The following is a 57,671-nucleotide window of genomic DNA, read 5'->3' on the forward strand; positions in this document are numbered from 1 at the left end:
ATATCCCCACCATTACGGGCAAAATTATTAGGGCGCCAAGGGCCCTTGTCTTGGGTAAAATTATCAGGATTCCGCCCACTAGTTCGGCCAGGGCGATCAAGGGCAGTAACCATGATACTTCCATGAATGCCTGAAAATCACTCATTAATTCTTCGGGCATTTCCTCGGGCATGGGCATGTAGTGAAAAAACTTGTCCAGACCGGCATTGATAAACATTAGCCCAAACAAGAGGGCAAGAACGAATAAAATCTTTTTTTTCATAATGATTGGATTAAAGTGTTATAGATTATGTGTTGTAAGCACTTGGCGGTCAAACCGGAGAAACGGTATTGTTTTTTCTTGGTTGTGACACTTTCTATTCAATGCAAATTTTAATTCAATGATGGTTGGAGCCCTGCTATCCCGATACTTCATCTAGCTTTTCTTGATACCGAAAGGCCGCCATGCGTTTAATCAGTTCCAGTGGAAAATCTTGGTCATGGGGAAATTGCACTGAACCTTTTCCAGTCTTGTAGCTAGATAGTTCCTTACTAAAGTTTTTATGGGTAGATGGAACAGCATAAAACCCAATATGCTTTTCATACGCTGCATAATACATCAAGATGCCATGATATCTAAGTGCCGGCATATTATAGCTGATGACCTCTTCGGCCAGTGGTGCCACTTCTTTCAATGTTTTACGGATGATTTCCATACGCTCCAGTGCATGCTTCGGGACACTTTGAAAATACGCATCAACCGTTTTAAACTTCTTCTTGTCCATACTACTTCAATATTAATTTTTTAGCACTTGCAGTGAAACAACCACTGATGTCCATATCTATCAATAAGACCACCAAAAAGGTAGCCTAAAAATGTTTTATCCAAGGGATAAATCTGTGTTCCTCCTTCCTTTAGTTTGTTAAAGTAGTTCTTAACCTGAACCTCATCCTCACTATCCACAAGTATAGAAATGGCATTCCCCTTTATTAATTTTTCATTGACCATATCTGTTCCCATCAACAGCATATTTTCTTTTTTGAGAGAGGCCTGTACCACATATTTTTTCATGTTGGAAGGAAATCGTAGTTCATTTGGGCTGCTTTCCAAAGTTTGAATTTTAAGTTCCCCGCCCAAACATTCACGGTAAAACTCCATCGCTTCCCTACAATTACCATTAAATGTAAGATATGTTATAATCTGATTCATGCTGTTTAATATCTTCACTTCACAAAGTTGGCAATCAACAGGCATAAGAAGAGGGGGTAAAAACGGCGATTGCACGTGTTGATTCCGCCAGTGTAATTTGCTACATTTGAATTGTGAAAACAATATCCATCTTGGTTCCTGAAACTGCTGTGGCTTCTGGTGTTACCGGCCCACGCTATCTTTTTACGACCGCCAATCAATTTTTACAGGCTGCAGGCAAAGACCCCTTATTTAAAGTGCAGATGGTAGGCCAAACCAAAGAAGTCCGCATACAGGACGGGGCATATTCCATAACGGCAGATGTTCTTTTAAAAGATGCTGGGCAAGCCGATTTGGTCATTATTCCTCCTTTATTTGGAAATATGGATGCAGCAATTGCCCTTAACAAGGCAACATTACCTTGGATTCTTGAACAACATTCCAACGGCGCAGAATTGGCCTCGCTTTGCGTTGGTGCTTTTTTATTGGCTTCAACTGGCTTGCTCGATGGTAAAAAATGTTCCACCCATTGGGCTTTTTATACCGAGTTCAAGGAGCAATTTCCACAGGTTGAAGTGGTGGATGGCGGCGTAATTACTGAAGAAAATGGGATTTATTCCAGTGGCGGAGCCCATTCGCTCTGGAATCTACTGCTCTATATTTTGGAAAAATATACAGATCGTGATACGGCGATTCTGGCTTCCAAATATTTTGCTATTGATATTGACCGAAACAGCCAAGCAGCCTTTATGATGTTCAGAGGACAGAAGGACCATAATGATGAAGCAGTAAAAAAGGCCCAGGAATACATTGAAAAAAATTATCAAGACAAAATAACCGTTAATGACCTTGCGCAACGAGTAGCTGTCAGCCGTAGAAGTTTTGAACGAAGGTTCAAGCAAGCTACGGACAATACGGTGATAGAATATCTGCAACGCGTAAAGGTAGAAGCCGCTAAGCGTAGTTTTGAGTCCACCCGAATGAATATTTCAGAAGTAATGTTCGATGTGGGCTATACCGATTCCAAAGCCTTTAGAAATGTCTTTAAAAAAATTACAGGGCTTACTCCTATTGAATATCGGAACAAGTATAACAAGGAGACTTTTTCAGCTTTGGTGTGAGGGGCGTTAAAATGATACCAAAACGGAATCACCAGAATAGCTTACCTGTTTTCGCTCGCCAGTTGGCATTAATTCGATGACAAATTCCTTTTCAATGTTTTCACCATTGCCGGCCACTATGGTCATGGTTTTCTTGGCGTCGTTCCATTGGAACTTGGTTAGGGAATACGCGCCATCCAAATAATCCAACGTCTTTCCGTCATCGGTGTAAAGCTCAAAAGTACCATCTGCCCCCGACCATACTTTAATGGTTGTTGGTTCATCAACCTTTTCATCGACATATTGTCTAATGGGGTCCATTGGAATGATTGCTCCCGCTTTTATATATATGGGCATTACGGTAAGGTCCACTTCTTTTTGAATGGTCTTTCCTCCTTCAAGTGATTCCCCCGTCCACCAATCGTACCAAGTGCCTTCGGGAAGATAGACATTTCGACCGGTAGCGCCTTTTTCGAAAATTGGAGCAATCAACATATTCTCACCCCAGAGATACTCATCTCCAATGGCTTTTGCTTTGCTATCATTGGGATGGTGCAACCAAAGTGCTCGCATCATGGGCAATCCTTTATCCCTAGCTTCCCATGCTAAAGTATAATTATATGGCAGCAACTGATATCGTACTTCGGCATATGCCTTTGTAATGGGTTCTATGGTATTGTTGTTCATTTCGGATTCCAAAGGTGGTGTTCTGGTTTCCAATGGACCTCTTTCATCCAGTCCCCAACCCCATGGAAGGTGGGTCCACCAGGTTCTTCCGTGTGATCGAAAAGATGGACAAAAAGCACCAAATTGAAACCATCTTGTAAACAGCTCTGCCGTATATTCTTCGTTGGGATAGAATCCTCCAATATCCGACCCCCAGAATGGTGATAAGCTCAAGGATGAGTTGATACCCACTGCAATTTGACCCTCCAAGGTTTTCCATGAAGAATCGGTATCGCCAGACCAAATCCAACCGCCCCACTGCGCAATACCCAAATAGCCATTTCTGTGCAGGCTCCATGGCCTCAAATTGGGTTTCTTGGACAATGGTCCCTGATAATACATTTTATGTCGATTCAATCGCTCAAAAAGATTGAACCAATCGCCTTCATCGGGCCAAAATGCATCAACCCCCATATTCATTAAGGGAACATGTTCCTTCCAGTGGGTCAGTATATGTGAACTATCCACTTCTTCACCCTCTTTGGGCGGGATTGAACCATGTAAAGTCTCCAATCTATTCCTATCCCATGTCACCACATGCAACACCACTTTGGCATTCTTGCTGTGCATTTCGTCAATTACTTTTTCAGGTGACTTTTTAAATACTTCAGGATTAAACTCAAATGAGGGTTGTTCCGTGTTCCATCCTACCGGCGTAAAACCGGTTCCCAAATAGATAACAGCGTCCATTGGAATTTCCTTTTCTCGAAAGGTGTTGACAATATCCATCATTTCCTCATCCGTTTCCAAAGTGCGGTGCGACTGCATATAGCCCATAGTCCATTTTGGTGGCATTATAGCTGGGCCGCTAATGGTACTTATATCTTTCATCAAAGCTTTTGGGTCATGACCATCAAACACGTAGATATCATAAAGTCCATTGATATACTTTGGAGGAATTCCCTTTCCAGTATTCTCCTGTTGATTTTTTTGGTTCTGCTGAATATAAAAACCCTGTTCGGGAGTAATTGGTGAGTAGACGCCTGTGCTATCCGAAGATAAATCAATCTGTCCCCATGGTGTGACCATCCAAAGTCCCCAACCACCAGTTCCAACAAGCATTGAAACCGGGTTTCTGGAACCGTAAGCCGTGGCCTGCCAACGGGGAATCATTTTGTGCAATCGGCCTTTTCGGTCAAATTCTATGTCATGTTCCCTCCAATTGGCATCTTTTTCTGGTTTTGGACCACCTTCCCCCAAACCAAGGATTGGGGATTCATCTATGTCAAATGAAACATTTCCTTCATCATCAAAAACCAACTGCTGTATCATTATACCTTCTTCACTAGTCACGGTCACCGTCAACGGATTTGTGGAAACATGAACCTCAAGACCATTTATTGTCTCCGTCAGGTTACTGCGTAATTCAGTTATATCGATAGTGTATTCGGTTTTTTCCCGGTCTTCAAAAACAATATGCCCATAGGATTCCATATCATAATCCTGTGGTTTTAGAGTTATTTGCAGAGCATGGTCTCCAGCTGCTCCAATTTGTAGCTGGGCTGGTTCTCCCACTGTGGTTATTGGTTGGGTTTTGTCACACGAACCAAGACCCAAACATAGGGCAAGACCCAAGAAAAGTGGTAACCTATTGTTCCTAAGAGACGAAAAACTCATAACCCTATTTGTCATTTTTACGCATTTGGCACTTCTTAAATATATAGGATTAAACCTGATTGTGAACAGCTACCATACAAACTAGGCAATATAGGTTTAGAGTTCGGTGATATTGTATAAAAGTGGCTATATGCTTGTATATCAATTCCATTAAAAACAAAAAGTTGGATATTGTTTTTAGGTTGGCTTTTGGATTGTTAGCTTTGCGCACCAAAAAACATGACCTGCAGGTTAGAGAAAAAAGAGCTGGAAGAGCTCAATGCCACCAACATTTTACCCCAAACTCCTTTTTGGGGACGAATAAAAAGAAATCAAGGTTATTTACCTAACGGATTTGAACTGACGGTTTCCAAGGATATGCTGGCAGATGAAGCTGATTCACTCTCCAAAGTGGGGGACGACCTTTTGGTCCTCACAAAATATATTGACAAAGAGATTTGCTACGCCTATGTGCCCTACGGGCCTAAACTGGAACCTTCCTTTGAAAATCAAGGTTTGTTTTTGGAGCAACTTTCAGAATCCATAAGACCATATTTACCATCAAACTGTATTTTCATCCGTTTTGATTTGATATGGGAAAACCAATGGACCGCAGAAGACGATTATTTTGATGCAGCAGGGAACTGGACCGGGGCGCCTTCCAGCCAGGTACAGGAATATCGCGTGAATTTTAAGACAACAAATTGGAACCTAAAAAAAAGCGTCAGCGATGTACTTCCCAAGAATACCTTTTTCCTAGACCTCTCCTTAAACGAAAAAGAACTGCTTAAAAATATGCGTTACAATACCCGCTATAATGTTAAAAAGTCCCTGAAAAACGGTGTCCAGGTCAAGGAGTATGGCATTGAACACATGGATGAATGGTACAAATTATATCTGGATACCGCGATAAGGCATAATATGCCTTTGCAGAATCAAGCATATTTTTCCACTATTTTGAAAAATCAGGATAACAATAAAAATGGTGTGCAAGTAAAAATGTTGATGGCCGACATTGATGGAAAATTCTTGTCTTCCATGTTTTTAGTCCTATCAAAAAAACGAGGAACTTATTTATATGGCGCTTCTACTTCAGATAAAAAAAATGCAATGGCTAGTTATGCCCTTCAGTGGGAATCCATAAAATTAGCCAAGGAATATGGGTGCACAGAATATGATATGTTTGGTTCGGCGCCCAACTTAAAACAGACACATCCGCTACACGGAGTCCATGTGTACAAAAAGGGCTTTGGGGGCGACTTATTTCATAGAATGGGGTGCTGGGATTACCCGTACAATGAGAAATTGTACGATATGTACAAACTTCAAGAATTGAAAAGTCAAGAGGCCTAGATTTTATTAAATATCCATCCTCTTTAGTTTTTACCCTCAATTTTAGAGTCGATAAAGCCAAAAACAATATTTATGGCCACCACCAGAAAGGTCAATATACCCAGTTCCACAAACATTGAAGTAGCTGCCAAACATCCAGCTCCCGCACTGCACCATATGGTAGCCGCGGTGGTGAGTCCTTTGATTTTATCCTCTTTTTGAAGAATGACTCCGGCTCCTAAAAATCCAATTCCGGTCACTACTTGACTGAGCACGCGTGTTACATCGGCATATTCTTCACCATAAAACCGCAAGGACACCAAAACGTAAACAGCGGCACCCAAAGCTACCAAGGTGTTGGTCTTTAGTCCCGCACTTTTACCTTTATATTCCCGTTCCAACCCTATCAAGAGACCAGCAATGGTTGCTAAACCAACCCTGATGCTAAAATCCAAGATTCCCGGTGAGTTATATGTAAAAAATTCTGTCATTATTTATACCTATGAAATACAAATAGCTCCCATTCATGAGAGCTATTTTGCTTACTTAGAAAAGGGATTTGTTCTCTTTACCAGGTTTCAATTTCCTTTTTCAATTCTTGTTTTGCTTTTCCTGTTTTCTGCTGAAGTCTTCCCAACATTTCATCGAATTTACCCTCGGAATACGTTAGGTCGCTATCGGTAAGCTCTCCATATTTTTGTTTAAACTTTCCTTTTACTTCTTTCCATTTTCCTTCTAACTGATCGTTATTCATGAGTATTTTAATTTAAGATTAATATTAGATTTATTTGTCTCCAATCTACCTTATTTCCTCTCGATGGATTGACGGAAATGGACATAATCTTAACGGTAAAGCATAATTCACCCAATTATATCACACATTTCACCTCCAAAACCAATCGCGTCAACATAATTTGGTTTCGAGACAACCATTCAAAAGACGTTTGATTATACTTCCCTATCGAACTAAAAAAATTGAAACTATGAATGAAGCAGAACAAGTGCTATTAGGAAATATAGCTGATACCGATCATGAAATTTTTGCATTGCTCAAACAAAGATACAGTCCCAGAACTTTTAGGGATGAACCCATAGATTCTGGGGAATTAAAACAACTTTTTGAAGCGATTCGTTGGTCGGCCAGTTCTTATAATCGTCAACCATGGCGTTTTATCTATGCAGAAAAGGGTACGGAAGCCTTTGATAAAATTGTGGATTGTCTAAGCGATTTTAATAAAAAATGGGCCTCTATGGCCCCTGTTTTAATGTTAAGTGCGTACAAGGAAAAAACGGATGAGGGCGAGGAAAATTTCCATGCTTTGCATGATTTGGGACTTTCATTGGGAAATATGACCGTACAGGCCCAATATCTAGGAATTGCACTGCACCACATGGCCGGGGTAGATTGGAAAAAAGCCCAAAAAACATTCAATGTTCCAAAAGGCTACCATATTACCACAGCAATTGCCCTTGGCTATTACGGGGGTACATTGGAAAAACTTCCTGAAGATTTACAGGATGCAGAAACCGCTGAACGCACACGAATGCCACAAGAAGAGTTTGCCTTTGAAAATGGTTGGGGCCAATAAGTCTTGATTAAGCCGCGGTAGTAAGGACAAATTCTACACGTTGGATTTTACAGGGCGTCCATAGATGTTTCAAAGTATAGTCCTGAAAGTACTATACCTACTATAATTAGTATTAAGATTACCAAGATTATCAAAAATCCAATTTTGGTAATCTTACTTTTTCTAAATATGTAATTGCGTTTGGAATCTTCCTTCTCTTTTACCAGTTCCAAGTCTTCTTGTGGTTGTTTGTGGTCTTTCTCTTTCATGATTCTTAAATTGAGAGAAAACTAGTTACTTTTCATGTTCCAACTTGATTTGTTCAAAAAAATTATTGACGCATTTGAGAAGCGGTATCATATCCCATGGTTATCCAAAAATTGAATCAGTCTCGTTTAAAAATAGGGATAGCATCAACAATTGAACTTTTAGAACAAAACCTTTTTGATCAATAATCCTACTTTGCAAGTACGATGTAAATGTGGTAAGCATCTAAATTTTACCATCCTTAAAAATCAATATATGATGGAAGAACATGAATATGCAAAACACGAAAAAGATTATATAAAAAAATATCAGAAACAGGGTTATGATGTCAATTTTCGATTTGAAAATGGCAAACTTATTGCCTCCAAGTCCAAAAACTTATATGGGCCAACCGAGGTTAGCATTGTTGCAGAACACCGATATGAGGGAATGAGCAATCCTTCTGATATGTCCATACTCTATGTTTTGGAAACGGATAAAGGCGAGAAAGGCACATTCTTAATGGGTTATGGTCCCAACACCAACATGGATGCTGCTGAATTCTTTAAAGCGGTTCCTGAAGAAAACTCCTCAAATAGGTAAAACATTGAAACTGAGAATCATCAGAATTTTCTGTATCCCGTGCACCATAGGTCAGATTTAACGTAACCCATCGTGTTGAAAAAATAACTACATTTATTCCATACCAGCAGGGATTACCCCAGCATTCCATTGCACCCTACTTTTGTATATGAACCTATGATAATCAATGTCAAATACGATGCAACCATCACTTTAAAGGTGATATTGCAGGAGCAACTGGAACGACTGGACATTCCACATATACTTCATGGAACAGGAGAAATAGAGGTAAAGAGAAGTCTTTCATCTGAAGAAATGGAAGAACTCACGAACAATCTCAATACATACGGTATTCAAATTTTAAGCGATCAAAAAGTGGCATTGGTACAACGAATCAAAAACGCCATAAACGAAATGTTGCAAAATGACATGGCTAGATCGCATAAGGTTTCTTCGTATTTGACCGATACCTTAAATTACAGTTACACCTATCTGTCCAACCTATTTTCGGAGACTACCTATACCTCAATTGAGAATTTTGTAATTCTCAGAAAAGTGGACCATGCCAAAGATTTAATGACCAACACCAACCTAACATTAACAGAGATTGCCTATCGTTTAAACTACAGTAGCGTTGCACATTTATCCAGTCAGTTTAAAAAAACAACTGGTTTAACACCTACCAAGTTTCAGAAGATTGTGAAAAAACGAAGGGAAAATAGAATACAACAAACTATATGAGCACAAACCCTTCAAATGGGGGCAGCCAAATCTTAAACGTTGCCCTTGCTGATGATGATGAAGATGATCGCTTATTTTTTCAGGAAGCCATAGATGATATTTCCATCCGCACCAAACTATCGTTGTTCAACAATGGACAGGAGTTGATGGATTATTTAAGCCTCCCCAAAGTAATCCTACCCAATTTAGTGTTTTTAGACCTTAACATGCCCATAAAGAATGGCATGCAATGCCTAAAGGAAATTAGGGCCAATAGCTCTTTGAACCATGTCTGTATTGCCATATATTCCACCTCATGCTCAGAAAAAGATATTGAGGACACCTTTATAAATGGAGCCAACATTTATCTGAACAAGCCTAATAACTTTGGTAAATTACGGGAGTCAATAGAAAAAGTATTGCAAATCAACTGGCAATACCATACCTCTAATCTTAATAGGGACAATTTTTTATTGCGATTGTAACCATGATTGTAGAGCATATGTATTATTTATGCTATATCATTTATTGAACTAACCCAATGGAACAAATTCCTAAAACTTGGTGTTCATTATATAGATGGATTTGAAGATATTTAGACGCATAGCAAATTCACCCGTACTGGACAAGATAGCTCTGGCCATAGTCATTGTGCTATTGCTGTTCATCACCGCTGTTTTATTCGGACAGATAAAGACATTGGAAGTTTCTGCTGAGGAAGTTTCCAATTCCCTTATGATCGATAAGGAAATCAATACCCTTTTCTCACAATATGACCTTATGGAATCCGCAGAGTTTAGATCTGTAATATTGAAGGATTCCACTTTTGAAGAATCGTACATAGATCGCAAGTTGGAGAGTGACCAAACCCTGAAAAAACTTCATGGGCTAGTCAAAGAGATGCCACAGCAGAGAGCCAATCTGGACACAATATCGCAATTAAAAGACAGTCTTCACATAACACTAACAGCGCTTCATGGAAAAATAAGGCCCTCTCAGGCAGACTCAACAGCTATGATTTATGTTGAAAATGCTGCTGCGCTTTTAAAAAGTCTCAGAGGAATCAAAGCCAACATGCTCCAGCATAATGATGAAATTTTACGACAAAGCTTAGGCACTTACCGAGGGCTAACATTTCTTACACCACTCACCACCCTAATATTGGCACTGTTCTCCATTTTGGTCTTCACAGTAGCGTATTTCAGGTTGCGCAGGCATAAAGATCAGATACAGTCTTCCGAGGCATTGTTGCAGAATATTGTACAGAGTACAGATAACATTATGAACTATTACGAACCTATTCGAGACTCCAATGGTACCGTGGTAGATTTTAGAATAGCGTTTGCCAATATCTGCAACAGGGATTATTTGAACCTGGAACCGGAGGAAATCGTTGGTAGGCCTATTTCAGAAGTGTATCCGTTTGTGTTGAAAAACAATGAATTGGAACGAATGATTGACTGTTATCGCAATGATGACACCATAGATTTTGAACGCCAGGTAACTGTTGAAGGAGAAGCGTTTTGGTTCCATACATTTGTCAGGGCAATGGATAATGGTCTTTTGGAGGTCATGCGAAATAAAACTGACGAGTACAACGCAAAGCAGGACCTTATGAAGGTAAATGAACAGCTTGAGGTACAGAACTCCATAATGTCCGAAGCCAAGAAAATGGCCAAAATTGGAAGTTATACATGGGATATGGAAAAAGATATTGCCACCATTTCCGATAACTTTTACAATATTTTGGATTGTGAACCCGGTGAGTTTGAGCCCTCTTTTAAAACCTATAGGAACTATGTACACCCAGATGATATTGAACAGTATGATGCATATGGGAAATGGTTCCAGGAAACACAGAAACCTAGAGAACATACCTATAGGGTAATTACAAAAAAAGGAAATATAAAATTCTTGCGGACCAAAGGGCAGTTTGTAGAACGGGAAGGTAAAAAGGTTATGATCGGAGTGGTGCAGGATGTAACCGTACAAATAAGTTACGAGAATGATCTGAAGATAAAAAATCGGGAACTGGAGCGCAGCAACGAAGAACTGGAATCCTTCAATCGGGTGGCCAGTCATGACCTACAAGAACCCCTCCGAAAAATCCAAATGTTCATATCCCGTTTTGAGGAAAAAGAAAAAGATACACTTTCGGAAAAAGGCACAGAGTATTTTGACAAAATAACCGAAGTCGCCGCTCGCATGCAATCCCTGATCCGTAATTTATTGACTTATTCAAGGATTGGAAGCAAAGTAAAGGAGGTTGAAAACACGGATTTAAATGAAGTCTTGCAGAAAGTTCAAGAGGACTATGCAGAACGCATTAAAGAGGTGGGTGCCACTATCTCTATAAAAAAATTACCAGAAGTACAGGGGGTTTTCTTCCAACTGGAACAACTGTTCGGTAACCTAATATCAAATGCGTTGAAGTACCGGAGTCCAAAAATAACCCCAAAAATAGAGGTGAAATCGGAAAAAGTGCCTTACAAAGAGATTCCGACCAATTTCATTAAGCCAGCAAAAGAATATTATAAAATTACAGTCTCAGATAATGGTATTGGTTTTGATGGAAACAATGCCAACACCATATTTGAAGTATTCCAACGCCTTCATGCCAAGAACAAATACTCCGGAAATGGAATCGGCCTGGCCATTTGTAAAAAAATAGTGGAAAACCACCAAGGTTTTATCCATGCCACAAGCGAATTGGGCAAAGGTTCCGCATTCATCATTTATTTGCCCGCCTAATCCTCTCTATTGCTTATTTAAGAGCATTTTAACGCAATTTAGGGACCAATCCAAAAATTGTGTAACAGAAACAAAAAATTGTGTAAGACGGTAGCTGTCTTCCAATGCGATATTTACCATAAGTAAATTGAAAGGTTCAATTCAGCAGTTATAAACAGCCTAAAAACCGTAAATATCATGAAGACATTATCTATAAAAACAGCACAGGTAAAAACCATTTTTGAACAGTTCAAAAAAGATATGGGTGGCGAGCTACAAGTTGACACCAAAGAGCATATCTTAAAAATTGACAACCCCTTGGGACAAGGTCTTATAAAAGGTGTTGACTTTAAAGGAGGAATTTCCTATTTAGAATTTGACATGGAGTTTTCCGAGGATTTGACCTTGGTTGCCAACTCCCCTAAAAATCCACCCATCTGTTTTGCATATTGTTCGCACGGTCAAATGATGCACAGTTTTGATTCAGAAGGGGAAAAACACAAACTTGAAAATTTCCAGACCGCGATATTGACCAGTAAAAAACTACAGGACAATATACTATACTTTGAAAAGGACGTTCGCCTGAAAATGATATTGATTTTGGTCAATCCAGTCCAAAATTTAGAAGATGGGAAACATTTGAACCATAAATTGCAAGAATTGTTCTTTACAGACAATACAGCCGATAATTTTGCCTATGTTGGATCGTACAATTTAAAGATTGCCGATAAAGTTCAACAACTAAATGCCATATCTGAAAAAGGTATCGCTCGAAGATTGATGATCGAGGGTTTGGTACATATGATCTTGGCCTTGGAAATACAACAGCACACAGACGATCTAAAAAATTCAGAGTATAAAGATTCTTCATTGACAGCAAGGGAAATGGAAGTTATCCAAGAGCTTTCATTGTTCGTCAACAATTACCCAGATAAACAACTATCTGTAACTTACCTCTGCAAGAAAGGTGGGTTGTCCCCATCCAAACTTCAAACAGGGTTTAAGTTGATGCACGGTACCACTGTGACCGATTACATCCGCGATGTACGCATCAGAAAAGCCGAGGACCTTATCAAAAACACCGATTTGAACATCTCGGAAGTGGTCTATAGCATAGGTTTTATCAGTAGAAGCTATTTTTCCAAAATTTTCAAGGCAAAATACAATTGCAGTCCAAAAGAATACAAGGACAAACAAAGAACCTTTGCCGTTTCGGCCTAGTACATGCTACTTTAAAAATTAAAACGCTATGGGAAAGAAAACGATGTAACGGAATTCCCCCCTTTACATCATCCCATAAAAAAAGCCCCAACACAATTGGGGCTTTGTTCTTTAGAACAGGAAAACATTATTTCTTGTTTTGCTGATCTTTAATGGTCTTTTCATCAATATCATACGTATTGGTATCAATATTGGTGTTACCTGTTGGGTTTGTGGGATTGTTCTGTTCTACTTTTCTTTTAAACTTTCTTTTATCTCTTGTCATTCTATTTGGTATTTTTCAGATTTTACTTTTCCGAAACACTATGGTGCAACGGCATCCATTTTGGATATACCTTAATCTATTGGATAATCCCCACTTACCTTGACGCAAATTAAGTAAGGATTGACGCTTTTGGTGTTTCATCATCACTCTTTGCTTTATATGAATTCCACCAACTCCTAAAACCGGTTACCCACTGTCGATAGGCATCTCAAGCCTAGTATTTTTTAAACGTCTCGGTTTTTAACAGATAAAATTAGAGATTGACATAATTGGGCGTTGAAATTCGTCAAAACAACAATTATAGAGGTGCGTATATGCGATATTCTAATTTTTACCGGTTTGATGCATCATATTTTTCATGATATGCTTCATTTCTTTTAGTGTCCACAGAACACCCAAGATATCTTTGCTCTACAATCTTTATAATCCAATGACTAACTTAAACTTGAAGATTATGATTAAACTGAAACATGCGGTCATAACCCTATTAATAATGATTGGGCCTTTGGCGTATTCGCAATCATTGACCGTATCGGGAACTGTTACCGATGAAACTGGGGCTCCTCTTCCAGGTGCAACAATAGTGGTATCTGGAACTACCAATGGAACCCAAACAGACTTTGATGGAAACTATACCTTAACTGATGTATCCTCCAGTGCCACATTGGTAATTAGTTACATTGGTTACCTGAGCCAACAAATTCAGGTTAATGGCAGAACCTCCATCAATGTAAGCTTGGCCGAAGATTTACAGGCTCTTGATGAAGTCGTGGTGGTAGCCTACGGTTCTCAATCAAGATCAGAGGTAACTGGAGCCATATCAACCGTTGGCGCTGACGAAATTACCGCCTTACCCGTAGCAACAGCGGATCAAGCCTTACAAGGTAGGGCCGCAGGTGTAACCGTTACCAATAGTGGCTCACCAGGTGTGGCCCCTGTTGTTCGTATCAGGGGTGTTGGTTCACCCAACGGTGGTAGTCCTTTGGTGGTAATTGATGGTGTCATCTCAAGTGGACTAGGGGCTATTAACCCCAACGATATTGAAAGTATCAACGTGCTAAAAGATGCTGCAACCGCTGCAGCTTATGGTTCACAAGCAGCCAACGGTGTTATCGTTGTAACCACAAAGCAAGGAAAAGCTGGTAAAACTGAGTTTACGTTCAACACCTATACCGGTGTTCAATACGTTACAGAGCGTTTTGACCTGTTAAACACGGAGCAGTATTTGAATTTTATTGAGGAAGCTTTTGGTACGGTTCCCACTACACCATTGAGCTCTTCAGGCAACGATACCGACTGGCAAGATGCCATTTTTCAGACCGGTATATTGCAAAATTATGATATAGGCATGTCAGGAGGTAATGAGAACAGCAATTTCAGGGCATCTGTGGGTATGCTAAAACAAGAAGGTACCATCATTGAAACGGGATATAACCGATACAATGTTCGTTTAAACAGTAACTTTAATGTTACTGATAAATTTAAAGTTGGTCAAACCTTGGCTGTAACTTTTACAGATTTTACCCCAGAGGTAAATGGAAACAACACAAATAGGTCGCTAATAGAGCACGCCATAAAAAGTGCACCTTACCTTCCAATTTATAATCCAGATAATCCTGGAGGCTTTCAAGGTCCCACATCTGCGTTGGATGGCCAAGATGCTGAAAACCCTGTAAGAATACAGCAGAATGGAAGCCGTGGAACCAAAGGCACCGAGATTTTTGGAAGTCTATTTGGGGAATATGAACTATTAAAAGGCTTGAAATTTAGATCTCAGTTTGGTTTGGAGTATAGCTACAGCAATTTCGATTCGTTCACACCATCCTATGATGATGATAGCAACGGACAATCTACACATGCGCAAACCTTTGCTGCAATCACAAAAAACTCTTCGACCTTTAGAAGATTTCTGTATACCAACAGCCTTAATTACAACGTAACTATCGATGGTGTCCACAATTTGGATGTATTGGCCCTGATTGAAAAAAATGAGGCCCGTTTTAATGCTGTAAATACGTCTTCCCAAAATTCGGTCACCAACGATATTACCCAACATGGTCCAGACCAAGTTGTTGCAACATCCAATACCGACGAGGTTGACAAAATTGGTTACTTGGCTCGTCTAAACTACAATTATGACAACAAGTACCTTCTTTCAGGGTCTATCCGCCGTGATGGTTCCTCCAGATTTGGGCCCAATACCAAGTGGGGTACCTTTCCATCTGTTTCTGCGGGTTGGAACATAGCCGGTGAAAACTTCATGGAAAATTCAAATTTGAATATCTTTAAATTGAGAGCAAGCTGGGGTACCACTGGTTTTGACGGTATTCCCAATTATAGATTTGCTACCACATTAAATCCCAATTGGATTTATGTCATCAATGGAAATCAAGTAGGGGGAACTTCCCCAGCCGGAATTCCCAACCCGAATGTAGCTTGGGAAGAAAGGGAAATGTTGAACATTGGTCTAGATTTAGGGCTGTTCGATAACAAATTCACTGGCGCCATTGAGTACTACAATAATAAGAGTAATGACTTATTGATTGATTTGCCATTACCTGGTTCTTTGGGTAGTTTGGCCTCTACAGTACCAACAAATATTGGTGATGCCGAGGTCAAAGGTTTTGAGGTTAGCTTGGGATATAACGATTATGAGGGTGATTTTACCTGGTCTGCCAACCTTAACTTCTCAACAGCTAAAACCGAAATGTTGAATAAAGGAACTGAGGGTATTACACAGGCATCCACATTTGAAGGATCTATAGTCAATGGTCTTGAGGCGGGTGCTCCAATTTATGCCTTCTATGGCTACCAAACTGATGGTATCTACCAAACCCAAGCTGAGGTAGAAGCAGTATTGGGCACAGAGCAAACTGCGATTCAACCCGGTGATATTCGTTTTGTAGATCAAAATGGAGACGGCGTTATCAATAATGATGACATTGTTCAATTAGGTCAACCCAACCCAGAAATCACTTACGGACTAAACTTGGATGCGAATTATAAAAACTGGGACTTTAACCTGTTTTTAAACGGTGCTGCTGGACATCAAATATATAACACCAATATTTATGATTTAGAGGGAATGCCAAGAACGTTCAATGCAGGTGTGGCAGTTTTGGACAGATGGACACCAACAAACCCATCCAATTCCATTCCTCGTGCATTTGACGGAAATAACGGTATTAATACTGCTTCATCCGATCGCTATCTTGAAAGTGGTGATTTTACTCGATTAAAAAATGTAACCATAGGGTATACCCTTGGAGACAATTCCATACTTTCAGAGTATTTCTCTCGATTACGGATATATATCAGTGGTCAAAACCTATTGACATTTACCGATTACACAGGTCTAGATCCTGAAGTAGGTAACGCAACCAATAACAACTCCGAGTTCGGTATTGACCGAGGAAAATATCCACAACCTAAATCAGTATTGTTAGGATTACAAGTAACGTTTTAAAAAAATTGTCATGAAAAATAAAATTTTAATAAGCTTAGTCTTTATTATAGCACTAGTTGTTTCTTGTGATGAGGATGCTTTGTTCAAAAACAATCCCAATGAGCTTTCTCCAGAAACCTTTTTTGCTACTGCGGCCCAAGTAGAGTCTGCCGCAAATTCAACGTACGCTTCCTTACAGGAAAGGGGACTTTTTTCCCGTCATATGTTTTTTATGATGGACAATATGTCCCAAGAGAATGGTCGTAACCAGCAGTTGGAAGCGGATAAAGTAGAATATATCCAATTCTCCTTCAATCCAAACCACGTATCCATTCCATTATACTGGGACGCATGCTATCGAGGCATAACCAACTGCAACTTCCTCATTAACAATGAAGAAAAAATAAATGAAATTGCCGATTCAGAACTTTCTGGGGCCATGAAAGCCAAATTTATTGGAGAAGCCAAGTTTATGAGGGCGATGTATTATTTCTTTTTGGTAACACGTTTTGGTGGTGTGCCCATAAATGATAGCGGGAGCGCCGAAGGACAGCCTAGGGCATCAGTAGATGACATCTACAATATTATAATACAAGATTTAACAGATGCCACCACTTCTTTGCGTTCCAGAGACGTTGAAGATACAGGTAGAGCCACTCGGGAAGCGGCTATAGCATTCTTGGGTAAAGTATACTTGTTCAGGAATAATAAAGCCGCTGCGTTAGCCGAGTTCGAGAAAATATACGGTGTCTTTGAGTTGGAAGAAAACTATTTTGACAACTTTACAGAGGAGAACGAATTTGGAAAAGAGTCCATATTCGAAGTAGTCTATGACGATGAAATAGGCGGGTCTCCATGGGGCATACCTTCCACGGGTGTGGCAGAAGCTGGTTTTAGAGGCCAAGAATATGGTGTTTTAAATTGGTTCAACGTCCATATTTCTGATGATCTTTTGGATGAGTATGAGGTTGGCGATGGTAGAATCCAAGATAATTTTTACCAAGCAGGTGATGATTATTGCTGCGGAACCATTCAAGAAAGCGATTTGGCTGATGCCAGCGGTACCATTCGGAGAGCAGGTTGGAAGAAATACCAAAACTATCATGCCGAAGCTTCAGAAGACCAACAATCGGGTATCAACTTTAAATATTTACGCTATGCTGATGTACTATTGATGATGGCTGAGTGCGTATATGAAAATGACCCTGCAAGGGCAGTTGGCTATATCAATGAAGTAAGAACACGACCAAGCACCGGATTACCGCCATTAGCCACCACCTTGTCTTCATCGGAGGTTTTTGATGCCATTGTACATGAACGCAAGTGCGAATTGGCAGGCGAGCAGGTTCGCTTCAACGACATTTTGCGCTGGGGCATTGCCGATACAGAGTTGGCTGGAAGCAACTTCCAAGCCGGTAAACATGAACTACTGCCAATACCTCAAGCGGAAATCAACAATAATTCTGCATTGACAGATGCTGATCAAAACCCTGGATATTAAGATTTTAATTTTGAGTTAGTTTTTTTGAATTAATTTTAGTGAAACAGCGTGTATACTTTTACACGCTGTTTTTATCTCTGTAAATTTGAGTTTTATTCATAATGTATAGTAGAAAAGTTTTTAAGCGTTTATTTTCAATACTGTGTAGCCTTTTGGCCCTGTCCGTGTTTTACCATTGTGCTGAAAAAGATTCCTCATCCTCTACCCAAGAACCAAAGATTTTTTCAGCGCTTACCCATACCGATACAGGGATAGATTTCGCAAATCATCTCACCGAAAATGACTCACTCAACTATTTTACCTACTCCTATCTCTATATGGGTGGTGGTGTGGCCACCGGCGACATCAACAATGATGGCCTTACAGACATTTATTTTACAGGGAACCAAGTTTCAAATAAACTGTACTTGAACAAAGGAAACCTTCAATTTGAGGATATCACACAAACCGCTGGTGTTGCCGGTGATGACCGATGGTATACCGGTGTTGCCATGGCCGATATCAATGGAGATGGCTTTTTGGACATCTACTGCTCCGTAAGTGGCAAGTTTGCACCAAAAAACAATCAATTGTTCCTCAACAATGGGGACGGCACATTTACTGAAAAGGCTGCTGAATACGGTTTGGATGACCCTGGCAACAGTGTTCAGGCTACCTTCTTCGATTATGACAAAGACGGGGACTTGGATTTGTACGTGGCCAACTACCCTCCCACTCCGTTCAGTTCGCCCACCTTTGTGTACTCGTACAGAATGAACAATTTAGAGGACATTGAATCTGACCATCTCTACCGAAATGATGGGGATATTTTCACCAATGTCAGCAACGAAGCCGGACTCAGGGCTTTTGGCCTCTCTTTGAGTGCCACGGTCGGGGACCTAAATAATGACTCTTGGCCGGATCTTTATGTTTCCAACGACTTTAACTCACCAGACTATATGTACCTCAATAACCAAGATGGTACATTTAGGGAAGTGGTCAAAGAAGCCACTTCCCATACAGCATTCTATGGCATGGGGGTTGATATAGCTGATTTTAATGATGATGGCAATCTGGATATTTTTCAGGTAGATATGGATGCCAAGACCAATCGACGAAAAAAGGCCAATATGGCAAGTATGAATCCGAAACTGTTTTGGGACGTGGTCAATGCTGGGTTTCATTACCAATATATGCACAACTGCTTACAACTGAATTCTGGATTTTATGAAGATGGGGTTCCTCATTTTTCCAATGTTTCCAGAATCACGGGAACATCTTCCACAGACTGGAGTTGGGGACCTCTGTTTGCAGATTTTGACAACGATGGCTTAAAAGATCTTTTTGTATCCAACGGAACCCGACGTGAAATCAACAATAATGATTATTTCAACAAACTGGAGGAAATGGACAACAAGGCGGACAGCCTACTTCAGTTGAGTCTGCAAATTCCTTCCGAGAAAATCGACAATTTTATTTTCCAAAATAAAGGAGACTTAAAGTTTGAACGTTCAAACGAAAAGTGGGGAATCGAATATAAAGGATTCTCCAACGGATGTGCCTATGCCGACTTGGACAATGATGGCGATTTGGAAATCATCACAAATAACTTGGACGATTTTGCATCCATTTTTGAAAACACAAGCGCAGAGAAAAATGCCTATATAAAAGTAGCCTTTTCAGGTCAACAAGGAAATGGTTTTGGTCTTGGAACACGGGTATACGTTACTGCACAAGATCGTACCCAGATGCAGGAACTTACCCTTACACGGGGATTTCAGTCTTCAGTAGCACCCGAACTGCACTTTGGATTGGGTTCCGTAGAAAAAATTGACCAACTAAAAGTGGTCTGGCCCGATGGAAAAACGCAACAATTGAGCGAGGTGGATGCCAATCAAAAATTAGTGTTTAATTATTCAGAAGCGATTACATCCAAAGAAGAACCGGGAATCACTCCGCAGTTGTTCCAAGAGGATATCACCGGTTTTTTTCCTGAGTATACACACGAAGAAAATGTGAACGATGATTTTGCCAAACAAGTACTGCTACCCCATAAAATGTCTTCTTTTGGTCCTGCGTTGGCCGTTGGTGATGTGAACGGGGATGGCTTAGACGATTATTTCGTAGGTGGCTCCAAAGGTAAATCAGGCCATCTGTTTATCCAGTCATCCAACGGTTTTGAAGCAGGTAACTCCCAATTTTTGGAGCAGGATAAAAACAGTGAGGACAATGGCGCTCTATTTTTTGATGCGGATGGTGACGGTGACAACGATCTCTATGTGGTCAGTGGCGGATATGAGTTTACCCCAGACGCTGCCCAATTGGCAGACCGACTTTACATCAATGACGGAACTGGAAACTTCGCAAAAGCGGCTTCCAATATTATTCCGACAATCAACATAAGTGGGTCCCGAGCATACAACGGAGACTTTAACAAAGACGGAAAACAAGATTTATTGGTACTGGGTAGACAAGTACCCGGGAACTACCCTTCCCCTGCCCATAGTTACATTTTGATGAACCACAGTATTTCAAATAGTATTGAGTTTCAGTTGAACCAAGATATGCAACCCGAAGCCTTTGAGGCATTGGGCATGGCAACCAGTGCCGTGCTGACCGACTTTAACAATGATGACTGGTTGGACATTATTGTGGTTGGGGAATGGATGCCCATTCGAGTCTTTAAGAACACAGGTTCAGGTTTTGTGGAGGTTTCTGAGGAAATGGGATTGAACATTGACACCACAGGCTGGTGGTGGAGTATTGAACAGGGCGATTTTGACAATGATGGTGATATGGATTACGTTGTGGGTAACAACGGTTTAAATTATAAATACAAAGCTTCTCCAGAAGAGACCTTTGATATTTTTGTCAATGACTTTGACCGTGATCAAAATGTAGATATTGTCCTTAGTTATTATAATGAAGGAAAACAGTACCCTTTGCGCGGCAGGGAGTGTTCATCGCAACAGATTCCCGGTATCAAAAAGAAATTTGAAAACTATGAAAGTTTTTCCGAAGCCACCTTGGTAGATGTGTACGGGGAAGAAAAATTGGAATCGTCACTACACTATCAGGTTAAATCGTTTGCAAGTATTTATTTGGAGAACAAGAATGGAAAATTTGTGATTCATCAACTTCCGCGGGAAGCCCAACTTTCCAGTATCAATGAGATTTTGGTCAATGATTATGATAAAGATGGTGCTTTGGATTGCCTGATTGCAGGAAACCTTTATGCTTCTGAGGTAGAAACACCACGAAATGATGCAGGGCACGGTCTATTGCTTAAAGGCAACGGAAAAGGAGGTTTTGAGCCCGTAAAAGCTGCTGAAAGCGGATTCTTTGTCAATGGCGATGTTAAAAACATGGCTACAATCCAAGTGAAAGATAAAAAGCATATTCTCGTTGCCAAGAATGACGATGCCATGCAGTACCAACGTATAAATTAGCTCCAGAAACAATCATCCTACTTTAGTTCTGTGGGCAATACCCCAAATTGCGCCTTAAAGCATTTGGTAAAGTAAGATGGTGACGAAAAACCAACCTTGTAGCAGACTTCGCTGATGGATTCAGTACCATTCTCAATGAATCGTTTGGCATGCTCCAAGCGTATCTTTCGTAAAAATTCCGTAACCGTAAGCCCTGTCATGGCCTTAATTTTCCGATACAGCTGGCTTCGGCTCAAGTGCAGCTCTTCCGCAAGGGATTCAACATTAAGGTTTTCGTCAGCAATATTCTTTGTGATATAGTGTAGCACTTGGGTCATAAAATTCTTGTCCAGCGAAGAAGTATTGTCCGGAATTTTAAAGTTATCGGAATTACTGAGGTATTTGTTGAACAAAACCTGTCTACTCTGGATAATTTGTCTCAGTTGCGCTCGAAGCACCTTCATTTCAAAAGGCTTTTGCAAATAGACATCGGCGCCGCTATCAATTCCCTTTACCCAGTCATCCGTCATGGCCTTAGCTGTCAGCATCAACACTGGAATATGACTGGTCTTAATATCCTGTCTTATGCGACTACAGAATTCAAATCCATCCATTTCGGACATTACAACATCGGTAAGAATCAAATCAGGTAGTCGCTTTAGTGCAATCTCTAGACCCTGCACCCCATTTACGGCTTCAAAAACCGTGTATTCACTTTCCAGCTCATTCTTTAGGTAAGCCCTAAGCTCCGCATTGTCCTCAACAATAAGCAATGTACGATTGGAGGCAGACAAATAAGAGATTTGCGTACACTCTTCGGGCATGGGCTGGGAGGCTAGACTTTTCTCGATTTCCGGTAAAACCATTAACTCGTTGTTTTCAAAACATTCTTTGCCCAAGGGGAGAAAAATCCTGAATTTGGTACCCACACCTTCTTCACTTTCCACAACCACCTTTCCTTTCAACAAGTCAACAAAGCTTTTCACCATTTCAAGTCCAATACCTGTACCACCATAGTATTGGCTGTTCATTTCTTTGACCTGATAGAACCGTTCAAAGATTTTTTCGAGTTCTTCCTTTTTGATGCCATGGCCGGTATCCTCAATATATATCTCCAAAGCCTGCTTGCTCTCTTGGCAGGCCAACAATGGAAAACTCATTTCCTGTCCACACCGAAAAATACCTATGGTAATAAAGCCATTATCCGGTGTAATCTTAAATGCATTGGAAAGAATGTTAAAAATTACCTTTTCCAAAAGAGAGGGGTCAGTCCAAAAAGGAATGGGCTCATCATCCGATTCAACCATTAAAATGATATTCCGAAGAGCCGCCTCTTCTTCAAAATGTTCTGTAACTTCCGTTACAAATGATATGGCCTCCATTTCTGAAATCCGAACAGAAAATTTATTGATTTCCAACTTTCTAAAATCCATCAATTCATCAATAAGGCGTTTTAGTCTTGAGGTATTTTTATGGATTACACGTAATTTTTCATGCGTAATTCTGGACAGCTTTTGTTTTGAATCGTCAAGAATGTCTTCCAGAGGGTTTAAAATCAATGTTAGCGGTGTTCTAAACTCATGGGAGATATTGGTAAAAAATTGAATCTTTTTGTCATTTAGTGCTTCTTCTTGAACTCTTCGCTCCCTTTCTGCTATAACCGCTCTTTTTTCACGAATACGCTGTGAAATGAATTTCGCCAAAAAATGAGAAATCAAAAGTATTGCCAAAATATATAACGCCAAGGCCGTGTTGGTGGCCCACCACGGACGCAGGATAGTAATCTGAAGGGTTTTTGGTGTTTCATTCCATACGCCATCATTATTGGCCGCTTTTACTTTAAATGTATAGTTGCCTGGTGATAGATTGGTATAGGTAGCGCTTCGGGTTTGGCCCACATAGTTCCATGTATCGTCAAAACCTTCTAAAATATACGCATACTGGTTTTTCTTGGGTCTTGTAAAATTAATGGCGGCATACTCTATGGTAAGCACGGATTGCTTGTGTTTTAAAGTAATGGCATCCGTTTGGGCAATTACCTTGTCCAAAGGTGATTCCTCTTCATTTGGTCCTACCCGCTTGTTAAAAAGGCGAAAGTCTGTAAAATAAATTTCTGGTTTATTGGTATTGGTCCTGATATGGTCTGGGTCGATGTAATTAATACCGCCATAACTGCCAAAATAGAGCATTCCGTTTTGGTCCTTGAATGCTGAATTAAAATTAAAATCATTGGCCAAAAGACCATCGTTGGTGTCAAAATTCTTGAATGTTTGCTCGTCAACATCAAAATGGGACAACCCATTGTTTCCACCAATCCATAAATCACCATTATCATCCTCCAAAATTGAGGAAATGGTCTCTTGCTTTATGCCCTCATTGGCACCATACCACGTAAAACTTTCATCTGTTGGATCATACTTACAAAGGCCAGCACCATCGGTTCCGATCCAAATGTTTCCTCGGGTGTCTTCAAACAAAGATACCACGGCATCTACAACAAGTGGATTGCCCAAACTTTTATACATCGGCTCTCTCAGCGAAATGGCCTTTTGGCTTGCTACGTCATTGATGGCAATTTTATACAAACCTGCAGTGGTTCCCATCCAAATAGTGTTGTTTCTATCGATGAGTACAATACGCATAGCCCCTTCACCCGGTCTGGGATCATTAAAAATTCTCTTGTTGTGATATGTGAATTTTTTACTTTCTGAATCATAGGAGTGAAGCCCTTCCACATAGGAACCTATCCAAATGGTTCCTTCTGGGTCTTCAGCAAAACTCATCACCCGGTCAGATTGTAGTGCTCCTCTGGTATTTGACGCTGTATAATTTTTAAAAGTTTGTGCTCCGTTCGGTAAATGAAAAATCCCCGAATTCCATGTACCTACCCATACGTTGTTGCCACTGTCAATAAAAAGTGCGGTAACGTCTTCGGCACTTAAATGGGGCCCAATGGAATTTCTGGGATGGGTTAGGTGAACAATATTTCCGGTTCTGGGGTCAAGGACATCCAGTCCTCCGCCATCCAGTCCAATCCACATTCGCCCGTGCTTGTCCCCGGCAATGGCACTCACTGAAGGTGATTGCAACGAATTATTCACATTGGCGAGGCTTCGTATATCCTTAAACTTATCGTAAAGTTTGTCGTAAACCCCTACTCCATTGTTGTAGTAGCCAATCCAAATACGGTCTTGTTTATCCACAAAAATGGACCATATTGAGTTGGACTTTATGCTAATGACATCAAACTTGTTGTACCGATAATGCTTTACCAACTTTCCTTGCCTATTTAATGCAAAAAGACCATCATTTTCGGTACCGCACAATATGTTTCCATCTGGTGCTTGTGCTATGGACAAGATACGTTCACTACTTATCTTGTAGTTGTATGTTTTGAAGGAATTAAATGGGCTCATTTCAACCTTTAGCAACCCATTCTGAAAGGTTCCCATCCATATGGAGCCTTCATCATCTTTAATCATTGAGACAATATAAAATGGAGCATTGCCCTTATCCTCCCGATTCTCAAAATCTAAGGTGACCTTAGCTACTTTCCCATCCTCGAAAGAAAAAAGTCCTCTATTGGTGCCTATCAATAATTCCTTATCCCTGTTTTTTATGATGCTGTTTATCTGTAGGGACGTAATATCGGTATCATCCATAGGAATATTGTGCCCGACCAAGGTTTCCGGGTCTACCGAAAAAAGTCCGTTATAGTGCGACCCCACAATAAGTTTACCTGTACTACACTCTTGGATGGCCCAGATGGGAACACTTTCTAAGGGGACCGAATCTTTATAGAACTTTACTTGCTTAAAAGCATCATTGTCACGGTCATACAGATTTAAGCCCGCTTCGGTACCTATCCACAATCGATTGCGTTTATCAACAAATGATTTGTAAATCAATGAGCTGTTCAGAGAAGTACAATCCGTAAAATCCTGCTTATAATAGACGAAGTCAAAACCATTGTATTTTTGAAGACCAACCCCGTTGGTTCCCATCCATATAAGGCCCAGACTATCTTGCACAATGGTTGAGACAGCACGTTGTGAACCTTTTTGATCTATGTTCACAAAATTGTATTCATTCTCCGAAATCTGTGCATTTACCACAACACTTTTCAGGAACACAATTGCAAACGCAATCTTAAAGAGTTTAGTTGTTATTTTTCGGTTCAATGAAAAACGATTTTGAAAATAGGTTTAAATCACAATAAAATTTACAGATAAAATCTGGAAAAAAAATTGTTTCGAATGGCTTCAAATAATTATTTGAAAATTTTTGAGGGTATCAAAACAGGTTCTCTTAAAACAGCTTTTAGTCTTATTCCCACAGTTATAAAATGTCTTGAGTTTTGCAATCGCGTTGCATAAGGCTCATTAATGTTTTACCAAAACCGTAATGGTTTAAAGTATAAATTCACCAAAAACTTAACGTTGTTTCTAATGCCTGGACATGTTTTATACCCAACAATATTGTAAGGTCATCACTTTCCCAGAATATATACTAAAAGCTCGAGGTCTAAATCTTGAATTGGCTGGGTATTTAGGTCATACCCGTGCCGAAGCACAATAGTAAAAAAGCCAGTTTTTTTGAATAAAATTTCATTTGAGTTTGTTTTTAGTTAACGCTTTTTAAAGTTAATCAATTTTATTAGCAATTCTAAAATAGTCGAAATCTACAAATCCTCCAACTTCCGTGCTGGCATAATTGAAAAGTCCAAACCGATATCCCATAAAATGGGGTAAGGTATAGGACATTTTGAGTTGGCCTCCTATCTTCATCCAATTTTTACCATTAAAACTATAATAGAAGTCAGCCACATCCTCTAAATCGGTGAAATTGCAGGTCGCTTTTAGATAGACGACATCTTGCTGTAAAGGAAGGCTTTCCATTTCCTCCGGCTGGTCGTTCTGGGCGCTCACCATGACCAATTTCTTTTCTCCGTTTTCATATTTCACGCCTATTTGCCCGTAATTTTTTTGAAGAAGGACCAAGCCAGCAAAATCTCCCTCCTTCATATTTGAAACATCCAAGGCCGTTGTACCAGAGCAGATCGGACCGAAGGTTCGTTGGGTCAATGTATTTCTCGCTTGGACAAATTTTTCATCAGTTCGTCCTGTAGTCAGTCTTAAATATCCGTTTCTATCCGTTAAAGACCATAGACTGTCCGCCGGATTATGATTCCATTGCCACACCAACGGAAGGGCAGAATCCCCCTCCTGCCTATTGAATTCATCACTGTCCACTATATTTGGTATCAACCCTGAACTTGCAGGTAAATCCAAAGTATCTGGAACCCTACCATTCACGCCTAGAACAGGCCATCCATCTTCCCAAGTGACAGGTGCCAAATAGGGAATCCTCCCAACAGAGCCATAATCCCTGAAAAGATAGGTGAACCAATCGCCCTCAGGGGTGTCAATCAATCCACCTTGTGCAATTCCCCGATCTTGTAAAGCGACTTTTCCTTCATACGGTCCATAAATAGAATCGGCACGGTGAATCAAAACCGTTCGCATACCATTTCGGGGCCAAGTGATGTTAAATAGGTAATATTTTCCATTGACCTTAAATAATTGGGAGCCTTCCGCACCCAGCATAATGTTGTCACCCGCAGGGGTACTGGCATTTTCAATAAGCACCCGTTCTGTACCTACCTTTACTCCTGATAAATCATTCTTTAACTCGGCTATCATCAGTTTTCCGTTGCCCCAAATCATGTACACTTTACCATCATCATCAAAATGAACGGTAAGATCATGGCACGAAGGCTCAAAAGAATTTACATCCCAAGGTCCATTTTCAATATCTTTAGTGGAATACACATAGGTTTTTCCTGTTGTTGCCGCAAAAGTGAATACATAAAAAACACCCTTGTGATAGCGGATACAACTGGCCCAAGACCCTCTTCCATAGGCACTTTCATCATTTTCCAGATTAAGGGCATCCATGTCCGCCAAGATATCATATGCATAATTGACCAATTTCCAATTGGACAGGTCTGTGGACTTCATGATGGGAACCCCAGGACTCATGTGCATGGTGGTACTACTCATGTAATACGTGTCCCCCACTCGTATCATGGACATATCGGGTACATCTGCAAAAATGATGGGGTTTTGTGCCCTTTTATCCTGAGCATTCCCAAAAAGCAACGTAAAAAAAATAGAGGCAAATACCGTTTTCCTTAATATTATTGAAGATTCCATAGTTCTTTTGACCATTCCTAAATCAATCACCGTTGAGCTTTTTTACAAGCTTCATCATATTTATCCAAAATGAACACACAAGATAAGTGTTTATTTAACACACTTATGTTCAATATCAAACAAATCGCTATAAATTTGGTTTTGATTCCTTTATTCCTTCTCTTTTCTCAGAACAACCAACGGTGAATTTCGGACGATACCCAGACTGTTTCCCACCCCTAGCACAAAAACAAGTAAGATAATTAATGGCATAATGATTACGAAGGGAACTATGGAAGGGGCAAAAGTTGTTTCAAAAAGTGCATATGCCAACAAAGCATTGGCAATCACGGCCAGTATGACTCCCATGAACGCACCCAAGAATCCCAATACGGCATATTCAATGGAAATTATGCTTAAAATCTGTGTCCCTTTCGCCCCTAGTGTGCGTAACAGCGCACCTTGCTTTACGCGTTGGTGCTTACTACTGTAAATCGCACCCATCAGAACCGCCACGCCCACAAAAATGCTGAAAAACGCCATAAAATTGATAACCCAGCTTATTTTTCCGAGTATGTCTTCTAAAAGGGTCAGCATTCGATTAAGGTCTAAAATGGAAACATTCGGGAACTGCCTAACCAGTTTTTGTTGCAATTGAGCGGAATTCTCATCATTTGTTGTTCTTGTGGTCATGACCCTAAATTGAGGGGCATTTTCAAGAACCCCTGAAGGAAATACCACAGAAAAGTTGGGTTGTAACCTACTCCAATCCACCTGCCGGATGCTTCTTACTTCTGTGTCCATTATTCTGCCTTGAACATTGAAACTGACCTTTTCTCCCACAGTTACCATGGCTCTATTCGCAAAATCTTCACTCACCGAAATGGGAACATTTGAACCATTACCGGAAGAGGCAGCCCACTCACCTTCAACAATTTGCTCAGAACCAATAAGACTGTCCCTGTAGGTTACCCTGAACTCATGATTTAATATCCAACGGCTCACTTGTGAAGTGGTATCTTTTCGGATTTCCTCCACATGCTTTCCTTTCAAGGTTTCAACCCGCATGGTCACGATGGGGATTTCATCGATTACCGGCAATCCCGATGATGTAATTGTGTTGGCGATGGATTTTGATTGTTCAGTTTGAATGTCCATCAAAATCATGTTAGCACTATTGGCCCTATCTTCTATAGTTGCTTTTTGCAAGAGCATGTCCTTGGTGAAATACAAGGTACTAATCAGGAATGTTCCAATACCGATGGCCAGTACTAAAATAAGGGTCTGATTCTGTGGCCTAAACAGATTTCGAAGGCCTTGGCGGGCCGTAAAACTCCACGAATAAGGGAAAAATCGCTTTAAAAGGCCCATAAAAAATTGGGCCACTCCGGTTAGAATCAAGAAAACTACGATTAAACCCAATACAAAGAACAGCGACCGTTCCAAATCACCCAAAAGCCAATACGAAAACCCAAGCACAAACAGGACAATCGCCGCTCCAACTAAAATGGTAGACTTGAAGGAACGAGTCCTCTTCTCTTCTACCACTCGTAATGTCTGCAATGGGGAAACGTACAATGTCTTTATCAAAGGGTACAATGCAAAGAGAACCGACATGGTTATGCCCAAAGCAACTCCCAATACTATACTTTGTAAAGAGAGGGAAATCCCAACGTCCACAGGAAGCAAGTCCCCTAGCAATACCGGGAACAACCGCTGAATAAAATAACCTGCCAAACTACCCAACAATCCGCCAATAAGCCCCATACAGGCAACTTGAACAAAAAATATGAGGTAACTCTGCCATTTGGTGGCTCCCAAACATTTAAGAACAGCAATGGACTTTAATTTCATCCGAATGTAAATGCTCATTCCGCTTGCGATACCAACACAACCCAACAAAAGCGAAATAAATCCCACCAGATTCAAGAACTTTCCAAAATTTTCATACCGTCTCCCCATACGCCTTGCTTCGGATACATGCGTATCAATATCAGCATCTTCATTGTCGAGGACAGGGTCAAGCTCATCTTCAAGTAACTCCATATCCTGACCTTCATTCGCTTTAAAATAATACTTGTAGTCGATACGGCTTCCTGTTTGTACAAGACCTGTGGCTTCGATATAATTGTATGGAATCAATACCGGAGGGGCAATGGCACCAAAGACTGAATTACTCCCTGGAACTGTTTTTAAAGCTCCGACAATGGGAAATGTTACCGCTCCAAGTTTTATACTATCCCCTACTTTTAAATCGAATTGAATCATGGTGGTGGCATCCACCAATGCTCCATTTTCTCGAAAATCATCTTTAGCTGAACTTGGATTGGCTTCCAAACCTTCATAAAAGGGGAAACCAGCTTCAACACCCCGGACCTCCATCAGTTTAGTGCCTTCATTCCCTGGAAAAGCGCCCATGGAAAGAAAATTGATTTCCTTGGCATCAGCCCCACCCAGAGAATCCATAATTCCAATGACCCTATCATTGACCGGCTTATCACTTTCAATGACAAAATCGGCACCTAGAAGTTCTTTGGATTGTGATGAAATATTTTCTTTGAGCAACCCGCTGAAGGAATGTACACTAACAACTGCAGCAACCCCCAACGTAATGGAAAAAATAAACAACAAAAGCTTGCCAAAGCTTGCTTTTCCGTCTCGCCATGCCATCTTAAACAACCACCCTATTCCTGTGCGTTTTTTCTGCCCTACCTGCATCAACTATAACTTTCCTCAATTTTACCGGATCGTAGCCGAATACTTTTGTCGGTCTTTTGAGCCAACTCCAAATCATGCGTCACTATTACCAAAGCGGTTCCTTGTTCTTTATTGAGTTCAAATAACAATTTTTCAATCTTGGCACCGGTTTCGTCATCCAGATTCCCGGTAGGCTCATCGGCAAATAAAATGGAAGGTTTATTGGCAAACGCGCGGGCCAAGGCCACACGCTGCTGTTCCCCTCCCGAGAGCTGCGAAGGGTAATGTGAATCACGATCTTCCAATCCAACTTTTGCCAACAGTTCCCTTCCATGTACTGCAGCTTTTTTTATGCCTTGAAGTTCCAAAGGCACAATCACATTTTCCAAAGCCGTTAGGGTGGGTAATAGTTGAAAATCCTGAAACACAAAGCCTATATTCTCATTTCTTAACCTAGCCCTTCCATCCTCATCAAGTTCTGCCAAATTTTCACCACATAACCATATATTCCCTTCGTTGCTAATATCAAGACCTGCGCATAACCCCAGTAGTGTGGTCTTTCCGCTACCCGACGGACCCACAATGGCAAATGTTTCGCCACGCTCCACTTCAAAAGAAACATCATTTAGTACATTGAGGTCGTGTTCTCCGCTCCGATATGTCTTATGGAGGTTTTGAACTTTTAATATCTTTGACATATATGCTTTTGGTTAAAACTCTCAAAATACTAAAATTGACCTTCATCAGAAAAATTCCTCAGCAACGCAAGCAGTTAATGTTTTGTTATTTTTTGACTCTCCTACTTTTGGGGTGCGGTGGAAAAACCTCAGAGAAAAAAAATCAGGAAGAATCTAATGTTGAAACTGAAACAAAGGCCTCTTCAAGTGATTCCAAAAAGAAAATTCTTTTTTTTGGTGATAGTCTAACCGCGGGATATGGTCTTGAAATGGGAGAAGCCTTTCCGATCCTAATTCAACATAGAATTGATTCATTGGGTTTGGAGTATCGCGTTATCAATGCCGGTTTATCAGGTGAAACCACAGCAAGCGGAAAGAATCGGTTGGATTGGGTGCTTGAAGATGGTATTTCCATAGTTATTATTGAATTAGGTGCGAATGATGGTCTCCGCGGTGTTCCACTGAATGAAACCGAGTCAAATCTGCAAGCCATGGTAGATATGGTTCAGGAAAAGCTGCCTGAAGCGGAAATTATTTTGGCAGGAATGAAAATCCCGCCAAACATGGGTCTTGAATATACGTCTAGATTTGAAAATATATTCCCCGAATTGGCCGAAAAAGAAAACGTATACTTAATTCCGTTTCTATTGGAGAATGTTGCCGGAATACCTGACCTTAACCAAAGTGATGGCATACATCCTACTGTTGAAGGGCAAAAAATAGTGGCCGACAATGTTTGGGAGGTCTTAGGTCCCCTTCTATAATGGGTTTAAAAATCCGAAGTTCAGGTACCTTGGAAGCAATGGGTTACAAGGACATGGCAGCACGGATAAAGACAAAGGATGGTATGTGAGTCCATTTTCGACATGGATTTTTACTCTTTTTTTGGCAAGAATTGTTCATATTTTTTATCTTCAATGGGTATCAGTACTTGACTAAAACCACATGGATTGAGGCCAATTATCATTTTTATTCTGGCATTCTGCAATTTCAATCTCTTTTCCCAAGAGTTGCCCCCTATTCAAAATTTTACACCAAAGGAGTACAATGGCGAATATCAAAACTGGGGCATTTCCCAATCAAGTTCCAAGAACATCTATGTGGCCAACCATACTAGCCTTTTGGAGTTTGATGGAACTAGATGGCACAGATATAACCTTCCCTCCTCATCTATTATTCGATCCATAAAAGTGGTCAACGACCACATATATGTAGGTTCTTACCGTGAGTTTGGGTTCTGGACAAAGGACGAAACTGGCCAACTTTTATATACCTCGTTATCCGAACGATTGAAGATGCCTCTTTCTGAAGATGAGGAGTTTTGGGACATTCTTGCCTTGGATCACTGGGTGCTATTTCAATCCTTGGACCGTATCTATATCTACGATCAATTAGAGGACAACTTCAAGGTTATCGAGGCCAATTCTGCCAAGGCCAATCTTAATTTGGTAAAGGGAAAAGTTTATTTTCAAAAGGCGAAGCAAGGTCTTTTTACCATTGAAAACGGGGTACCCATACTTGTGGACGACCACCCCATTTTGGCAAACCGATCTATAATTGGAATTTATGATCTGGGCGAAGAGCTATTAATTGTTACCGAAGATGCCCATTTTTACCGATACGATTTTGAGTCGCTATCACCATGGTCAATAGATCTGGATTTGCTGAACGTAAAGTTGTACAGCAGCATCCGTTTAAATGATGGCTCCTATGTGCTTGGCAGCATATCAAATGGCTTTTACCATGTGTCATCGGGTGGGCGGTTAATACGTAACATCAATCAAGCAAAAGGGCTCAACAACAATACCGTGCTATCGCTGTTTGAGGACATGGACCATAATTTGTGGTTGGGGCTCGACAATGGCATAAGTGTCATCAACCTCTACTCACCTTTTAACGAGTATACGGACAAATTGGGAAACATTGGGTTGGTCTATGCAGCACTCAACCATAACGGCTATTTGTATTTGGGCACCAACCAAGGACTCTTCTATAGAAGGGAGGACACTTCGGAAGAATTCAAGTTAGTGAGAGGGACCGAAGGTCAGGTCTGGAACCTGCAGTTGGTGGATTCCACCATTTTTTGTGGACATAACAGCGGTACTTTTGTAGTAAATGAGAACCGTGCAACACTGGTTTCCGATTTTCCGGGAACGTGGGGTGTAAAACCCATAAGAAGCAATCCCGACCTTATTCTACAGGGAAATTATAATGGCCTCAGCGTTTTGGAAAAGAAAACAGGCTCTTGGCAACTGCGAAATACCATTGAGGATTTTAGCATTTCCAGTCGATTTTTTGAGATTGTGGACTCCTTGGAAATTGTGGTAAACCATGAGCAAAAGGGGCTATACCATATTGAATTGGACAATAATCTGGAGCGACCAAAAAAAGTGGTCAATAAGGAACCGGTTGGTCACAGTTCCAATATATTTATGTTTAAGAATCAGTTATATTACAAGACCTATACTGGCGTTTACACCTTAAAAAATCGTTTAAACGAGATTACTTTGGACAGCACATTGACCCAAATGATCTTTGCAGAGGATGGGAACCCTATCAGTATTATTATACCGGATACCACAGGGCAAAAGCTCTGGTTTTTCACCGAAAATGGCATCAAATATATTTCCCAAAGCACCTTAAGTGGTAAATTGAGCACTAGCAAAATTCCCATTCCAAGCACTTTGAGGAGCAATCTTGGTGTTTCAGGGTTTGAGAATATCTCCAGAATAGCGGACAATGAATATCTCATAGGAAGTTCCAACGGTTATGTTACCCTAGATTTGGACAGGGTCACCTCCATCACCAATACCATAAAAATAAATGCCATTTATTATGGTGATTACCGAAATGCCTCCACTAAGATTTCCCCTCAATCCGTTGGCGAGTTCACTTATTCCAACAACAACATAAAATTTGAGTATGGTGTAACAGAGTTCGATAAATATACCGAGGTACGATATCAACATAAATTGGAGGGGATTTACAACGAATGGAGTGAATGGTCCGAAGTTCCTGAGACCACCTTTAAAAATCTACCCTTTGGTGAATATTCCTTTAGGGTTAGGGCAATGGTTGGCAACGTTCCTACCGAAAATATGGCTTCTTATGAGTTTTCCATAGCGAGACCTTGGCATCTATCCAACAGTGCCATTGTGGTTTATGTGCTGGCCCTGTCACTATTGTTCATCTTGGTCCATAGATTGTACAAAAGATATTACCGCAAAAAACAAGAATCGCTGATCAAAAAGAACGAAAAAGAACTGGAGCGTAGAAAACTTCAGGAAAAGGAACGGATTGCGCAGATACTCAACGATAAGCTTCAGGATGAAATTGAAAACAAGAATCGTGAGCTGGCCATTTCAACCATGAGTATCCTTAAAAAGAACAAGTTCCTGTCCCATTTAAAATCCCAATTGAACAGCATTTCTGACAAGGGAAGAAGCATTAAGACCGTTATCAAGGAAATAGATCAAAACATCAATAGTGAAGACGACTGGAAATTTTTTGAGGATGCCTTCAACAACGCCGATAAAGATTTCCTTAAAAGGATAAAATCCAAGCACGGGGACCTTACCAACAATGATTTACGATTGTGCGCTTATTTACGGTTGAACCTCTCATCAAAAGAGATAGCCCCCCTCCTCAACATCTCGGTAAAAAGTGTAGAAATGAAGCGCTATCGGCTTCGCAAAAAGTTTAACCTTCCACACCAAAATAACCTTACAGACTATATTTTAAATTTTTAGCGCAACTCTACTTTCTATCTTCTCCACTCTACAAATCTTAAAAATACCTCTACATCAACTCTACTTCAGTTGATTTTCACATTACTTTACCCGATTTTAAAAGAACTCGTCAAAACCGCTAAATATTTGTAATTCCTTATGTTTTGAGGCCTTATTATATCAAATAATCAATTTTGGGCCTTAAAATTTGCTGATGTAGGTTTTTTATAGAGGTGAATCCTTTGTTAAGAATACGTTAAGCCCCCTAATTTTACCTTCAAACAAAATCGCTCTAAAATGAGATATGGCATTGTAAAATTAATGGTGCTCCTATGTACAGCTTATGGATTTTCACAAGCAAAGACCGTTACCGGTACAGTATCCGATGCTACCGGTCCCATACCGGGGGTAAATGTACTTGTGAAGGGAACCACAAACGGTGTGGTCACCAATTTTGATGGGGAATTCACCATAGAAGATGTATCAAACAACGATACTCTGGTTTTCAGTTATGTTGGGTTTGAAACCCAAGAAGTCCTTGTGGGAACACAGAATGTAATGAGCATTGTTCTTAGTGAAGACACTGAAGCTTTAGATGAAGTCATTGTGGTTGGTTACGGTACCCAAAAGAAAAGTAACGTAGTAGGCTCCGTGGCAAGTGTGGAAGTGGAGGAAGCCACCAGTGTCCCCACAACCAACGTATCTGAGATGCTCCGTGGTAGGGCCGCCGGCGTTCAGGTAAACTTGGCCGATGCCCGACCAGGTGGTAACTCAAACATTGTTATTAGAGGTAATGTTTCCGTGGCACCCAATGGAAACTCCCCACTGATCATTGTGGACGGATTGCCCTTTGACAACCTTAATGATGTGGCCCCAGACGATATCGCCAATATTGAAATTCTTAAAGATGCTTCTTCTACGGCCATTTACGGGTCAAGGGCATCGAACGGTGTAATTTTGGTCACTACCAAATCCGGAAAAATCGGAAAGGCAACTATAGACTACCATGGGTATACCACGGTGCAAACCTTGACCAAAAACTTCAATCAATATGATGGACAACAATTCATTGACCTTAGAAGGGAAGCCAACAGAAACAGGTTTACCGGTGCTTATCTGAGTGATGAGAATATTTTCTCCCCTTTTGAATTGGAAGCCATAGAAAACCAAAACTTTGTGGACTGGGAAGACTTGGTGTTACGAGATGCCGTTATACAAAGTCACTCTTTGAGCTTTTCGGCAGGAAGTGAAAAAACCAAGGTCTACTCCAGCGTAAACTATTTTACCCAAGAAGGTATCATTCCAAATTCAGGATTCGACAGGGGTACTTTTAAATTGAACATAGAGCAAAAGCTAACGGATAAACTTCTCTTCCGAGGAATTCTTAACTATCAGAATGCCACTCAGGATAGAGAGACCGGAGGACTTAACTTTACCACCATTACCCCGTTGGCAAAACCATTTGATGACGAAGGTGAACTTGTGAAGTTCTATTTAGGCCCATCAAACACCGCTGTGAATCCCTTATGGGACCAACGGGAATCTACCGATGACACCAAGATTAACCTAACCGACGTCAATTTAAGTTTGGTGTACAATTTTACACCCAACCTAAGCTACACCCTAAAAACCTTCTTAAGAAACAGAAATACCAATAGAGGACTTTATCGAACCTCATTGCACTCAGGAGGGGATGAAGGCATTGACGGCCTTGGTGTATTATCCAACACCCTGTTTAAACAAGTTCTTGTGGAGAACATCGTGGACTACACCCCACAAATCAATGATAACCACGATTTAAACCTAACCTTTGTTCATGCTTTTGACGAACAGAGCAATGAGTATACACAAATAGACAAGTCTGGTTTCACTAATGATGCCTTGCTTTACAATGGCAATGCCACTACCCTGCTCAATAATTTCAGGGATGTTTCCCAACGAAGACTGCTTTCCTTTCTGGGAAGACTGCGCTACGGATATTTGGACCGTTACCTTTTGGAAGCTACGGCACGTGCCGATGGTGCCTCCGTATTCGCCGAAAACAACAAATGGGGCTTCTTCCCTGCGGCCTCTGTTGCCTGGAAAATGCACAATGAACCCTTTATGCAAAATGTGGATGCCATCAATGAAATGAAATTTAGGGTAAGTTACGGTGCTACAGGAAACCAAGGTATCAATCCATTGGAATCCTTGGGAGTGGCTGATGACCGCCCTTATGTATTTGGTGATCAAACAGTGGCCGGCGCAACAGCATCTTCCCGTTTGCCCAATCCCAACTTAAAGTGGGAAACGACTGCCACTTTGAATACAGGACTCGATTTTAGGCTTTTCAACAACCTTTTTGAGGGAACTTTTGAATATTATAAAGCAAACACTACTGATTTGCTCTTGGACCGTTCCATTGCAGGAACAACAGGTTTCAATGTAATCCGATTCAATGTTGGCGAACTGGAAAACCAAGGTATTGAGGCCACATTGAATACCAATTTTATTCGGAAAGAGAATTTTACATGGTCTTTGGGACTGATTTTCTCACGAAACCGAAACAAAGTAATTTCACTTACAGGAGAACTGGATGAGGAAGGAAACCAAATCGATATAACCGATACGTTTGGCAGAAGGTTGTCCGTAGGACAATCCATCAACAATATCTGGTTGCCCAAATACGATGGTATCTATCAAGAAGGTGACGATATTGCAAGCTCTGGAAATCCATTGGCGCAGCCTGGGGATGTTAGGGTCGTTGATCAGGATGGAAATGGTCAAATTGACGACAGGGACAATGTATTCACCAATACAGACCCAGACTGGTACGGTTCCATTACCAATACCATTACCTATAAAAACTTTGACCTGTTCGCTGATATTTATATTGTCCAAGGAGCTACTAGGTTAAATCCGGTCCTAGCCAACGGCGAACTTTGGAAAGGGGCCATAAATGGAATCAGGGCCAAATACTACACGCCCGAATTCCCCTCCACAGAATACCCAAGACCAAAACCGGACACGCATTTGCACTTGTTCCCATTTGCGGTGAGGGATGCTTCCTATGTTCGTTTGCGCACCTTGACACTAGGGTATAACGTCCCCAGAAGGACTTTCTCCAAAATAGGGTTACAAAGTGCCAAATTCTATCTAACCGGGACAAATCTGTTCACATTCACCGATTTTAGGTCGTACAGCCCAGAGCAGAACCCAATCAACGGATTTGAAACCGCTTTCCCAGAGACCAGAAACATAACCTTAGGTGTCAAATTAGGATTTTAAAAAAATTGATATGAAAAATATGAACCTTAATATAGTATCAAAAAGAATCTTTGCAGTAGTTTTTGCTGTTGCAATGCTCTCTTCCTGTGAAAAGGATTTTTTAGAAGATAAGCTACGTTCCAATACCTCCGTGGATTTCCTGTACACCACCCCTGAAGGATTGGAGTCAGCCGTGGTAGGGCTCTACAGCCTTAACCGGGAAATTTATCAAGACCTTAGTTTAAACGGTACATATCCCTTGATTCTTCAAGCAAAGAGCGACCTTGGTGTTGGGATAACCGGGGAGGTATCGCTCTATAGTCGATTGTTGTGGGGAGCCAGTTTGGGTGATTTTGGAACCACTTCCGGTATCAATGCCCACTGGGTGCACCATTACAGAATTGTGGACCGTTGCAACGCCATTATTAGAGGGGCGGAAAACTTACAGGACATAGACGAAAGCCGCAAAAATCAGATTTTGGCCGAAGCCAAATGTATGCGGGCCAATGCCTATTTTTCCCTCTACAGGCTGTTCAACAATATTTTCATTACCACGGAACCCACCACCCCTGAAAATGCCTTCGATGTCCCCCAGGACAAATCCTCGGTTGAAGAGATTTTCTCCTTGCTACGGTCCGATTTGGATTTTGCCATCGATAATTTGGATTACAATCCAGAGCAATTTGGCAGATGGGGACAGGGAGCCGCACGGCATCTAAGAGCCATGGTGGCCTTGTGGGAAGAGGATTGGACCGAGGCCGCTGCACAAGCTGATGCCATCATCACCAGCGGCAACCACAGTTTGGTGGCCACAGAAGAAGTATTTGCTGGGGAATTGGACCACTCTGAAACGTTGTTTGCCATCAATTTTGAAAGGGAGACCATTGGAGGAGGCAGCCAACATATTATGAGTTGGAACATGGTTTCAGCCTATTCTGATGCTCCAGGACTTATCCAATCCGTTGAAAACGGTGGTGCAGGGGCAGGTTTCATCTCGTTAAACCAATACATAATAGACTTGCTCAACGAAGACCCAGATGACAATCGAAAAAACAATACCTATTACATTTTCGAGTATGCCTATAATGATGAAAGTGCACTTCCCCCAGGCAAAGAGTTGGGTGACCCGTTGGATTTGTACGAAAACAGCGAGACCGACCAAAATGAGTTCATGCTGTATTACCGAAGACAAAACCCCGGGGTGTTGAAGTTTTTTGATGAGACCGTAGAGCCCACAGATCGTAACCATTTCAAAAACATCATGATCTATAGATTGGCAGAAACCTATTTGATCGGTGCTGAAGCGCACATGATGGCGAACAACACCACAAAGGCCTTGGAATACCTGAATGCCGTTAGGGAAAGGGCCAATACAGACCCAGTCAATAGCATCGACCTTCAGGCTATTTTGGACGAAGGAGCACGCGAATTGGCCTTTGAAGGACAACGTTGGTTCACCTTGAAAAGAACTGGAAAACTGTATGAATTCCTTTTGGATCACATGAACAACGACAACATGAACGAATCATATCCAGAAGGTAATCCCAAAGTTTTGCTTAGGGAATATATGGAGAACTGGCCCATTCCGCAGCAACAAATGGACCTTTTAGGGCCCAATTACCCTCAAAATGAAGGGTACAACTAATCGTCAGTGCAAAAGAAGATTAATTAAAACAGCAAAAAATGAACAAGTATAGCACAAACAGCAAGAGATTACGTTCAAGACTGCCCTTTCTATCCATATTAGGTGTGCTGGGTATGTTGGGCACTATACTTTCCTGCGAAGTTGAGGATGACACCCCTCCTCCTTCGGCATACGTGGCTCCTGAGCCCGAGCCGGAACCAGAACCAGGTGAAGGATGCACATTTTCTACCATTGTACCTGAAATTGCAGAGGGCATCGATTTTGAATGCGGTGGTCCCGAGGTTACTTTTTTTGGGGAAAAAGATGGATCGTTCACCTTGGAATATGTGGAGAATCCTGATGCATCGGGCATAAATACTTCTGAAAAAGTGGTACAGTATGACCAAACCGATGGTGTGGAACCATGGGCCGGTTTTTTCTTTGACCTGGCCAGCAAGGTCGATTTCACTGAAATGCAGACCGTCAACATAAAAGTATATTCCCCAGCGGCGGACCAAATTGTATTGTTGAAATTTGAGGACAGTGCTGATGGTTCCATTTCCAAAGAAGTGCAAGCGGAGACCACGGTTGGCGATGCATGGGAAGAGCTTTCCTTTGTTTTTTCACCCAGTGATTCGGATAAATTTGACAGATTGGTTTTGTTCTTTGACTTTAACGGGCCAAAAGATGCACCCACAACCCATTATTTTGATGATATTGTGATGAGTGAAGGTGGCGAAGTGGAAGAACCGGGGGAAACCTCCGAACCTACCACTGCGGCCCCTGCCCCAACCATTGACCCATTGGAGGTGATTTCGCTCTTCAGTGATGCCTATACCAACGTTCCCGTGGATACTTGGAGAACAGATTGGTCCGATGCCACCTTGGAGGATATCACCATTGAAGGCAACGCCGTTAAAAAATACAGTGAGTTGAGCTTTGTCGGTGTCGAGACCGTAGCCAATCAAATAGATGCTACCAGTATGACCCATTTCCATACCGATATTTGGACGGGCGATGCCACCGAATTCAGAATTAAACTGGTGGATTTTGGACCAAATGGCACTTTTGATGGTGGGGACGACACCGAGCACGAAATTGTATTTGAAAACCCAACCCAACAAGAATGGGTAAGTTTGGATATTCCATTATCTGATTTTACCGGTTTGACCACACGAGCCCATATTTCACAACTGATTTTTGTTGGGGCGCCCTCCAAACAAAATACAGTTTTTGTGGACAACGTTTTCTTCTACAATGAAGCAGGTGTCTCCACCGAACCTATATCTGGAGCGCCGGTACCCACTGTTCCCGAAGCAAATGTGATTTCTGTCTTTAGTGACACATATACCAATGTTGCCGGAACGGACTTCAACCCAGCATGGGGGCAAGCCACCATCGTTACCCAAGAGGATATCGCGGGCAACAACACTTTAAAATATGCAAACTTGAACTATCAGGGAACACAGTTCGCGTCACCACTGGATGTTTCGGGAATGACCATGCTCCATGTGGACTATTGGACCGCCGATTCATCTGAACTCAACGGTTACCTAATCAGTTCAGGGCCCGCTGAGACCCCACACTCTTTTGCCATCACTACCGGAGAATGGGTAAGTGTGGACATCCCTCTAACCGAGTTTTCCGGTGTTGTGGACCTTACCGATGTCATCCAATTGAAGTTTGACGGAAACGGAACCATTTATTTGGACAATATTTATTTCTACAATCCTCCGGCCACGGAACCTACTTCGGCAGCGACCGACCCAACGGTTCCTGAAGCCAATGTGATTTCACTGTTCAGTGATGTCTATACCGATGTTCCTGTAGATACTTGGAGAACAGATTGGTCAGCAGCAACCTTGGAGGACATTTCAGTTGCAAGCAATGCCGTAAAAAAATACAGCAATCTAAATTTTGTGGGAATTGAAACGGTAGCCAACCAAATAGATGCTACAGGAATGACCCATTTCCACACCGATGTTTGGACAGCAGATGCCACTGAAATCAGAATAAAACTGGTCGATTTTGGGGCCAATGGAGCCTTTGATGGCGGAGGTGATGATGTGGAACACGAAATTACCATATCCAATCCGGAGCAAGGCACATGGCTATCCTTGGACATTCCCCTTTCTGATTTTACAGGATTGACCACGCGGGCCAACATTGCCCAACTTATCTATGCGGGACAGCCGGCTGGATCAATGACGCTTTTCGTGGACAATGTATACTTTCACAACTAATCGGAAATTGGAACTTAAAAATAAACGAGAGCAGTTTGAGTTAGTTTAGTTTACCAATGGAAAGACTCCTGCCCTTTGGGCAGGGGTCAACATCCAAATTAAAATGCTATGAAAAAAAAGAACAACAAACGTATTCATCAAAATTTTAAAATGAGTTTATTCAACATATCCCTTTTGACCTTGGTTTTTGTCCTCTCATGTAGTTCCAATGATTCGCAACCCAATGATTTTCCTTCAGATTTGGTCGTGGACGTCACTATTGTTGGTGCCAATGATGCCAATCCCATGGGGGATGGTTCGGGGAGGATTCAAATAACCGCATCGGCGACCAATGCTGTGAGATATGCCTTTCGACTTGAAAATGACGACCAAATTGAAAGTCAGACAGGAAACCTTGAACACACCTTCACCCAAGATGGCACCCATTCCTATTCCATAGTGGCCTGGGCCTATGCAGAATCGGGTGATTTTGTCACCAACACCGTTACTGTTGAAGTCTTTAAATCTGACGAGGCATTTGCCACTTTGATTTTTTCCGATGAATTTGAATATGAAGGAAGTCCAGACACTCAAAAATGGCACCATCAAGTCATTCCCCCAAACAATGGAAGCTGGCACAACAATGAACTGCAACATTATACCGATAGACCCAAAAACTCTTTTGTAAGTGATGGGACGTTAAAAATTAAGGCCTTCAAAGAAGAGTATTCAGCTAGCGGCAGCACCAAAGCATATACCTCTGCCAGATTGAACGCCAAGCTTGCTTTTACTTATGGCAGGATTGAGGTTCGGGCCAAACTACCTAGTGAAGCGGGAACCTGGCCAGCCATTTGGACCTTGGGGGCTAATGTGAACGAAACCGGAAACTACTTTGGGGATCAATATGGAAGCGTTGGGTGGCCCTTGAGTGGTGAAATTGACATTATGGAACAGACCGGATGGGATAAAAATATCTTGATTTCACATTTTCATTGGGGAGATTTAAATACGGAAGAATACAAAGAAGAAGGTGGGGAATCTCCCATAACGGAGGCATCATCCGAGTTTCACGTATATTCCGTGGAATGGAACAGCGAATCCATCAAGACCTATGTGGATGATACCTTGATCTATGAATTTTCAAATTCCACCAACAAGCCCTTCAATCATGAACATTATTTGATTCTGAACATTGCAATTGGAGGAACTCTTGGCGGTGAAGTTCCGGAGACGTTTACAGAGGATACCTTGGAAATTGATTATGTCCGAATTTATCAATAGTAAAAGTAATTGTAAGCTATAGCTAGAAAAGGTATGTCCTTACTATCAAAAAAGGCACAATTCATTGATCAATGAATTGTGCCTTTTTCATTTATGGGTTCCCTTTGATTGTTGTCAGCCAGTTATGGCAAGCCTAAATCCCCGGTTTACCCCAATATGTCTTTTACATTTTTTGATTTGGTTTCCACAATGGTATTTTCATACATGGCATCCAATCCCATTTGAACACAAAGTGCGGCCATGGCACCAGTTTTTGCATTTGAAATGGGCTGGGTATTGTTCATCAAATTATCCCTAAAGTCAATTAAGGCCTGTTTACTAGGGTCCTCGTGGTCAAAATTCACAGGCATGCCCTTTCCTTCATCCCAATTCAATGTGGCACCAGAAACACCATCAACCTCACCTATCTCTTTTTGATAGCTTCCCTCTGGATAGTACCAAGCCTTCACATAATCTAAAATATAAGCACCCTTATCTCCCAATACTTTTACTTTATAATCCCCCATAGCATTGCTTGTGAGGCACGTAAACGATGCCTTTACCCCTTTGGGGTAACTGTATATCAAATGAATATTGTCATAGGTCTCCCTACCATCCTTCCAATAATCGATACCTCCCACACCCATAACTTTTTCGGGCATGGCTCCCAGTACCCAATTGGCAAAATCCAGTTGGTGTGAGCAAAGCTCGGCCAAAAGGCCACCTGAATATTCCTTGTACATCCGCCAGTTGATCATGCGTTCCCATTTTGGGTCTGGCACAGGTCGACGCCAATTACCATTTCTGTTCCATTGGCACTCAAAGGCGGTTATTTTTCCGATTTTACCTTTATTGATTTCATCCACTATGTGGGTGTACAATCGAGAACTGTGGTATTGGTGCCCAGCTTGAAAAATTTTATCGGATGCTTCTGCCGCATCCACCAATTGTTTTATTCCGTCATATCCTTTGGCCATGGTTTTTTCCCCATAGACATGTTTACCTGCTTTTAAGGCATCAACAACTATTTTGGAATGTGTACTAAACGGTGTGGCCACCAAAACAGCATCTACATTTTTATCTTCCAAAAGTTTTCGGTAATCTGAATAGCCTTTCGCTTTTCCATTCACTCTGGAAAGTCCTGATTCAAGTCGAAATGGAATGATATCGCAGCAGGCCACTACTCGCATATTCGGAATCTTATTGATGAATGGAATAAGTCCTCCTCCGCGATCTCCAGTTCCAATAACACCAATATTAATGGTATCATTGGCGCTTTGGGTTGCATACCCCAAAACCGAAGTTGCGTAGAGTGCCGCCGAACTGGCCAAACTACCTTTTACAATAAAATCACGTCGCTTCATAGTTAATTATAATTTGGGTTCCCATCCCTTTTCATAGTCCCGTTTCCAACTTTGCATGGCCTTTTCACTATTTAAAACCTTTCCGGTTTTTGCATCGACCTGAAGTGTATGACCTGCATCATGGGCCATATTCCCCAAATGGCAAAGCATGGTGGAAACACTGGCATCCCTTATTTCAGAATTCAAAGAGGTATCCTTTCGTATTGCATTGAAAAAGTTGGCCACATGGTCTACATCCAGTCCACCTATGCCTTGGGTGTTTGTAGTAGCGCTCAACTCTCTTTCATATTCTATTTTGATAGGATTGCCACCAAGATCATACAATTTATAAAAGTTTCTGCTCAATTCAATGGTTCCTTTGCTTCCATAAATGGTGATTCCCCTTCCAGGTCGTTCAGGTTTCATGATGCCCCGACTATGGGAAGTCCATGTAATGAACTTATTTCCAGGAAACGTGTAGGTTACCTGTTGATTGTCCGGGAACTCCCAGTCATCATTGTAAGTATATTTACCGCCAAAGGAGGTTACCGTGTCAGGTAAATCCACTCCCAAGGCCCACCGGCAAATATCAATCTCGTGGGTACCATTATTGTGGATTTCACCCGTACCCCAATTTCGGAACCAATGCCAGTTATAGGGGTGGATGTTATCCCTATACTTTTCTCTGGGTGCAGGGCCTTGCCACAGTTCCCAGTCCAACGTCTGCGGAACGTCTATCAATTTTCCATTTCCTATTGAGGTACGGTTGTTGGAATAATAGGCTTCACCTTTGAAGACTTCACCAATTATTCCTTTTTTGATATCCTCTACAGCGGATTGCGATGTTTTTGCGGAACGTTGTTGGTTCCCCATCTGAACTTTTTTTCCATACTTATTCCGAGCGGCCACCAAAAGATCATTTTCATATGGATTATGGCTACAGGGCTTTTCTACATAGACATGCTTCCCCGCCTGAAGCCCCATGATAGCCATGGGAGCGTGCCAGTGTTCCGGTGTAGCTATAAAAATGGCATCCACATCCTTGTCCTCAAGTACTTTTCGAAAATCCTTTTCAACTTTTGGCACATAACCAATATGTTTCTGGCACCAAGCATTGTGTTCCTCGATTATGGTATCGTCTACATCACAACTGTACAGAATCTTGGCATTAACATCTTGGTGAATCGCCAAAACGTGCGCTTTAGCTCGACTCCTTACTCCAATTACCGCACAGTTTATTTGATCATTGGCCCCTAGGATATGGGCATTGGCCCAAGAAGGGAGAACCATGCTTCCCAATGTGACGGCGGCTGTCCCTGTTGTCGTTTTTTTGATGAAATCTCGTCTTGTGGTCATTTTATTGCTGTTTGTTGATGGATTTTATCTTAATATTCTTGAAGCTTACCCTGTCCCCATGATCCTGTAACAAAATAGGGCCAGTTGCTGCCTCCCCGAAATTTGGCCATACCTTATTCTTGCTTTCGGAGACTAATTTCTTATAGGCATCACTTCCGCGTTCATACTCCAAAACCTTCATGCCATTAAGCCAGTGCTCTACATGATTATCCTTGGAGACGATATGGGCCGTGTTCCACTCTCCAATTGGATTCGCTGGTTTGTTGGGGTCGGCTTTAATAAGATCATAGAGCGAAGCGAGCGTACGACTACCTTCATGGTTGCCCAGTTTGGCATCTGGGTGGACAGCATCATCCAAAATTTGGTATTCCAACCCAATAGATGAACCAGGGCCCTTGTTCAAGTCTGTGTTCACATAGTATTTGATGCCGCTATTAGCCCCTTCGGTTAATCTAAAATCAACCTTGAGCTCAAAATCGCCATACTGTTCGGTGGTCACAATATCGCCGCCTGCTGCGGATTCTTCCCCTCCCGTTGATAGGACGGTGAGTACACCATCCTCAATGACCCAGCCTTTGTCCGGAAAATCATCCAACCGGGCACCGCGCCATCCTTCTGTTGTCTTACCATCCCACAACAGTTCCCAGCCAGTGTTTACCTCATTGATGGTAAGCTGATTCTTGGTGATTACTGGGGGTAATGGCATTTCTTTGGTATATTTTGAAAGACTATCCGTTAAAATTTTGATATTCTTCCAAGCGATTTCAGTACCCTCTTTCTGCTCTTTTCCAATACTGTGTACTTGTAGGGCAATGAATCCACTTGCCGTTTTTTCATCTATCAAGTTGGCTGCGGGTACGCCATTGATCCACGTTCTTAAGGTGTCGCCAATGGCTTCAATACGATAATGGTTCCACTCATTTTGTTTGAAGGCCTTTTGCGCTTCAGAATTGTTTTCCAAAGTGACCAACCAACCTCTTCTCCCCTCGTCATAAATTCCGGCACTCCATGCCCTATCTGAAGGATCGATCTCAATCTGGTAGCCATGTACCCTTCCATTTTGATAATACGGAAAGCTATTGCTTCTAACCTGTATTCCGGAATTCATGGTAGAATCCACTTTGTATTCCAACTCCAAAATAAAGTCATCATACATTTTTTCTGTGGTTAAAAAGGAGTTTGGGGTATTGTGCACTGTTGATCCCACAATCATATCCTCTTTAATGGTATAATTGGCTTCACCCCCTTTTTGGGTCCATCCATTCAAGGTACCATCAAATAAATCAATCCAAGGTGTGTCATCCTTTGGAGCATTGGTACAGCCCCACCCTAGAAGTAGGGCTATAATACCATATTTTAGTTTTCTCATTTTGTGTATCATTGGTTTATTATTTTCATTTTACATCGATTATAATCCAAATAGTCTTGGCAACCACAGGCTAAGGCCCGGGAAATAGGTTATGAGGAACAGCGCTACAATCATTGCTAAAAAAAGTGGCACTAATGGTTTTATGACTTTTTCAATGGACGTTCTTGCAATGCCTACCCCAACAAATAACACTGAACCGACCGGGGGAGTACACAGCCCAATACAAAGGTTCAAGATCATGATGATTCCAAAGTGCACTGGATCTATTCCCAGTTTCGTGACAATGGGTAAGAATATGGGCGTGAATATGAGCACTGCGGGGGTGATATCCATAAAGATACCCACAAAAAGCAATATCAGGTTTATGATGAGCAAAAGGGCTATTTTGTTGTCGGTGATGGACAAAAGTCCGGAACTTATCTCTTGGGGGATATGTTCAAATGACAGCACCCAGGACATGCTCATCGAGGCCCCTATCAACAACATTACAATGGCGGTAGTAGCCGATGCGTTAAGAAAGATCTCAGGGAGTTTCCCAAAACTTATCTGTTTATAGACAAAGCCCAACAATAGGCTGTAGAGGACTGCAATGGCAGAAGCTTCCGTGGCGGTAAAGATTCCCGCTACTATTCCACCAATTACCAAGACCAATAGCAATAGGCTTGGAACGGCATCAATAAAGGTCTTGAAAACCTGTTTCAAAGAACTTCGTTCCCCCTTTCCGTATCCTTTTTTCTTGGCCCACAGCATGGCAACGATCATGAGCAGTAGACCTGTTAGCAATCCCGGGATATATCCCGCCAGAAATAGCGCGGCAATGGATGCTCCACCACTTGCCAGGGAATATACAATCAAAATGTTACTGGGGGGTATTACCAGCCCGGTGGTTGCCGATGTAATGTTCACCGCGGCCCCGAACTCTTTATCATACCCTTCTTTTTCCATTTCCGGACCAAGTATGCTCCCCATGGCCGATGCGGACGCCAGAGCAGACCCTGCAATGGCCCCCATGAGCATGGCTGATATTACATTTATCAGGGCCAGGCCACCTGGGAGCGCCCCCACCAAGGTCTTTGCAAAGGCAATCAACCGATGAGCGATACCGCCTTGGTTCATCAGTTCACCCGATAACACAAAAAATGGAATGGCCAAGAGTGCAAAACTGTCCAGCCCCGTAGCCATGCGTTGCGATATGGTAGCGAATGCGGGCAACATGGGCACACTGACCAACAAAGTCAACAGCGATGAAATGGCGATGCTCCACGCCACGGGAGCTCCCATGGCCAAGAGGCCGATAAAACTTATGATTAAGACAAGAAGCGGTATGTATTCCGTAATGCTCATGCTTCCAATATTTCCCATGTTTTGTTGTACACCACCAAAAGACCGCTGATAGGAACCACCAAGTAAACATAAGCCAAGGGCAGGCCCAATGCGGGAGAGAGCTGCTTAAGTTCATGGGTGGTATAGACCAGCCAGCTGCCACCGATAACCATTGCTGTAAGACAAAAAAAGATGATACAGACACAGACCATTCTTTTCAGCAACCTCTGCTTTTGCTCACTTGAGCGTTTTGCAAGGATGTCAATGGCCACATGGCCACCCTTACCAGAAACGTAGGCCGCACCCAACAGTCCCAACCATATCATAAGGTATCTGGCCAACTCATCGGTGAAGGCACTGGGCTGTCCCAAAACATATCTGCTGAACACCTGCCAGAGCACATTTACCACCATTAGGCCCATAATCACAACAAGGATATGCCCCAAAGCTTTGTCCACTTTTTTCTTGAGTTCCATTAGTCTGCGAGGGATTTGATTTCTTGTATCATTCTGTTCAGTTCGGGGTCATCTTCATACGCTTTGTACATATCTTGGGTCATCTCTTTAAAAGGTTGTTTGTTGGGATATGAAATCTCAACTCCTGCCTTTTTTACCTCCCGCAAAGCTTCCGCCTCCGATTCGGCCCACAAAATCCGTTGATGTTGCAACGATTTTTTAACCGCAGTATCGACCCAATTTTGCTCTTCTTGGGTTAGCTTGTCCCAGAACTGGGTGCCAACGATCAACACGTCGGGCGAAAAGGTATGCTCGTCCAAAGCGTAATAGGGACAGACCTCGTAATGTCTTGAAAGATAAAAACTGGGGGGATTGTTCTCTGCCCCGTCCACAACGCCCTGCTGGAGCGATGTATAAAGTTCTCCCCAGGAAATGGGCGTGGGTGACCCACCCAAACTTTTTACCATGTCCATTGCAGTTATGCTTTCCATTACCCTGACCTTAAGACCCTTCAGATCATCAGGACTTTTTATGGGTTCATGTTCGGTGTAAAAACTTCGGAAGCCCGCATCATAGTAACCAAGTCCCTTTAACCTGAATTGTTCTGCGTTGTCCAAAAGTGACTGCCCGATGGGGCCGTCCAGCACCTCAAAGGCATGTTCACGGTCTTCAAACAGGTATGGGAGTCCCAAAATCCTAGTCTTTGGGGCGAAATTCTCCAAGGTGGCTACGGACACCTTGGTCATGTCAAGGCTTCCCAATTGTATCAGTTCCAAAATCTCACGTTCAGTGCCCAGTTGTTGGCTGGGATAAATCTCGATTCGGAGTTTTCCATGTGAGAGCTCCTTCATATCCTCCCCCATTTTTACCATTGCCTTGTGCACCGAGTGGTTCACATCAAGACCATGAGCCAAACGGATTGTCTTTATGGAATTTTCCTGTCCACAACTCATAAGCTGCACAGCAAGAATCCATAAAAAAACAATCTTGGTTTGTTTCATTTTACTATAATATTGATGTAATATCAACTCACGCTCTGTTTCATTTCTAAACACCACTAAACGCACTAAACCCACCATCGATAGGAACAATGGTTCCTGTCACGAAACTAGCTGCATCACTAATGAGCCAGTGCACGGCTCCATGCAATTCTTCGGCCCTGCCAAAGCGTTTCATAGGGGTATTTTTAATTATGGTCTGTCCTCTTTCGGTGTAGCTGCCATCTTCTTTTAACAACAGGTTTCTATTTTGATTACTGATGAAAAATCCAGGTGCAATGGCATTAACCCGAAGGCCTTCTCCAAATTTCAGGGCCAGTTCGGTGGCCATCCACTTGGTAAAATTATCAATAGCGGCTTTTGACGCGGAATAACCTACTACACGTGTCAGTGCCCTACTTGCTGCCATGGAGGAGACATTGAGAATGCATCCATGATTTTGCGCTGCCATTTGCTCCCCAAAAACCAGAGATGGGGTTACAGTGCCATCCAAGTTTAATTCAGAGACTTTTCTGAAGTCCTCCATTTTTAAATCGAAAATAGTCTGACCTTCGCCTATCACGGCACCTGGCATGTTCCCGCCTGCCGCATTGATAAGCACATCGATTTTTCCCCAAGCATCAACAATACTTTTTCTGACACTTTGTAAAAAATTCTTGTCCAGCACGCTTCCTGAAAAACCAAGGATATGGTCATATTTTGCTTCAAATGATTTGACTCTTTCTTCTACTTTCTTCTGGGTCTGTCCCAAAATGGCAATCCTTGCACCTTGGGAAAGCAGATATTCAGCCATACTTGAACCAAGTACCCCGGTTCCACCCGTAATGAGAATCACTCTGTCTGAAATATTAAAAAGTTCGTTCGTCATATTTCCTTTTCCCATAAAGGATTTGATTCATTCAATGAAAAATTTGCAACTTCTGTGTACTTTTTACGCATTTGCTAATTTAGACGTTTTGTGCCAATAAAAAAATGAAATGGGTAATAAAAAAGAAGTTGATTTACCGGTTCTTCAAAATTTTCAAGTAAATCTTGATGCATTTGAATGTTCAATGACTACAGATATTGACATTTTTGGCTATTTGGAGAACCGGTCAAATCTTTTATTGATCAAGAGGTCAGTAGGAGAATTTACTGATGACTGAAAGTTGCCCGAGGCGTAATGGAAGCACATAAAACTATACAAGAATCCGCTCACAACCTACCTTTATGCACTTACTGGGTTAAAGGACAACCTAAAGCTCTATTGGTAATCGAGGAACTGCTGCCCAAACAATTCACCCTATCTGAACTGCAACAACTTTATGAAGATGTTTTAAATCTTTAGTTAGACAAGTGAAATTTTCAAATGGATATTTTAAAAAGAACAGTTCAGGCAAAGGCGGACCCATGCTCAATAAATTTCTTTCAGAAAACAAAACTTGAATTATCCTCTGTCTGAGATGGTTCTCTATTTTTATTAAAGTTCGTTCACCATAATAAATACTGATGGATTCATAAATCAGTAAAAGTGATATGTAAATTGATTATTTCCTTTTAAGGCATTCCAAGATGTTTGCATCAATTTATATCATCATAATGTATTTCAAATTAAATCTCTACTACTGTTTTTTATTGGTGCTGGTTTTCGCAATCTTTTTGACAGCTTGCCAATCGGAAGAAAAGAGTCTTGTTTTTCAAGGTGAAGAATTCCCTTTTGAACTGGAACATATTGTTGATGGTGTACAGATTCCTTTTGCCATTGCCTTTATATCGGAACAAAAGATGCTGGCCACGAACCGATTTTCGAATGAGATATTCCTCATTGATGTAAAAGCACGGACTAAAACTCTTTTAAAAGGTATCCCAAAATCATATGCCGCCGGGGATGGTGGAGCGTTGGACATTCTTCCCCATCCTGACTTTCAGCAGAACCAATGGCTCTATTTTTCACATTCCATTGGCGATTCCATTAGAAGCACCATGGTGATTGATCGGGCCAAATTACATGCGGATTCGTTGATACAAATTGAACGTATCTTTACCGTTTTTCCATTTTACAAGGGTTCTAGTCATTATGGAAATCGAATGGCCATACAAGACAATTATCTGTTTGTATCTATGGGTGATCGGTATGATCTAATGGATTCTGCGCAGACTCTTTCCAACCATTTGGGAAAAATTCTTCGTATTCACGATGATGGAAGAATACCCATGGACAATCCTTTTATGGATTCATTGGATACTGCGCCGGAAATCTGGAGTTATGGGCACAGAAATCCCCAAGGGTTGACCATACATCCTGAAACCGGGGAAATTTGGTCACATGAACATGGGCCTAAAGGTGGGGACGAAATCAACAGAATTCATCCAAAGCACAACTACGGGTGGCCCATTATCTGCCATGGCATCGACTATGATGATACTCCTATTGGAGCGGGAATTACCCATAAGGAAGGCATGCAACAGCCATTTTACTATTATGTTCCCTCCATTGCTCCCAGTGGTATGCAATTTTATTGGGGCAATCGCTATAAAAACTGGAAAGGCAATCTTTTTTTGGGAGCCATGGCTAAAACCCATTTAAACCGATTGGTGATTGAAAATAACCAAGTAGTTCATGAAGAACGTTTGCTACAAGATTTTGGGAAACGCATAAGGTCAATCACACAAGGGCCAGACGGTTTTCTCTATATCGGTGTCGATGGTGGAGGAATCTATAGATTAAAACCGATATAAGACAGTAATTTTGCCAAACTAAAAACCAGCCTTAGTAAATTTTAAAGGGAAGCGTTTTGTTTCTGGCCTTTTTATCGGGCTTTTAGTAAAAGTGAAATATTTCCGATTCAATAAGATTATAAGCATCAAAGTGTGATGAGATGTAGCAAAAGTTTGATGTGTTAGGTCCTTTCTATTATTCCACTTTTAGAATCATTCTCTTTAGCTACATCCGCAAATCAGATTTCTTTACAGTCCTATACGATATATCACAGCGTTATCACCGTCGGTGAGTGCATAAATCGCTCCATCGGCTCCATCCAGTACATCCCTAAACCGTCTTCCTTCGCTTTCCAACAATCGTTCTTCGCCCACAATACTGTTCTCTTCAATCACCAACCTTACTACATGTTCCCCACTCAAAGCTGCCAAAAACAAATTATTGGTCCACTCCGGAATCAAATTTCCTGAATAAAAATCGATACCACTTGGCGATACCACAGGATCCCAATAGTAATTAGGTTGCTCCATCCCGCTTTGCTGGGTGATACCTGCTCCAATAGCCGTACCATTATATTCCAAACCATAGGAGATGGTAGGCCATCCATAGTCGGCACCAGCTTCAATGAGGTTAACTTCATCACCTCCCCTTGGTCCCAATTCGGCTTCCCAAAGATCGCCTGATACGGGATGAACAGCCAATCCCTGCACGTTTCTATGGCCGTACGAGTATATTTCCGGTAAGATACCTGTTTCAGACAAAAACGGATTTCCCGGTGCAGGCTCACCATCAGTGGTTATTCGTAGCACTTTACCCAAAGCAGCGTCCAATTCTTGGGCTTCCGGACGGGTAATTGTACTAGATCGATCACCAGTACTTACAAACAGGTTTCCTTGACCGTCCCACGCCAATCGCGACCCATAATGTGCAGTGCCATCAAATTCGGGAATGGCCGTATAAATTACGGTAGCATCCTCAACTTCATCTTCACTGTCCGAAAGTCTCCCTTTGGCCACAGCAGTAGCCGTACCATCTGGTCCATTTTGTGAAAATGTCCAATAAATCATCCGGTTCTCTTCAAAATTAGGATCTATGGCCACATCCAATAATCCACCTTGTCCAGCACTGTTTACCGTTGGGATCCCAGTAATGGATGAACCTACAACACCTGTAACGGATACCAATCGCATAGTACCACCTTTTTCGGTCACTAGAATTCTACCATCCGGCAAATGGGCCATCCCCCAAGGTTTGGTAAGACCTGTGGCAAAAACGGAAACGGTATATTCGGTTTCGGTTAGAACGCCTGCAATTCTGGTCTGCCCATCAAACGCTGGAGAATAATCTGAATTTGGATCATCAGTTTCTACAGGGTCTAAGGGTTCGTCTGGAGTGGATGGACCATCATCACTGATATCTTGATCTCCATCATCCCCGCTATTGTCATCATCATTGGAGCCCTCCTGATCCTCTGTATTCGGAATTTCTGGTGTATCATTTGAACTGCACGATAGTTGAACCGCCACAACAATCAACAAAAACACAAGCCAGATACTGTTTTTAAAAAGGTTCATAACAAATTGTTTTAAAGTAAGTTAGCAATTGTTTTCAACAAAACCATCAGTTTGCCGTTTTATCGATAACCTACATCTTGATTTTACCCACGTACACCATGGAAATTAAGTCGTTAGAACCGTAGACATTACTTGATTAAGAAAAATTTTTGACTGATATGTCACTTTTCCATCATTAAAGAGATGCTGAATTAGTCCAGTTACCTGAAAACAATTGTAAATCAACGATTATCAAATCTAAAATTCAGAATTCCATACTATCCCTTCAGTATGAGTGTCGCCTCCCACACTACCAATATTTTAATTTATATAGTTTATAAGATGGGCGCAACACTATAGCTTATTGTATATTTGGTAAGACAGGCACACTACTCTAAAAGTACATGTGCCTATTATTTTAAAGATTATCCAAATATGACAGCTTTATTGAGCAACCGAAAATCGGAAAGGAACGCCGTTAGAATATCCTTACCCACCTTACGCACAATACTATTATCTATTTTTCTGCTACCTTTTTTTCATTGCCTCAGTGCCCAATCAAAAAAGAAACCCCGTAACATCATATTTATTTTAACCGATGACCATAGATATGATTATATGGGCTTTACGGGAAAGGTTCCGTGGCTGGAAACCCCCAACATGGACCGTTTGGCTTCGGAAGGGGCCTATTTGCCCAATGCTTTTGTCACCACCTCGTTGTGTTCACCGAGCAGGGCTTCCATATTGACAGGACAATTTTCACATACCCATACCATTGTGGACAACCAAGCACCAAATCCTGGAAACCTGACCTATTTCCCCCAATATCTTCAAAAAGCGGGCTATCAAACCAGTTTTTTTGGAAAATGGCATATGGGAAGTCATACGGATGAGCCGCGACCGGGTTTTGACCATTGGGAAAGCTTTTTTGGACAAGGCGTCTACTACAATCCCCAATTGAACATAAACGGGGAACGCATCCAGTATAAAGATTCAACATATATCACTGACTTGTTGACCGAACATGCCGTGGATTGGTTAAAAAACAGAAAAAAGGACAAACCATTTTTCATGTACCTGTCCCACAAGGCGGTGCATGCAGAGTTTCAACCTGCTAGACGCCACAAGGGCAAATACAAAGAAAAGCAAATTCAATTGCCCCCCACCTACGACCAGACCAAAACAGGGGCTTGGAGAGATTTAAAGTGGCCTGAATGGGTGGCCAAGCAGCGTGTAAGCTGGCATGGGGTCGATTATATGTACCATAGCAATATTGATATGCAGGAGCTCGTTCAGGCCTATTGCGAGACCCTATTAGGGGTTGACGAAAGTGTAGGCAAGGTGATGAACTATCTGGAATCTGAAGGATTGGATGATTCCACACTTATTATTTATATGGGTGATAATGGGTTTAGTTGGGGGGAGCATGGATTGATTGACAAGCGTCATTTCTATGAGGAGTCAGTAAAGGTCCCATTGTTGGTACGTTGCCCAGATTTGTTCAGTGGTGGAATTGAACCCAATGCTATGGTGCAGAACATAGATATTGCACCAACCATTTTGGCGGAGGCAGGTGTAAAGCAGCCACAGGAAATGCCTGGTGTGTCCTTTGTACCAATCCTAACTGGGGAAAATCCTGCCGGTAACCGAAATGAGATTTATTACGAATACTATTGGGAGAATGATTTCCCCATGACACCAACTATGTTCGGTATGCGAACGGACAAATACAAGTATATCCGATACCAAGGCATTTGGGATAGAAATGAGCTTTATGATTTGGAAAACGACCCAAACGAAATGTATAATCTCATAGGCGACCCTTCAAAACAGGACACAATCAAGAGTATGCTGAAATCCCTATATACCTGGTTGGAGACCACCAGTGGAATGCAAATTCCCTTAAAATCTATGGACCGCCCCAGTTTTGGAGATTTTAAACACCGTGGAGAATATTAACCAAATCATCCTAAAAAAGTAGATTTTAGTATGTTGACAAAAATAAAGTTCACAGTTCTTTTTTCGTTTTTCCTTTTGATAATTGGCTATAGCTGTAAGGAGAAGGGAAATAATGCCAAAGTGAACATTGGAGGAGACGAGCCTGTTGAAGTAGAAACCCCTCCCCTTGAAGTTCCCAAGGGAATGGTATGGGTTCCCGGTGGCAAGTTTATGCAAGGTGCCGTACCCGGCGACAAAATGGCAATGATGCATGAAAAACCTGCCCATGACGTATCCGTTGACGGGTTCTTTATGGATGAACATGAAGTAACCAATGCCCAATTTTCAGAATTTGTTAAAGAAACCGGCTATGTTACCGTGGCCGAACGTGAAATTGATTGGGAAGAAATGAAAAAGCAACTTCCTGAGGGCACCCCAAAGCCACACGATTCCATCTTGCAGCCAGGGTCATTGGTGTTCAAAAAGACCAAGACCAGTGTGCCTAACCTCTATGACTTTTCCCAATGGTGGGAATGGAAGATTGGTGCCAACTGGAACCATCCCAGCGGGCCTAATAGTACCATTATTGGAAAAGAAAACCATCCGGTGGTGCATATCGCTTTGGAGGATGCACTGGCCTATTGTGAATGGGCTGGCCGGAGGCTCCCCACCGAAGCGGAATGGGAGTATGCCGCCAGAGCGGGAAAGAATGATGCACTTTTTTTCTGGGGCAATGATATAACCCTGCTAAGTAATTATGCCAATTCTTGGGAAGGCGAGTTCCCTGTGAACAATACCCAAGAGGATGGTTTTGAGCGTTTGGCCCCTGTAATGAGCTATCCCAAAAATGGTTTTGGGCTCTATGATATGGCTGGAAATGTGTGGGAATGGACCAATGATTGGTACAATTCCAACTATTATGAGGAAATGGCCAATAAGAATGGGGTCGTACATAACCCTTTAGGGGCAGATAAAGCCTTTAATTCAAACAACCCGTATGCCCAAGAAAAAGTCATAAAAGGGGGGTCGTTCCTGTGCAGTGCTTCGTACTGTGCCAGCTATCGAATTTCTGCTCGTATGGCGACCAGTCCTGATTCTGGAATGGAGCATCTAGGGTTTAGAACCGCTTTATCCGTTAAATAGTTTCAGTAGTGGTACCGTTCCGTAGGAGGTGATTAACCCCTAATTCGAACATACTGCATGTAGTCACTGTTCTTGGCCACCAAAATATAGGATTGCCCATTTACTTTTATCACCGACATATCCTTGACATCACCGGGAACAAAAAAACCACTGTTGCGAGCTGGGATTGCCGTAAAACCTCCCATTCCGTCCCCTTTTAAGAACATGCCATACCCAGCATCATTGCGAGGTGTTTCCACT

At 41.7% G+C, this 57,671-nt stretch carries 41 protein-coding genes (2 of these 41 running past the window's edge); 21 read left to right on the top strand and 20 right to left on the bottom strand.

Annotated features, from left to right (window positions below; all coding sequences use genetic code 11):
* From ACFOWS_RS10760 to ACFOWS_RS10770, 3 genes are all read right to left on the bottom strand, one after another.
* Positions 1–262: the 5' portion of a DoxX family membrane protein gene (locus ACFOWS_RS10760; protein ID WP_379764346.1), read on the bottom strand. It extends 116 nt beyond the left edge of the window; only the first 262 of its 378 coding nucleotides appear in the window; its start codon is at positions 260–262; the stop codon falls past the left edge of the window.
* A 136-nt stretch (positions 263–398) separates the two neighbouring features.
* Positions 399–764, bottom strand: coding sequence for an iron chaperone (locus ACFOWS_RS10765; protein WP_379764348.1), 366 nt, complete (start codon positions 762–764; stop codon positions 399–401).
* A gap of 20 nt (positions 765–784) precedes the next feature.
* Positions 785–1,189 (bottom strand): VOC family protein, encoded by a 405-nt coding sequence (locus tag ACFOWS_RS10770; protein ID WP_379764350.1) that lies wholly within the window; start codon positions 1,187–1,189, stop codon positions 785–787.
* Positions 1,190–1,302: 113 nt separating this feature from the next.
* On the opposite strand from ACFOWS_RS10770, the gene ACFOWS_RS10775 reads away from it, so the two are divergent.
* The gene (locus tag ACFOWS_RS10775; protein ID WP_379764352.1) at positions 1,303–2,289 is read left to right on the top strand and encodes a GlxA family transcriptional regulator; all 987 of its coding nucleotides are present in this window, start codon (positions 1,303–1,305) and stop codon (positions 2,287–2,289) included.
* Between the two features lie 6 nt (positions 2,290–2,295).
* Here ACFOWS_RS10775 and ACFOWS_RS10780 read toward each other — a convergent pair whose 3' ends face one another.
* Entirely contained in the window at positions 2,296–4,626 is a 2,331-nt protein-coding gene (locus tag ACFOWS_RS10780) for a glycoside hydrolase family 31 protein (protein WP_379764354.1), read from the bottom strand.
* Between the two features lie 204 nt (positions 4,627–4,830).
* On the opposite strand from ACFOWS_RS10780, the gene ACFOWS_RS10785 reads away from it, so the two are divergent.
* A complete protein-coding gene (locus tag ACFOWS_RS10785) occupies positions 4,831–5,943 on the top strand; it encodes a lipid II:glycine glycyltransferase FemX (RefSeq protein ID WP_379764356.1) in 1,113 nt (370 codons plus the stop codon).
* Between the two features lie 23 nt (positions 5,944–5,966).
* On the opposite strand, the gene ACFOWS_RS10790 is transcribed toward ACFOWS_RS10785, so the two are convergent.
* Together ACFOWS_RS10790 and ACFOWS_RS10795 are read right to left on the bottom strand one after the other, a co-directional pair.
* Complete coding sequence (locus ACFOWS_RS10790; RefSeq protein WP_379764358.1) at positions 5,967–6,413, bottom strand: MgtC/SapB family protein; 447 nt, start codon at positions 6,411–6,413, stop codon at positions 5,967–5,969.
* Positions 6,414–6,490: 77 nt separating this feature from the next.
* Entirely contained in the window at positions 6,491–6,676 is a 186-nt protein-coding gene (locus ACFOWS_RS10795; RefSeq protein ID WP_366588305.1) for a CsbD family protein, read from the bottom strand.
* Positions 6,677–6,905: 229 nt separating this feature from the next.
* Here ACFOWS_RS10795 and ACFOWS_RS10800 point away from each other — a divergent pair, with 229 nt between their 5' ends.
* The 6 genes from ACFOWS_RS10800 to ACFOWS_RS10825 all read left to right on the top strand — a co-directional run bounded on the left by ACFOWS_RS10800 (position 6,906) and on the right by ACFOWS_RS10825 (position 12,989).
* Positions 6,906–7,511 (top strand): nitroreductase family protein, encoded by a 606-nt coding sequence (locus tag ACFOWS_RS10800; RefSeq protein ID WP_366588302.1) that lies wholly within the window; start codon positions 6,906–6,908, stop codon positions 7,509–7,511.
* Between the two features lie 501 nt (positions 7,512–8,012).
* On the top strand, positions 8,013–8,339 hold the full coding sequence (locus ACFOWS_RS10805) for a hypothetical protein (RefSeq protein ID WP_379764361.1): 327 nt from the start codon (positions 8,013–8,015) through the stop codon (positions 8,337–8,339).
* Between the two features lie 156 nt (positions 8,340–8,495).
* Positions 8,496–9,059: a helix-turn-helix domain-containing protein gene (locus ACFOWS_RS10810; protein ID WP_379764363.1), complete on the top strand. Its 564-nt coding sequence runs from the start codon at positions 8,496–8,498 to the stop codon at positions 9,057–9,059.
* On the top strand, positions 9,056–9,523 hold the full coding sequence (locus ACFOWS_RS10815) for a response regulator (RefSeq protein ID WP_366588294.1): 468 nt from the start codon (positions 9,056–9,058) through the stop codon (positions 9,521–9,523). The genes ACFOWS_RS10810 and ACFOWS_RS10815 overlap by 4 nt, the downstream gene beginning before the upstream one ends.
* A 100-nt stretch (positions 9,524–9,623) precedes the next feature.
* Positions 9,624–11,789: an ATP-binding protein gene (locus ACFOWS_RS10820; RefSeq protein ID WP_379764365.1), complete on the top strand. Its 2,166-nt coding sequence runs from the start codon at positions 9,624–9,626 to the stop codon at positions 11,787–11,789.
* A gap of 177 nt (positions 11,790–11,966) precedes the next feature.
* On the top strand, positions 11,967–12,989 hold the full coding sequence (locus tag ACFOWS_RS10825) for a helix-turn-helix domain-containing protein (protein ID WP_379764367.1): 1,023 nt from the start codon (positions 11,967–11,969) through the stop codon (positions 12,987–12,989).
* Between the two features lie 127 nt (positions 12,990–13,116).
* Here the strand turns inward: ACFOWS_RS10825 and ACFOWS_RS10830 are convergent, their stop codons facing one another.
* Entirely contained in the window at positions 13,117–13,254 is a 138-nt protein-coding gene (locus ACFOWS_RS10830; RefSeq protein WP_366588287.1) for a hypothetical protein, read from the bottom strand.
* A 454-nt stretch (positions 13,255–13,708) separates the two neighbouring features.
* Between ACFOWS_RS10830 and ACFOWS_RS10835 the strand changes: the two genes are divergently transcribed.
* The 3 genes from ACFOWS_RS10835 (at position 13,709) to ACFOWS_RS10845 (ending at position 21,628) form a co-directional block, all read left to right on the top strand.
* Entirely contained in the window at positions 13,709–16,720 is a 3,012-nt protein-coding gene (locus tag ACFOWS_RS10835; RefSeq protein ID WP_379764369.1) for a SusC/RagA family TonB-linked outer membrane protein, read from the top strand.
* Between the two features lie 10 nt (positions 16,721–16,730).
* Positions 16,731–18,200, top strand: a complete 1,470-nt coding sequence (locus ACFOWS_RS10840) for a RagB/SusD family nutrient uptake outer membrane protein (protein ID WP_379764371.1) — start codon at positions 16,731–16,733, stop codon at positions 18,198–18,200.
* A 101-nt stretch (positions 18,201–18,301) separates the two neighbouring features.
* On the top strand, positions 18,302–21,628 hold the full coding sequence (locus tag ACFOWS_RS10845) for a VCBS repeat-containing protein (RefSeq protein WP_379764373.1): 3,327 nt from the start codon (positions 18,302–18,304) through the stop codon (positions 21,626–21,628).
* Positions 21,629–21,645: 17 nt separating this feature from the next.
* Here the strand turns inward: ACFOWS_RS10845 and ACFOWS_RS10850 are convergent, their stop codons facing one another.
* From ACFOWS_RS10850 to ACFOWS_RS10865, 4 genes are all read right to left on the bottom strand, one after another.
* The gene (locus ACFOWS_RS10850; protein WP_379764375.1) at positions 21,646–25,788 is read right to left on the bottom strand and encodes a two-component regulator propeller domain-containing protein; all 4,143 of its coding nucleotides are present in this window, start codon (positions 25,786–25,788) and stop codon (positions 21,646–21,648) included.
* A gap of 462 nt (positions 25,789–26,250) precedes the next feature.
* Complete coding sequence (locus ACFOWS_RS10855; protein WP_379764377.1) at positions 26,251–27,822, bottom strand: glycoside hydrolase family 43 protein; 1,572 nt, start codon at positions 27,820–27,822, stop codon at positions 26,251–26,253.
* 150 nt (positions 27,823–27,972) lie between these two features.
* Positions 27,973–30,519, bottom strand: coding sequence for an ABC transporter permease (locus ACFOWS_RS10860; RefSeq protein WP_379764379.1), 2,547 nt, complete (start codon positions 30,517–30,519; stop codon positions 27,973–27,975).
* Positions 30,519–31,196, bottom strand: a complete 678-nt coding sequence (locus ACFOWS_RS10865; protein ID WP_379764381.1) for an ABC transporter ATP-binding protein — start codon at positions 31,194–31,196, stop codon at positions 30,519–30,521. Before ACFOWS_RS10865 ends, ACFOWS_RS10860 begins: the two co-directional genes overlap by 1 nt.
* Positions 31,197–31,273: 77 nt before the next feature.
* Here ACFOWS_RS10865 and ACFOWS_RS10870 point away from each other — a divergent pair, with 77 nt between their 5' ends.
* The 6 genes from ACFOWS_RS10870 (at position 31,274) to ACFOWS_RS10895 (ending at position 43,276) form a co-directional block, all read left to right on the top strand.
* On the top strand, positions 31,274–31,939 hold the full coding sequence (locus tag ACFOWS_RS10870) for an arylesterase (protein WP_379764520.1): 666 nt from the start codon (positions 31,274–31,276) through the stop codon (positions 31,937–31,939).
* A gap of 186 nt (positions 31,940–32,125) precedes the next feature.
* On the top strand, positions 32,126–34,924 hold the full coding sequence (locus ACFOWS_RS10875) for a helix-turn-helix and ligand-binding sensor domain-containing protein (protein ID WP_379764383.1): 2,799 nt from the start codon (positions 32,126–32,128) through the stop codon (positions 34,922–34,924).
* A 276-nt stretch (positions 34,925–35,200) separates the two neighbouring features.
* Positions 35,201–38,170, top strand: a complete 2,970-nt coding sequence (locus ACFOWS_RS10880) for a SusC/RagA family TonB-linked outer membrane protein (RefSeq protein ID WP_379764385.1) — start codon at positions 35,201–35,203, stop codon at positions 38,168–38,170.
* 10 nt (positions 38,171–38,180) lie between these two features.
* On the top strand, positions 38,181–39,794 hold the full coding sequence (locus tag ACFOWS_RS10885; protein WP_379764387.1) for a RagB/SusD family nutrient uptake outer membrane protein: 1,614 nt from the start codon (positions 38,181–38,183) through the stop codon (positions 39,792–39,794).
* Positions 39,795–39,832: 38 nt separating this feature from the next.
* The gene (locus ACFOWS_RS10890; protein WP_379764389.1) at positions 39,833–42,016 is read left to right on the top strand and encodes a hypothetical protein; all 2,184 of its coding nucleotides are present in this window, start codon (positions 39,833–39,835) and stop codon (positions 42,014–42,016) included.
* Positions 42,017–42,124: 108 nt separating this feature from the next.
* Positions 42,125–43,276: a glycoside hydrolase family 16 protein gene (locus ACFOWS_RS10895; protein WP_379764391.1), complete on the top strand. Its 1,152-nt coding sequence runs from the start codon at positions 42,125–42,127 to the stop codon at positions 43,274–43,276.
* Positions 43,277–43,422: 146 nt separating this feature from the next.
* Here the strand turns inward: ACFOWS_RS10895 and ACFOWS_RS10900 are convergent, their stop codons facing one another.
* The 7 genes from ACFOWS_RS10900 to ACFOWS_RS10930 are packed head-to-tail and all read right to left on the bottom strand — an operon-like array spanning position 43,423 to position 50,982.
* Positions 43,423–44,619, bottom strand: a complete 1,197-nt coding sequence (locus tag ACFOWS_RS10900; RefSeq protein ID WP_379764393.1) for a Gfo/Idh/MocA family protein — start codon at positions 44,617–44,619, stop codon at positions 43,423–43,425.
* A gap of 6 nt (positions 44,620–44,625) precedes the next feature.
* Entirely contained in the window at positions 44,626–45,954 is a 1,329-nt protein-coding gene (locus tag ACFOWS_RS10905; protein ID WP_379764395.1) for a Gfo/Idh/MocA family oxidoreductase, read from the bottom strand.
* 1 nt (position 45,955) lies between these two features.
* Positions 45,956–47,323: a 3-keto-disaccharide hydrolase gene (locus ACFOWS_RS10910; protein ID WP_379764397.1), complete on the bottom strand. Its 1,368-nt coding sequence runs from the start codon at positions 47,321–47,323 to the stop codon at positions 45,956–45,958.
* Between the two features lie 39 nt (positions 47,324–47,362).
* Positions 47,363–48,685: a TRAP transporter large permease gene (locus tag ACFOWS_RS10915; RefSeq protein WP_379764399.1), complete on the bottom strand. Its 1,323-nt coding sequence runs from the start codon at positions 48,683–48,685 to the stop codon at positions 47,363–47,365.
* Entirely contained in the window at positions 48,664–49,122 is a 459-nt protein-coding gene (locus ACFOWS_RS10920) for a TRAP transporter small permease (protein ID WP_379764401.1), read from the bottom strand. The genes ACFOWS_RS10915 and ACFOWS_RS10920 overlap by 22 nt, the downstream gene beginning before the upstream one ends.
* The gene (locus ACFOWS_RS10925) at positions 49,122–50,102 is read right to left on the bottom strand and encodes a TRAP transporter substrate-binding protein (RefSeq protein ID WP_379764403.1); all 981 of its coding nucleotides are present in this window, start codon (positions 50,100–50,102) and stop codon (positions 49,122–49,124) included. The genes ACFOWS_RS10920 and ACFOWS_RS10925 overlap by 1 nt, the downstream gene beginning before the upstream one ends.
* A 46-nt stretch (positions 50,103–50,148) precedes the next feature.
* Entirely contained in the window at positions 50,149–50,982 is an 834-nt protein-coding gene (locus ACFOWS_RS10930; RefSeq protein WP_379764405.1) for an SDR family oxidoreductase, read from the bottom strand.
* 279 nt (positions 50,983–51,261) lie between these two features.
* Between ACFOWS_RS10930 and ACFOWS_RS10935 the strand changes: the two genes are divergently transcribed.
* Positions 51,262–51,426 (top strand): NrtR DNA-binding winged helix domain-containing protein, encoded by a 165-nt coding sequence (locus tag ACFOWS_RS10935; RefSeq protein WP_379764407.1) that lies wholly within the window; start codon positions 51,262–51,264, stop codon positions 51,424–51,426.
* Positions 51,427–51,677: 251 nt separating this feature from the next.
* Entirely contained in the window at positions 51,678–52,817 is a 1,140-nt protein-coding gene (locus ACFOWS_RS10940; protein ID WP_379764409.1) for a PQQ-dependent sugar dehydrogenase, read from the top strand.
* A gap of 228 nt (positions 52,818–53,045) precedes the next feature.
* Here the strand turns inward: ACFOWS_RS10940 and ACFOWS_RS10945 are convergent, their stop codons facing one another.
* Positions 53,046–54,371 carry a PQQ-dependent sugar dehydrogenase gene (locus tag ACFOWS_RS10945; RefSeq protein WP_379764411.1) on the bottom strand — a complete coding sequence of 442 codons (1,326 nt, stop codon included), beginning with the start codon at positions 54,369–54,371 and terminating at the stop codon, positions 53,046–53,048.
* 414 nt (positions 54,372–54,785) lie between these two features.
* On the opposite strand from ACFOWS_RS10945, the gene ACFOWS_RS10950 reads away from it, so the two are divergent.
* Together ACFOWS_RS10950 and ACFOWS_RS10955 are read left to right on the top strand one after the other, a co-directional pair.
* Complete coding sequence (locus ACFOWS_RS10950) at positions 54,786–56,309, top strand: sulfatase family protein (protein ID WP_379764413.1); 1,524 nt, start codon at positions 54,786–54,788, stop codon at positions 56,307–56,309.
* A 30-nt stretch (positions 56,310–56,339) separates the two neighbouring features.
* The gene (locus tag ACFOWS_RS10955) at positions 56,340–57,431 is read left to right on the top strand and encodes a formylglycine-generating enzyme family protein (RefSeq protein ID WP_379764415.1); all 1,092 of its coding nucleotides are present in this window, start codon (positions 56,340–56,342) and stop codon (positions 57,429–57,431) included.
* 32 nt (positions 57,432–57,463) lie between these two features.
* On the opposite strand, the gene ACFOWS_RS10960 is transcribed toward ACFOWS_RS10955, so the two are convergent.
* A protein-coding gene (locus ACFOWS_RS10960; RefSeq protein ID WP_379764417.1) for a VCBS repeat-containing protein crosses the window boundary here: on the bottom strand, positions 57,464–57,671 show its 3' end. 3,077 nt of this gene lie beyond the right edge of the window; 208 of the gene's 3,285 nt are visible here — the last part of the coding sequence; the start codon falls outside the window, past its right edge; it ends in the stop codon at positions 57,464–57,466.

The sequence above is a fragment of the Flagellimonas marina genome (assembly GCF_042651185.1).
GTDB classification, from domain to species: domain Bacteria; phylum Bacteroidota; class Bacteroidia; order Flavobacteriales; family Flavobacteriaceae; genus Flagellimonas; species Flagellimonas marina.

What these genes read in the sequence shown, in the direction of transcription:
- ACFOWS_RS10765 (WP_379764348.1), bottom strand. Translation starts at nt 764, where the DNA reads ATGGACAAGAAGAAGTTTAAAACGGTTGATGCGTATTTTCAAAGTGTC.
- ACFOWS_RS10770 (WP_379764350.1), bottom strand. Translation starts at nt 1,189, where the DNA reads ATGAATCAGATTATAACATATCTTACATTTAATGGTAATTGTAGGGAA.
- ACFOWS_RS10780 (WP_379764354.1), bottom strand. Translation starts at nt 4,626, where the DNA reads ATGACAAATAGGGTTATGAGTTTTTCGTCTCTTAGGAACAATAGGTTA.
- ACFOWS_RS10785 (WP_379764356.1), top strand. Translation starts at nt 4,831, where the DNA reads ATGACCTGCAGGTTAGAGAAAAAAGAGCTGGAAGAGCTCAATGCCACC.
- ACFOWS_RS10790 (WP_379764358.1), bottom strand. Translation starts at nt 6,413, where the DNA reads ATGACAGAATTTTTTACATATAACTCACCGGGAATCTTGGATTTTAGC.
- ACFOWS_RS10795 (WP_366588305.1), bottom strand. Translation starts at nt 6,676, where the DNA reads ATGAATAACGATCAGTTAGAAGGAAAATGGAAAGAAGTAAAAGGAAAG.
- ACFOWS_RS10800 (WP_366588302.1), top strand. Translation starts at nt 6,906, where the DNA reads ATGAATGAAGCAGAACAAGTGCTATTAGGAAATATAGCTGATACCGAT.
- ACFOWS_RS10805 (WP_379764361.1), top strand. Translation starts at nt 8,013, where the DNA reads ATGATGGAAGAACATGAATATGCAAAACACGAAAAAGATTATATAAAA.
- ACFOWS_RS10810 (WP_379764363.1), top strand. Translation starts at nt 8,496, where the DNA reads ATGATAATCAATGTCAAATACGATGCAACCATCACTTTAAAGGTGATA.
- ACFOWS_RS10815 (WP_366588294.1), top strand. Translation starts at nt 9,056, where the DNA reads ATGAGCACAAACCCTTCAAATGGGGGCAGCCAAATCTTAAACGTTGCC.
- ACFOWS_RS10825 (WP_379764367.1), top strand. Translation starts at nt 11,967, where the DNA reads ATGAAGACATTATCTATAAAAACAGCACAGGTAAAAACCATTTTTGAA.
- ACFOWS_RS10830 (WP_366588287.1), bottom strand. Translation starts at nt 13,254, where the DNA reads ATGACAAGAGATAAAAGAAAGTTTAAAAGAAAAGTAGAACAGAACAAT.
- ACFOWS_RS10835 (WP_379764369.1), top strand. Translation starts at nt 13,709, where the DNA reads ATGATTAAACTGAAACATGCGGTCATAACCCTATTAATAATGATTGGG.
- ACFOWS_RS10840 (WP_379764371.1), top strand. Translation starts at nt 16,731, where the DNA reads ATGAAAAATAAAATTTTAATAAGCTTAGTCTTTATTATAGCACTAGTT.
- ACFOWS_RS10845 (WP_379764373.1), top strand. Translation starts at nt 18,302, where the DNA reads ATGTATAGTAGAAAAGTTTTTAAGCGTTTATTTTCAATACTGTGTAGC.
- ACFOWS_RS10855 (WP_379764377.1), bottom strand. Translation starts at nt 27,822, where the DNA reads ATGGAATCTTCAATAATATTAAGGAAAACGGTATTTGCCTCTATTTTT.
- ACFOWS_RS10860 (WP_379764379.1), bottom strand. Translation starts at nt 30,519, where the DNA reads ATGCAGGTAGGGCAGAAAAAACGCACAGGAATAGGGTGGTTGTTTAAG.
- ACFOWS_RS10865 (WP_379764381.1), bottom strand. Translation starts at nt 31,196, where the DNA reads ATGTCAAAGATATTAAAAGTTCAAAACCTCCATAAGACATATCGGAGC.
- ACFOWS_RS10870 (WP_379764520.1), top strand. Translation starts at nt 31,274, where the DNA reads ATGTTTTGTTATTTTTTGACTCTCCTACTTTTGGGGTGCGGTGGAAAA.
- ACFOWS_RS10880 (WP_379764385.1), top strand. Translation starts at nt 35,201, where the DNA reads ATGAGATATGGCATTGTAAAATTAATGGTGCTCCTATGTACAGCTTAT.
- ACFOWS_RS10885 (WP_379764387.1), top strand. Translation starts at nt 38,181, where the DNA reads ATGAAAAATATGAACCTTAATATAGTATCAAAAAGAATCTTTGCAGTA.
- ACFOWS_RS10890 (WP_379764389.1), top strand. Translation starts at nt 39,833, where the DNA reads ATGAACAAGTATAGCACAAACAGCAAGAGATTACGTTCAAGACTGCCC.
- ACFOWS_RS10895 (WP_379764391.1), top strand. Translation starts at nt 42,125, where the DNA reads ATGAAAAAAAAGAACAACAAACGTATTCATCAAAATTTTAAAATGAGT.
- ACFOWS_RS10900 (WP_379764393.1), bottom strand. Translation starts at nt 44,619, where the DNA reads ATGAAGCGACGTGATTTTATTGTAAAAGGTAGTTTGGCCAGTTCGGCG.
- ACFOWS_RS10905 (WP_379764395.1), bottom strand. Translation starts at nt 45,954, where the DNA reads ATGACCACAAGACGAGATTTCATCAAAAAAACGACAACAGGGACAGCC.
- ACFOWS_RS10910 (WP_379764397.1), bottom strand. Translation starts at nt 47,323, where the DNA reads ATGAGAAAACTAAAATATGGTATTATAGCCCTACTTCTAGGGTGGGGC.
- ACFOWS_RS10915 (WP_379764399.1), bottom strand. Translation starts at nt 48,685, where the DNA reads ATGGGAAATATTGGAAGCATGAGCATTACGGAATACATACCGCTTCTT.
- ACFOWS_RS10920 (WP_379764401.1), bottom strand. Translation starts at nt 49,122, where the DNA reads ATGGAACTCAAGAAAAAAGTGGACAAAGCTTTGGGGCATATCCTTGTT.
- ACFOWS_RS10925 (WP_379764403.1), bottom strand. Translation starts at nt 50,102, where the DNA reads ATGAAACAAACCAAGATTGTTTTTTTATGGATTCTTGCTGTGCAGCTT.
- ACFOWS_RS10930 (WP_379764405.1), bottom strand. Translation starts at nt 50,982, where the DNA reads ATGGGAAAAGGAAATATGACGAACGAACTTTTTAATATTTCAGACAGA.
- ACFOWS_RS10935 (WP_379764407.1), top strand. Translation starts at nt 51,262, where the DNA reads ATGGAAGCACATAAAACTATACAAGAATCCGCTCACAACCTACCTTTA.
- ACFOWS_RS10940 (WP_379764409.1), top strand. Translation starts at nt 51,678, where the DNA reads ATGTATTTCAAATTAAATCTCTACTACTGTTTTTTATTGGTGCTGGTT.
- ACFOWS_RS10945 (WP_379764411.1), bottom strand. Translation starts at nt 54,371, where the DNA reads ATGAACCTTTTTAAAAACAGTATCTGGCTTGTGTTTTTGTTGATTGTT.
- ACFOWS_RS10950 (WP_379764413.1), top strand. Translation starts at nt 54,786, where the DNA reads ATGACAGCTTTATTGAGCAACCGAAAATCGGAAAGGAACGCCGTTAGA.
- ACFOWS_RS10955 (WP_379764415.1), top strand. Translation starts at nt 56,340, where the DNA reads ATGTTGACAAAAATAAAGTTCACAGTTCTTTTTTCGTTTTTCCTTTTG.